We start from the raw sequence: 57,671 nt of genomic DNA, 5'->3' as shown, positions 1-57,671 counted from the left end.
ACGAGTCATGTCAGCAATTGAACCTAAGTTTTTCTCTAATTTCGCACGTAAACGATCAACTTGTAAGCGCTCTTTCTTAGAAAGAGTTAAGAATGTACCGTCTTTCTTCATTCTATCGATAGAAGCCATTTTCTTAACAGCTTTACGAATAGTAACAAAGTTAGTCAACATACCACCTGGCCATCTTTCAGTGATGTAAGGCATGTTTGCTGCAGCTGCTTTCTCAGCTACGATGTCTTTTGCTTGTTTTTTGGTAGCTACGAATAGTATTTTTCTACCTGATGCTACAATCTTTTTCAAAGCTTCATTAGCTTCTTCGATTTTTGCAGCTGTTTTATATAGATTGATAATGTGAATACCATTACGCTCCATATAGATGTAAGGAGCCATGTTTGGATCCCACTTTCTAGTCATGTGTCCGAAATGAACACCTGCCTCTAGTAATTCTTTAACTTCTACTTTGTTTGCCATTTTGTAATAGTTTACGTTCTTGTGTATTAGCAATGATTCGGTAGCGATTGTCTCGGTCTGAACCATTTAGATGCTAAACTAATTCCTACCGCAGCAGGAGAGCAACAAAAACTTAGATTTTTTAATAATAAATAAAAATTAACGTTTAGAGAACTGGAATTTCTTACGCGCTTTCTTCTGACCGAATTTCTTACGCTCAACCATTCTTGGATCACGAGTCAATAAACCTTCTGGTTTCAAGATAGATCTGTTTTCTACATCAACTTCACACATTGCTCTTGCAATTGCCATACGTACAGCTTCTGCTTGACCAGTAGTTCCTCCTCCGTAAACATTAACTTTTACGTCAAAGTTCTCTGCATTATCTGTCAAAGACATCGGTTGCATTACTTTGTATTGTAAAGTAGCTGTTGGAAAGTAAGTTGCAAATTCTTTTTTGTTTACTGTGATTTTTCCTGTTCCTTCTGAAACATATACACGAGCAACAGCGGTTTTTCTTCTACCGATTTTGTGAATAACTCCCATTACTTAAGATCGTTTAAATTAACGGTTTTAGGTTGTTGCGCATCGTGTTTATGTGCTGTACCTACATTTACGTTTAAATTACGGAATAATTGTGCTCCTAATTTGTTTTTAGGCAACATTCCTTTGATTGCTTTTTCAACCAATAATGCAGGGTTCTTCTGTTGCATTACTTTAGCTGTCAATACTCTTTGTCCTCCTGGGTATCCAGTGTGACGGATGTATTGTTTTTCTTCCAATTTGTTTCCAGTCAAATTGATTTTTTCTGCATTGATAACGATTACGTTATCTCCACAGTCCACGTGTGGTGTAAAACTTGGCTTGTATTTACCTCTCAATAGCATAGCTACTTTTGAAGCAAAACGACCTAAGTTGTGACCTTCAGCATCTACAATGATCCACTCTTTTTGAGTAGTAGCTTTGTTTGCTGATACTGTCTTGTAGCTTAAATTGTTCACAAATAAATTATTTTAATTAAACATTCCATTCCCAATAAAGGGAGTGCAAAAGTACAACTATTTATTTATTATACAATACAACTGTTTATTTTTTGAGCCCAAATTGAGCAGTTTATTGAAAATGAAACTATTAATCGGGTTTTTGAAGTGGAATCTGTATAAATTTTCTTTCTGACTTTTGAATTTATTTGCGGTTTCAATTGTTGTGGAATGGAGAACTCTATAGTAATCTCATGTTTTTTGAAGTGTTACTTAGGAGGTATGGGTGTTCTATAAGTAGTTCATAACTGAGGTGGTGTTAATTTGTTGTGTCGTTTTAAAATATTTTAGATAATCAATTATTGTTCAACATCTAAATACTTTAAATTTTGCATACACAGCAGTTGGGTTAAAGTTGTTTTTTTAACATTTATTCTTGGTTGTTTCATTTATTTTTATGATTATTAACATATTAAAATTTTTATTATGAAGTATTTTATTTTTATTAGTTTGATTTCCTTGGTATTGGCTTCCTGTGATACTGACCATACCATACCATAGATAGTGAGGCCGTTGAGAATCGAATAATACTGCAAGAACCCCCTGTGACGCAATTTCCGGAGTTGCAAGCGTATTATGATCGCGGAGGAGATAAATTTGGTTGTGAGGGAAACAATGGTAATTGTTTGCCAACCATAATTATTACAGTACCAGCATATCAAAGCGCTATAGACCGCTTGTTTGATGTAGTCTTACATCAAGACCTACAATTCGTAAGGGAATACATCCTCAGGGATAAAGAAACTTTGCTAAGGTTGTTAGATTTAAAAATGGTAGACGCAGTACTTGATGGTCAGTTGTATTTAAGTGTTCGAAAAAACAGAGAAACACAGATTGATTATTTGTTTTTTAATTCAGCTAAAAGCGAGGAAATAGTTTTGGTATATCCTTTTAAAAAACAATTATTTTAATGTAGCGGCTGTCTGGTTTTGGCTAGACAGCCTTTTAAATATGGTTTTTTATGTATAAAACAGTAAGTGTTGTTTTTCTATTTATTTTAACGGTTAGTTGCGGAAAGTCTGAAGATAAATGGTTGCCATCTCGATCGGTGGTTTTTGATATTGGATTTGTGAACCAAGGAAAATTTAGTGGTATCCTATATGATAGCGAAAGTAAAGAGAACCTATTCTATTTTGCGGATCCTATTTCGGATAGAATTATAAAGTTTTATGACAATCGGGGTAATTTAAACGATTCAGTAAGTCTTGTCGCTGCTGTGGCAGAGATACAAGTAGTAGACGGTATCTCAGTTATATCCAAAGATTCGATAGTCTTGTTAAATAAACGTGCGAACCAGTTGCAGGTATTGGATAGGGGTGGGAATACTTGGTATCGCCTAGATTTAAATCAATTTTCTTTCGATACAGGTGCTATTTATCATTTTTCATCTTCCATTAGTGGAAATTTTGTTTTGGAAGGCAATAGTTTGTTGTTGCACCCGATATGGTATGGAAATCCGCAAGATATCAAAGAGAATAAGGTGCCGAGAGAAGGCTATGAAAGTGCGAAATATTATTACACTCATTTTGTCCACAGTCCTCATTTGATTAAAATTGAAGATGTTTTTTCTCCATCGCCTAAGGCGATTTATGGGTTGGATGATTTTTATTGGAATATGGAAAACAAAGTTGCGGCTTATATAGATGGGTGTTTTAGTACCTATAAGAAAGGGAAGGTTTTTGTTTTTTCGTGTTTTTCTCCAAATTTGTTTTGTGTAAATCCAATAAATCTACAAATCATCGAAGAGATACGGATTGTCGAAGATGCTCAAGCGGTTGCATTGCCCGCTCCTTTGGCGCAAACTATCGATAGTGATGTTCTAAATTTCGAATTGCAACATAAAAGCATAGTTGGGGATTTTGGTTATAGTTCCAAAAATAAAAAATATATACTGATACAAACTATTGATATTTCTAAAAACAAGGAAAAGGACTACCGTCCTTTTAAGGTTTCGGTATTGGATGAGAAATTTAAAATTGAAAAAGTAGTTGTTTTCGACGAAGGAAAATATTTGTGGTATAGTTCGTTTATTGCGGACGATGGAGTTTATATTTTAAAAAAGGTAGAAGATGAAAAAAGTAATTTTGGCATTAAAAAATACGACTTTTTTGAGCTATAAAGGTGTGATGATTTGCTTGCTCAGTTTCTTCTGGGGCTGTTCTGGCAGCGGCAATTCGGAATTTGAGCAATTGGCAGATTCTTTAAAACGGGAGTATGGTATTCAATTAGATAGTCAGATACAGCGAATATTGGTTTTGACAGAAGAAGATTGTCCAAGCTGTAATCGTTATTTCGCTAAAGCGGTGATTAAATATGTCGATGATCCTCATTCTATTATAATTGCAAATGCCAGTGGTTCAAGAGTAGATATTACTGCGTTAATTCAGGCAGAGAAGGCGGTTAACAATGTTTATGTTGCGAGAACGTATAATAAACAGAATTCATTTGTTAATAAAACCAAAGTGATATACTTAGAGCACAATAAGATTGATACGGTGGTCACTATTAATGCTCGGGAACTAGAGCGTCAATTTAAATATATTTTTGAGAATTGAATTGTTTTGCGGTTTTAATAAAAAAGTGCATTTCTACAAATGCACTTTTTTATTAAATCAATATCAATGGGCTTCAAGCCAGTTGTCACCAGTTCCGAGGTCTACTACCAAGGGAACCTCGAGAACAAAGGCATTTTCCATTTCACTCTTAATCATGGTTTTTAAGTTTTCGAGTTCCTCTTTATGAGCATCAAATACAAGCTCATCGTGTACTTGTAACAACATTTTTGACTTCCAATTTTCGTTGATCAACCTTTTGTGGATCGCTATCATTGCAATTTTGATGATGTCGGCAGCGCTTCCTTGGATTGGGGCATTAACGGCATTTCGCTCTGCCGCTCCACGAACGATGGCATTCTGTGAGTTGATGTCTTTTAAATAACGTCTGCGACCAGAGATTGTCTGTACATAACCGTGGTCACGTGCAAAGTCGATTTGCGTTTGTATGTATTTCTTTAACTCGGGGTAAGTAGCATAATAGGCATCGATCAATTCTTTGCTCTCTGCTCTGGAAAGCGAAGTTTGATTGCTTAGTCCAAAAGCGGATACTCCATAGATGATTCCGAAGTTGACCGTTTTCGCATGGCTACGTTGTTCTTTGGTAACCTCTTCCAAAGGAACCCCAAACACTTTAGCTGCAGTAGAACGGTGAATATCTTCCCCTTTTTTAAAGGATTCCATCATGTTGGGCTCTTGACTCAAGGCTGCGATGATGCGCAATTCTATTTGAGAATAATCGGCAGCGAGTAAGACGTAATTTTCATCTCTCGCTACAAAGGCTTTTCTGATCTGTCTACCGCGCTCCGTGCGTATAGGAATGTTTTGTAGGTTGGGATTATTAGAGCTCAAACGTCCCGTTGCCGCTACCGTTTGCATATAGTCTGTGTGTATTCTCTTTGTTGTAGGGTCTACCTGATTCGGTAAGGCATCTACATAAGTGTTTTGCAATTTAATTAATTGACGCCACTCCAAGATGTCTTTAACGATTTGATTGTCATCGGCTAAGTAACTTAAAACTTCTTCGCCAGTAGCGTATTGACCTGTTTTGGTTTTTTTAGGTTTGCTTCCTCCAATCTTTAATCGATCAAATAAAACCTCTCCCAATTGCTTTGGAGAAGCCAAATTAAATTGTTCACCAGCCTGTTCATAGATTCCCTTTTCTAAATCCTTAATGTCGTTATCGAGACTTTTTGATAGCGATTTTAAAAAATCGACATCCACTCGGATACCTTCTTGTTCCATAGCAGCCAATACCGGCACCAACGGCACCTCGATGGTTTCAAAAAGTTTTTTTGTTTCAGATTCAATCAATTGTTGGTCGAAAAAAGCTTCCAATTGAAAAGTGATATCGGCATCTTCGCCGGCGTATTCTTTGACCAATTGCAAATCGATTTCGCGCATGGTTTTTTGATTTTTACCTTTTTTGCCAATCAATTCTTCAATCGATTGCGGAGAATAGCCCAAGTAGGTTTCTGCTAGTATATCCATATTATGACGCATATCTGGGTTAATCAGATAATGCGCGATCATCGTATCGAAAATAGGGCCTCGAACTGCTAATTCGTAGCGGGCTAGTATTTTTATGTCGTATTTTAAGTTTTGTCCAATCTTTATAATCGATTCAGATTCAAAGAAGGGGCGGAACTGTGCTGCCAAGGCCTTAGCCTCTTCTTGGTCTTCGGGAAAAGGTACGTAAAACGCACTTCCTTTTTCATATGAGAAGGCGATACCGACCAATTCCGCATGAAGTGCATCTAATCCCGTTGTTTCAGTATCAAAACATACTTTCGGTTGTTCTAATAGGTTTTCTATAAACATTTTAACCGCCATGTTACCCTGAATAATTTGGTAAAAGTGTGGCGTATCTTGTAGGGTTTTATAAGGACTTGATGAAGCGGGAGAGTCGGAAGACTCGTTGCTGCCGAACAGATCAAATTGATCGTCTGTCGATAAAGCTGAGTTTGTTTTTGTCGGGACAACTGTAGTTGTTGCTTCGGGATTAAACAATTTGTCGAATTGTTCTTTCATACGTCGAAATTCCAATTCGATAAATAGGGCGTCGGTTTTTTCCACATCTGGTTTATCCAATTCAAAATCCTTTTCATTGAAAGTTACCGGGCAGTCCAATAAAATAGTCGCCAAGGTTTTGGAAAGAATTCCCTTGTCTTTATTGGCTTCGATGTTTTCTTTCATCTTGCCTTTAAGCTCGTGGGTGTTTGCAAGTAAGTTTTCCATACTGCCGTATTGCTGTAGGAATTTTTTTGCGGTTTTCTCTCCAACACCTGGTAGACCTGGAATATTATCGACAGCATCGCCCATCATTCCCAAATAATCGATGACCTGTAAGGGGTTTTCAACTTCGAACTTAGCCTGAACTTCTGGTATTCCCCATATTTCTATACCGTTGCCCATTCTAGCGGGTTTGTACATAAAAATGTTCTCAGAAACCAATTGAGCAAAATCCTTATCTGGAGTAACCATGAATACCTGATATCCTTCTTTTTCTGCTTGCTTGGCTAGAGTTCCAATTAAATCATCGGCCTCACAGCCTTCCACTTCCATAATGGGAATGTGCATGGCTTCTAGAAGTTGCTTGATATAAGGTATAGCTATTTTGATGGCTTCTGGTGTTGCTTGTCGATTGGCTTTGTATTCAGGAAACATCTCCGTTCTCACTGTACTTCCACCTTTATCAAAGGCTACAGCTAAATGATCGGGTTTTTCTCTTCGTATCACGTCGATCAATGAATTCATAAAACCCAACACAGCCGAAGTGTCCAAGCCTTTAGAGTTTATTCGTGGATTTTTGATAAAAGCATAATAACCTCTGAAAATAAGGGCGTAGGCATCGAGTAGAAAAAGACGTTTTTGTGGTTCCATAACCTAAAAAGGGTTTTGTTATATTATTTTTCAAAAATACAAACTTAAAAGCAAACGGCGATGACCTTTTTGGGAAACATCGAGGGTATTGAATCGGGTAGATGCCGTGTGGATTTATAGTGTTTATAGAAATAGAATTCGCAAAGCGTGTTTGTAATGCTTCAATTAAGATCAGAAAAGTTGGATAAAAGGAGATAAATAACAGTCTTAAAGAGTGATAATTAATGTTAAATACTGTATGGAGTGTTTTTAAACGAGTATTTTTGTAAGCTTATCTACATTCGATATTTATGCGTTGGATTATCCTTATACTGTTTCTTGTCCTTTTAGAATTTTATTCCTACCAAGCCTTAAGTAATCTGACGAAGAATCGATGGATAATTATTGCTTATGCCTTATTTACTTTAGTGGCAATTGGAATGATTGCATATGGTTTTTTGAGTTTTGACCGATCGGTCGGACAAAATAAAACCTTGATGATGGCTATTGCTTTGGTCTTGCTCTTGTATATGCCCAAATTGGTGGTTACCATTTTTTTATTCGTAGAAGATGCTGCGCGATTAATCATCGGAGTGTGTAACTATTTTGTATCAGCAACTCAAATTGAGGGTGAATTTTTACCTGAAAGAAGAAAATTCGTAACACAAGTGGCTTTAGGAGTAGCGGCAATTCCTTTTTTATCGATTATTCATGGTATAGCTATCGGTAGGTATAAGTTTAGAGTAATCAAACAAACAGTCTTTTTTGACGATTTACCCGAAGCTTTTGACGGTTTTACCTTTACACAGATTTCCGATATTCACTGTGGTAGTTTCGACGACAAAGAAAAAATTCAGCACGCCATTGATGTGATCAATGATCAAGAGTCCGATTTGTTGTTGTTTACGGGAGATTTAGTCAACAGTTTAGCGAATGAAATGGATCCTTGGTTAGATACATTTAAGGGAATTCGCGCACATAAATATGGTAAATTTTCTGTTTTAGGGAATCATGATTATGGCGAATATGTCGAATGGGATACAGCGGCTCAAAAAGAAAACAATTTTAAGGAAATAAAAGATTTGCACCCGAAGATGGGTTTTAATTTGTTGTTGAATGAAAAGGTGTGGATTGAAAAGGACGGACAGCGTATAGCTATTGTAGGAGTTGAGAATTGGGGAGTTAAATTTAAAAAAGTAGGTGATCTAAATAAAGCAACTACTGGTGTTGCTGCTGAAGATTTTAAAATCTTATTATCCCATGATCCTTCGCATTGGGATGCGGAAGTAGTAAGCCATCCTAAAAACGTTCAATTGATGCTAGCGGGACATACGCATGGTGCGCAATTTGGTATCGAAATACCGGGAATAATAAAGTGGAGTCCTATACAGTATGTCTATAAACAATGGGCGGGATTGTATCAAACCATGGGTCGTTATTTATATGTAAATAGAGGTTTTGGGTACCATGCTTATCCGGGTCGAGTAGGGATCTGGCCGGAGATTACAGTTTTTGAACTTAAACGCAGAAAAAACTAGTTCAATTCCCAAAAAATCGTATTTTTGTTTAGAGGGCCTAGTGAATTGATATGTTTAATGAACTAAATAAATGTTTATGTCAAAATTTGGAGAATTAATTAGTGCAAATGTACCCGTTCTAATTTATTTTTACGCACAATGGAATGAAGGTTCCAAATCGATGCAGCCCGTGATTCATGATGTTGCGGCGGCTATGGGTGATCAATTGCGAGTGATAAAAATCGATGTAGAGAAAAACAAAGATTTATCGGATGCCTTGAGAATCAAAAATGTGCCTACCATGATGATTTATCGCAATGGAGCTATGGTTTGGAGACAAACTGGTACTATTGAAGCCAATGCGCTAATTACCATTTCGAAAGCCTTATAACAGCTCAAATTGATATCCTTCTTTAAGGAGATATTCAATAGCCTTTGGCAAGGCATGTTTTAAATTTTGCGAAGCTTTCCAGCTGTCGTGGAACAATATAATACTACCTGATCGGGTGTGCTTTACAACGTTCTGTAAACACTGTTCCGGTGACGTTTTTGCGTCATAATCTTTACTCAACACCGTCCACATAACTATTTTGTAATTTTTCTTTAGCAATACTTTAGCTTGGGAAGTTTTTATTTTTCCATACGGGGGTCTAAATAAGTGCTGCGAAGCTTTCGTGTGTTTCTCTATTTTTTTTGTGCATAGCAGGACCTCTTCAATATATTTTGACGTTTCGGTCTTCCAGCCGTTGATGTGATGTTGGGTGTGGTTGCCAATTTGATGTTGGGCAGCAATGATTTTCCGAAAGATTTCAGGATGTTTTTCGATGTTGTCACCGATGCAAAAAAAGGTGGCTTTGATTTGATAAAAATCAAGTAGGTCGAGAACCCATTCCGTAATCTCGGGTATGGGGCCGTCATCGAAGCTAAGGTAGATCTTTTTATCCGTATTGGCTACAGCCCACAATTGTTTGGGAAATAGCAACGGTATTAAAAAAGGGATTTTTGCAAACATTTTTTTATAAAGATAAAAAAAAAGAGCGGTTTGATTAGATCAAACCGCTCGATTATTGATAGTAGAAAGGGGAATTATTTTACTCCACCACCTACTGCTTTGTACAATTGTACTATAGCATTTAATTTGCTAAATTGTGTATTGATCAAATTGAGTTGAGCAGCTAAAGTGTTTTCTTTAGCAGTCAAAACTTCTAAGTAATTTGCCATACCGTTGTTTTGCAATTCTTCGGAGTATTCAGCTGCTAGGCTATAAGCTTCAACCTCTTTCGTTTTTAAACCAATTTTCTCATCCATAGCTTGGTACGTGTAAAGCGCGTCAGAAACTTCTTTACTGGCATTTAGCATGGCTTTTTTATAATTTAAAAACGCGATTTCTTGATTGGCTTGACTCACTTGATGTTGGGTGCGGATTTGTCTTCCGTTGATCAGCGGTTGAGTTAATCCTCCTATGATATTAGCAAATAAAGAATTGGTGTTGAACAATTCATCAAATTTAATACTTTGTAAACCACCAGTAGCGGTTAACTTAAAGGAAGGATAGAAATTACTACGCGCAACATTGGTCATTTCAAAGGCATTCATTAAACCATATTCTGCTGCTAGTACATCCGGACGATTACTTAATAATTGCATCGGAACTCCTACAGTTAAATCACTATTTAATTTTTGTTCCGCTAAAGTAGAACGCTTAATGCTTTCTGGATTGTCAGCCAATAAGATACTAAAAGTGTTTTCCATCAACTTGATATTGTTGTTGATGTCTAACAATTGAGACCTTGTATTGAGTAATAAAGCTTCGTTTTGTTTAACAGCCACTTCAGTCACTTGTCCAGCTTCTTTTAAAGCAATAATCGTTTCTAAACTTTTCTCTCTGTTTAAAATGGTTTCCTTGGTGATGCGTTGTTGTTCATCAAGAGATAAGAGTTGGTAATAAGTAGAAGCAATGGTAGCGATTAATTGCGTTTTTACTGCTTGATGAGCCGCTACGGTTTGTAGATAACTCGCGCCAAAGGCTCTTTTATTACTTCTGATTTTCCCCCATATATCGGCTTCCCAAGAAAAATTTCCTGTGATGTCATACTGGTCTACTTTTACTCGGTCACCATTGGAAAACAAGGCACCCAATTGGGTGTTTTTTGAAGGAACAGAGTGAGTATAGTTGGCTCCTAGGCTTAAAGTAGGTAAATACCCCATTTTTCCTTGTTTAAAATAGGCATTGGCAGCTTCGATGTTTTGCATGGCCACGCGAATGTCTAAGTTTGTATCAAGACCTTTATCAATATATTGAATTAATATAGGGTCGCTAAACAAATCCCTCCATGGCACATTGGCCATGGAAAGACTGTCTGAGTTGAGACGATCTGTTCTGTAATTTTGCTCGTTAATAACTTCAGGTCGCTCGTAGGTTTTGGCTACAAAACACGATTGGACACTAAGCGCTACTATGGCTACAGGGATGATTCTATATAAAGTGTTTTTTCTCATTTTGAATTCACTAATTATGTTTTTCTTCAAATTTCATAGGTTTAACTTTCTCTTGAAGCCACTGGAATATTACATAGAGTACAGGGATTACAAAAACTCCAAGTATAGTACCAATCAATAATCCAAAAACAGCACCCGTTCCGATAGAACGGTTTCCGCTTGCTCCAACTCCAGAGGCGAGTACCAAAGGCATCAAACCGAGGATAAAGGCAAACGAAGTCATCAAAATTGGACGTAAACGGGCTTTGGCTCCATTAATAGCAGATTCTGCAATAGTTTCTCCATGTCGACGCCTTTGAACCGCAAACTCCACAATAAGAATCGCGTTTTTAGCTAGCAATCCGACCAGCATAATCAGTGCAATTTGGAAATAGATATTGTTCTCTAATCCGGCGAGTTTTTGAGCGAGAAATGCACCCATAATACCCGTTGGTAGTGATAATATAATGGCAAACGGCAATAAGTAACTTTCGTATTGAGCAGATAGAATAAAGTAAACAAACACGATACACAAGATGAAAATCAACATGGTTTGTGAACCGGCGTTGATCTCCTCACGAGATAAACCGGTAAAGTCTACGCCGTAGCTGGATGATAAGGTGTTTTTAGATACTTCTTGTACAGCGTGAATCGCATCTCCAGAACTGTATCCTGGATTTGGCGCTCCAGAAATATTAGCCGAGGTAAACAAGTTATAACGGTTTACCGACTGTGGTCCGTATACGCGTTTTAAGGTGACAAACTGAGTAACAGGTGTCATGTTTCCATTACTGGTACGAACAAAAATTTCATTTAAGCTATTCACGTCAGTTCTACTCTCAGGCAATGCTTGAATCATTACACGGTATTGTTTTCCAAAACGCGTAAAGTCAGCGGCGTATATACCACCAATGTATCCTTGTAAAGCGGAGAATATATCACTAACAGCAACACCAGATTCTTTGGCTCTTGGGATGTTTAGATCAATTTCATATTGTGCGAAATTGGTGTTAAATGAAGTTTGAGCATACATAATCTCTGGGCGCTTCATCAATTCGCCTAAATAATTTTTGGCAATCACGTCGAAATCATTTAGACTTCCCCCTGATTTATCTAATAATTTTAACTCAAAACCAGATGACATACCAAAACCTGGTATACTCGGTGGCTGGAAGAAAATCATTTTTGCATCGGGAAACTGCATAGCTGCTAAGCCAAACAACTTACCAATAACTACATCGGTAGCCATCTCTTTAGACTTTCTCTCTTTAAAAGATTTCATCTTGATCAAGCCCATACCGTAGTTAGATCCAGCACCAGAAATAATACTGTTTCCAGTAATTACCGTTACCGTTTCAACACCTGGAATTTGGGCAGCCGCTTTTTCGAATTTCTTTTGCAATTCGTAAACACGGTCACTTGATGCTCCAGCTGGTAATTCTACGTTGGCTAAGATAAATCCACGGTCTTCATTAGGTACAAATCCAGAAGGCATGGTTTTGTTGGCATAAAATGTTATACCCAAACAAGCTATTAAGATCGCGAAAGTGATCCATTTGTGTTTTAAAAGGAACTTAAATCCATTTCCGTATCTGTTGGTCAACGAAGTAAATGCCGTGTTAAACGCAAAGAAGAAGCGACTTACGAAGTTTCTTTTCTGATGATCACTCGAGTGACCTTGTTTTAGGAACATCGCACAAAGTGCTGGACTCAAAGTCAAGGCGTTTACAGCCGAGATGATAATTGCCACGATTAATGTGATACCAAATTGTTTGTAGAAAACACCAGTAGGACCTGTAATAAAGGTTACCGGTATAAATACCGCAGCCATTACTAGGGTAATCGATACAATCGCTCCTGAAATCTCACCCATGGCTTCGTGGGTTGCTGTACGAGCATCTTGCTTGGTTTCTTCCATTTTGGCATGCACTGCCTCGACGACGACGATGGCATCATCGACGACAATTCCAATCGCAAGTACCAACGCAAACAACGTCAATAAGTTTAATGAGAATCCAAACAGATTCAAGAAGAAAAACGTACCCACAATAGATACTGGAACGGCAATCAATGGAATTAAGGTTGATCTAAAATCTTGTAAGAAGATATAAACCACGATAAAAACCAAGATAAATGCTTCAATTAAAGTACTAACTACTTTACTGATAGAGGCATCTAAAAATTCATTGGTATCAAAGTTGATCATGTAATGAACACCTTTAGGCAATGATTTACTGATTTTTTCGAGCTCTATTTTTAAGTTTTTATTAATTTCCTGTGCATTTGATCCTGGGGTTTGATAGATGGCCATCGCGATAGCATCATTACCCGATAACTCAGATGAACCAGCATAAGACTGTGCGCCTAATTCTATTTTAGCGACATCTTTAAGGCGTAAAACCTGACCGTTGTTTAAGGATTTAATAACGATGTCTTCGTATTGACTTTCGGTTTTGTATTTACCGCTATATTTGATAACGTACTGAAAAGCTTGACCGGAGTTTTCTCCTAACTGACCAGCAGCCGCTTCCAAACTCTGTTCGTTTAGTGCTGCATTGATATCAGCGGGAACCAATCCGTAATTGGCCATTTTAGTTGGATCCAACCAAACGCGCATCGAGTAGTTTCTAGCACCAAAAATCGTTGCATCTCCAACACCACTAACCCTTTTTAATTCAGGAACTACGTTGATGTTCATGTAGTTTTGAATATAAGTTGCGTCGTAGGCTTTGTCGGTAGAGTAGAAGGATACGAACATCAAAGCACTGGTTTGTTGCTTTTGTGTTGTAACTCCCGAACGCGTTACCTCTGATGGTAACAAAGGCGTTGCTCTGGAAACCCTATTTTGAACGTTTACGGCTGCGATATCTGGATCCACCCCTTGTTTAAAGAGAACTTGGATCGATACACTACCGTCGTTACTAGCTGTTGAGGTAATATAATCCATTCCCTCAACCCCGTTGACTTGCTCTTCAATAGGGATAATAACACTTTGCATAACCGTCTCGGCATTGGCTCCAGGGTAACTGGCATTGATCTGCACAGTTGGTGGAGCAATATCGGGGTATTGTGTTACTGGTAGGATAGTTAATCCTAGTATCCCTAGTATTACGATGATGATCGAAATAACTGTAGATAATACAGGTCTTTCTATAAAGGTTTTAAGCATTTCTTAGAATTTTGGTTTAATTGAATTAACGATAGTGTCAAAATTAACGGGTTGTGGTGCTATCGCAGTTCCGGTTCTTAATGAACCAATTCCAGATACAACAATTTTGTCGCCTTTTTTCAATCCATCCTCAACAATAGCCAAACGGTCTACGCGATTGTGAACGGTGATTTTGGTAGAATAAGCCGTATCGTTTTCAACTTTATAAACGTATACTAAGCCTTGTTGTTCAAACGTAGCGGATTCAGGTACTACCAAGGCATCGGTATAGGTTTTTGGAATACGGATAAAACCGCTATTTCCATTGTTTAATAGACCAGCTTTGTTGGAGAATACCACTCTAAATTGGATAGTTCCAGTCTGTGGATCAATCTGTCCTGTGGCAGCTTCGATTTTTCCCTTTTCGCTATAAACAGCATCATTGGCTAAAACTAAGTCTACTAGGGGTAAATTGTTTAGCTTCTCCTTAACTGTTTTTCCTTCTGTACTATTCAAGAAATTAAAGTACTCTTTCTCGTTCATAGAAAAATAGGCATAAACTTCGCTAATATCAGAAACCGTAGTTAGTGGCACTGCATCCGATGGGCCTACTAAACTTCCTAATCTAAAAGGAAGACTACCGACAACTCCTGATACAGGACTTTTTATAATCGAATAATCGATATCTGCAACCACACCACCGTAATTAGCCTTAGCTTGTGCTAATTGGCTTTTTGCAACAGCTAAGTTTGCTTTAGCAGTTTCTAACTGAACTGGGCTAATAATGTTTTTTTCCACTAGAGGAATTAACTTATTAACCTCAACTTGTGCTGCACTAACGCTTGCTTCAGCAGAAAGAATGCCTGATTTAGCTGCATTAGCAGATTGATTCAATGTATTGGTTTCCAATCTAAATAAAGGTTGCCCTTTAGTAACAATCTGACCTTCATCTACATAAAGTTCTTGGATATAACCCGAAATTTTTGCACGGACATTATTGTTGATTTTCCCTTGAATATTTGCTGGAAAAGATTGATATCCTACTACTGTTCTTGTCGGAACATCAACGACTCCATAGGGCATTGTAGGAGGACCCTGCTGCGCTTGCTTTTGGCTACATGAGGTAACAGTAAGTGCTACTGCAGTAATTAGGAACGTGTTGATCAAATGTTTCATAATGTTATAATGATTGTTAATTTGAATTTTTTAATTTTTCAATAGTATTGGTTAGTTCATGGGTAGATTTTTCTAAGTGCTCAATGTAAATGCCCATTTTCATTTGACATGGTTTGGTTTCTGACGTTTTAGTCGCTTTGTATTCTTGTAGGCGATAGGCCAGATTTTTTTCTTTAACTAAGATGTCTCGTATAGTATTTAAACGTATGGTTAAATAGTCTGGATTAACGCGGAAATATCTTTTGCGCTCATCGATCTTATTAAAATGTTCGACATGTGCGTTGTTTACTAAGGCATTTAAGCTACTAGAAACAGAACTTTTGCTCGCGTTTAGCTTTTCGACGATCTCATCAAATGTGATTCCCTCTCGATCGCTGCTGAGCATCAGGTATGTATATATCTTTGCGGTTAAGGGCGAATAATTATACATGGTTTCATGATGGGCGCAGTAATCTTGGAAAAATTCTATTAATTCCTTTTCATACTTCATCTTTCAAAATTTTGTACAAAAGTACAGTTAGTTCGGTAAAAACAAAACCAATCGAACTTAAAGTTTTCTTAATTTAGTTGAAGCTTTGTTGGGGTTTGGGTTAAAATGGGTTGCAATTCTTCATTCGATTATTTTTTTGCTTTTTTAACGGATTGATTTTTAGCGGTTAATTTGATTTGTTGTCTGAAATTGAAAAAAATCTTTAAAAAGGTTTGTTTAAAATTTAAAAATAGCGTTATATTTGCACCCACATTAATGCGGAAGTAGCTCAGTTGGTAGAGCTCCAGCCTTCCAAGCTGGTTGTCGCGAGTTCGAGCCTCGTCTTCCGCTCCAAAACTGGATGAAAGTTTTAAAAGATCATCATATTGCGGAAGTAGCTCAGTTGGTAGAGCTCCAGCCTTCCAAGCTGGTTGTCGCGAGTTCGAGCCTCGTCTTCCGCTCCAAAACTAGATGAAAGTTTTAAAAGATCATCACCTGCGGAAGTAGCTCAGTTGGTAGAGCTCCAGCCTTCCAAGCTGGTTGTCGCGAGTTCGAGCCTCGTCTTCCGCTCTGCAGTTAAAGCCTCATCTTTTAGATGAGGCTTTTTTTTTACCTTTATTTGTCAAAGAGCAATATGTTATGCTTTACTTTTTATGCGGTATTATACAAATGCTGAAAAACCAGTAATGCTTCGCCCAACAATTAAAGAGTTGATTTCCTTAGTTCCTTCATAGGAATAAATCGCTTCTGCATCTGCTAGGAATCGGGCGACATTGTGCTCTAGTAATATTCCATTGCCTCCCATGACCTCTCTGGCTTTAGAAACTATATCTCGAGTTCTCAGGCTGCAGAAAACTTTAGCCAAAGAAGCGTGTTCGTCTTTTAATAAGTCTTGATCTTGTAATTGAGAGAGTCGAAATACCAAGGTTTGCATGGCGGTTAAATTGGATAGCATTTCAACCAGATGGTTTTGGATTAACTGGAAAGAAGCAATTGGTTTTCCAAATTGTTTTCTTTTTCGGGTGTAATCTAAGGCGTTTTCATAAGCCCCTCTTGCACAGCCAACAGCCATCCAGGCTACGCCAGCACGCGTTTTTTGAAGTACTTTAGCGGTATCCTTAAACGAGTTTGCATTTTGAAGTCGATCTTTTTCCTCAACGAGACAATCGCTTAAGGTGATAAGCCCATTTTGAACAATTCTCAATGCCATTTTTCCCTTAATTTTTTCAACTTGAAATCCGGGATTGTCTTTTTTTACAAGAAAACCCTTGACTTGATTATCGTCTACATCGCGAGCCCATATGATGATTATATCGGCGAAAGTAGCATTGCCAATCCATTTTTTTTGACCGTTTAAAATCCAGCCATTTGCTGTCTTTTTTGCTGTAGTAGTTAGTCCTCCAGCAACCCCAGATCCAACATCGGGTTCCGTTAGTCCAAAGGCACCAATGGTTTTCATTTGTTGCATTTTAGGTAGCCACTCCGCTTTTTGAGCGTCCGAGCCGCAATAGTAAATGGAGCCCATAGCTAGCCCGCTTTGAACGCCAAAAAAAGTAGCGATAGAGGTGTCGATCCGCGCCATTTCACTGGCGATAATACCTTCCATTAACGACGATCTGCCTGCGCAACCATAGCCGTCAAAAGTCAATCCGCAAACGTTTAATTCAGCGAGCTTAGGGATGATTTCCATCGGAAACTCGTCGTGTAGCCAATAGTCGTTGACGAGCGGTTGGATTTCGTCTTCCATAAAAGCGCGTACTTTTAATTGTAGTAAGCGGTCTTCTGCGGATAACTTTTGGTCCATTTTATAAAAATCGGCGTCTATAGGAGGCAGTTCCTTCGTTTTGTTTTGGCTGGATAGCATTTTTGATAAGCCCTTTAATTGGGTCTCGTCCATCTGAGATACGGAATTGACGATTTCTGATAAATCAACCTTCTCAGATAAAGATGCTAGTTTTTCCAAATCTATAGCACGAAGTAAATTAACCGTATTTCGAATTTTCTTAAACATAGTAAATGACTTGGTTGATATTTCATGTTTAAGGTACGTAAAATCCAAAAGCAAACTTATAAAAATAGGATATATTTAACTATTATTTTACGAAAAGCTAATTTTAGGCTATAAAAACCGCTAATTAATATAAGGTTTGTTTTAAAATAGATTTAAAACAAACCTTTTTTTAGTGTGGAAAACCTTTTTTTAATTTAGATGAGAGAGCAAACTGTCGGTTTCGATTTCTTGTGGAATTTGATTTTTTCTGAATATTCTCGCTGTTAGTGCTCCTCTTAAGGTAATGCGATCACCTTGAACTTCAATCCAACTTCCCTCTCTTAATCCGATTACAGGTTGTGAGTTAAATTGATGAAATTCATGAATGCGGGTTTCGCGAGTTTCCCCCATGTGTTTGGAATCGGGATCGGGATCCAAGTAATGTGGGTTAATGTTAAAGGGGACCAATCCCAATGTTTGAAAGGAGGGAGGGTAAATGATCGGCATATCATTGGTGGTTTCCATAGTCAGTCCACAGATGTTACTACCGGCACTGGTTCCTAAATAGGGGGTTCCCGATTTTACAGTTTCAATGAGTGTTTGCATAAGACCGTGGTCATAGAGTTGTTTGACCAATAAAAAAGTATTGCCGCCACCAGTAAAAATGGCTTCTGCCTCCTTTAAACCAAGCAGTGGATCTTTAAATTCATGCAGGCCTTTAACATCGATTCCGATTTTGGAAAAGGCTAATTGTACTTTTGCGGTATAATCCTCGTGTGAAATACCACTAGGTCTTGCAAATGGGATAAAAACTAAGGTTTTGACTTGCTTGAAAAACGTTTTTAATTCCGGTAATAAATATTCCAAATAAGCACCATCGTGTAAGGTAGAGGTGCTAGCTATGATTATTTTTTTCATCGATAGTACTTTTTATAATGATAAACAGTCGTTATTGTTCGGATTAGATGGGATTGTGATAAACTCAATAAATACAATAATAAAATAATTGGTATCGAAGTCAAAAGTACAATTAATGAATTGTTTATCCAATCTCAGAGGGTATTATTGAATTGTTTGTAAATTCACATTTAACATAAGTTTACCCATGTATAATTTAAAGATGTGGAATATTCGGATAAATTTACCGTCAAATTATAACTGATTATTTAAATGAGGGGTATTCTTTGTTTGTTTTTATTTTTTTCTATAGCTGGATTTTCTCAAGAAAGGGAATGGTTGCAAGGTAAAATTGTATCTCGCTCAAAATTGCTAAGTGGAATTTATGTAGCCAATGTCAATACTGGTGAATCTGTATTAACGGGTAAGGGCGGTTATTTTGAATTAATGGGACGGGAAAATGATACCTTGATGTTTTCGGGATCCTTATTTATTGGGTATCGAAGAGCTTTAGATGAAATTGATATGAAGAAAGAAATGATTTTTATTCCTTTAGAGGAGAACGATCTTTCCTATCAATTAAGTGAAATCATGATTTATAAAGTTAGTGCCGAATCCTTGGGTATAGTGCCGAAAGGAAGGAAAAAACTTACTCCAGCTGAGCGTCGCCTATATACTGCAAATTCAGGTGGGGGATTAATTCCTATTGACATGATCGTCAATGCTATTACTGGAAGAACAAAAATGCTTAAGAAAGCACTGGAATATGAGAAAGGGGAGATGCGCAAAGAGAAATTACTGCGAATCTTTGACGAAAAATTCATAGTGGATAATTTTGGTATTCCGGCGGCTTATGTTCAAGGGTTTGTATACAATGCTGTTGCCGATCCTGAAGTGGTATCTATTTTAAATGATAAAGTGGGTTCGAAAGGCGCTTTGCAGATGCGATTAGGTGTTTTAGCGATGAGTTTTAATGAGATGATTCAAGAAAAAGATCAACGAACGAAAGCTGTAAAATAGTTTTTTAAAGTTTATACAAAGGTTTTCGTCTATATTTAAGATATAAATTTATAAATCTTTGTAGCTTTGTAGTCTACGAAAAATAAAAATTTTCAATTATGTTTGGAATTGGAGGGGGTGAGATATTCTTTATCATACTAGTGATTTTAATGTTGTTTGGATCTGATAAGGTACCTGAGATGGCTAGGACTTTTGGAAAAGCAATGTCTCAATTAAAAAATGCGACAAACGACATCAAAAGCGAAATTAAGAAAAGCGCTGAAGAGTCCGGTATCGCAGATGATATAAGAGAGACCTTAAATATAGATATCGATCCTGCATTGGATATCAAAAATGAAATTAACAAGGCGAAAGAAGATATAGAAAATATCACTGGACCCATAAAAAGACAGTTGTAATTTGGATACATTAATTCAATTAGATAAGCAATTATTGGTCTTTTTAAATAGCTTTGGATCAGAAACTTTTGACCCTTTTTGGTTATTTATTACAAAACAACTCAATTGGATACCGTTTTTTCTGATTGTTATGTATTATTTGTATAAAAAATTGGGTTTAAAAAAGCTGGGCATCACCATATTGTTTTTGGCGTTTCTGATTTTGTGTACCGATCAATTTACTAATTTAGTAAAGTATAACGTGCAACGATTGCGACCCTGCAATGATTTGCAGATCAATGAGATCATCAGAGTGGTAAAGTGTAGTAATACCTATAGCTTTTTTTCAGGACATGCATCCAATTCTACAGCGACCATGTTGTTTTTGTTTTTGATATTGAAGAGATTTTATAAGTATGCGTTTCTAGTGTTTATCTTTCCATTAGTGTTTGCTTACAGTAGGATTTATTTATCATTGCATTTCCCAGGTGATATACTTGTGGGATATATGGCGGGGATAGTAATGGGAACACTCTGTTATAAGTTGTACCAATTTGCAGAAAAGAAATATAACTTTTAGTTTATAATAATTATAATAATAAAAAGGGTTGTGTCCATAGATACAACCCTTTTTGTTTTTATTTAATTGTACTTATAAAACGCGAGTTACCGTTATACCATCTCTAATAGGTAGTAATACGGTTTCGACTCTGGGATCGTTCTTTAGTAATTTATTGTAATTATCGATGATAACAGTACTTTTGTCATTGGGTTCAATGGGTTCGAGTACTTTGCCTGACCACAGTACATTGTCTGATAGAATGATTCCGCCTGCGTTCATTCTCGGTACAATTAGTTCAAAATAATTGCAGTAATTCGGCTTGTCGGCATCTATAAAAACCAAGTCAAACTTTTGATTCAGTGTCGGTATGATATCAATAGCGCTGCCCAAATGTTGAGTGATCTGTTTGGAATAGGGCGATAAATCAAAATATTTTCTTTGAAGATCAAGTAATTCTTCATTAATATCGATGGTATCTAAGGTGCCTTTAGCACGAAGTCCTTCTGCTAAACAAAGGGTAGAATAACCGGTGTAGGTCCCAATCTCTAAAATGTGATTGGGCGAAATTATTTTGGATAAAATGCTTAAAAATCGACCTTGAAAATGCCCGCTTAGCATTCTTGGTCTCAATACTTTTTGATGCGTTTCTTTGCTGAGTTGTGCTAGTAATTCGGGTTCATCTTCCGAATGTTGTAAGACATAGTTCTCTAACTGTGGAGATATAAAATGCATTTAGACTGGATTAGGATATTACTTTAGGACACAAAGATAAATAAAGTTTCTAGTAAATGTCAATGGGACAATCAGTCAATGTGTTAATCCGCGAATCAACGAATTGGCAAATAATATAAATATTTAAAACTAAAAATCTTTACCTTTGCGCCATGCAAGTGGAAAAAAAAGATATCAGATCTCTAACTAAGGAACAACTTCGTGAGTTCTTTGTGAGTCAGGGAGATAAGTCCTTTCGTGGAAATCAAGTATATGAATGGTTATGGAGTAAAGGGGCTCACGGTTTTGAAGACATGAGTAACCTTTCCAAGGAAAGTCGTCAAATGTTGGAAACGCATTTTGTGATTAATCATATTAATGTCGATCAAAGACAACAGAGTTCAGACGGAACGGTTAAGAATGCTGTTCGATTACACGACGGTTTAATCGTTGAGTCGGTACTGATTCCAACCAATACGCGTACTACGGCTTGTGTGTCGAGCCAAGTGGGGTGTAGTTTGGATTGTACTTTCTGTGCAACGGCTCAGTTGAAGCGAATGAGAAATCTAAATCCCGATGAGATTTATGATCAGGTGTTAGCGATCGATCAAGAAAGCCGCCAGCTTTTTGGTAGACCGCTTTCCAATATTGTATTTATGGGGATGGGAGAGCCTTTGATGAACTATAACAACGTTCAAAAAGCCATAGAGAAAATTACTTCTAGCGAAGGAATGGGCATGTCGCCAAAACGAATCACCGTTTCTACTTCGGGTATTCCCAAAATGATCAAGAAATTAGCTGATGATGAGGTTAAATTCAAATTAGCGGTTTCGCTACATTCTGCAATTGATGAGATTCGTGCGGATATCATGCCGTTTGCTAAAAACTTCCCGCTACAAGAACTGCGTGAGAGCTTAGAGTATTGGTACTCTAAGACTCGAAGCCGAGTTACTTATGAGTACGTGGTTTGGAAAGGAATTAATGACGACAAAAAATCTATTGATGCCTTGGTTAAATTCTGTAAGTATGTGCCTTGTAAAGTCAATCTTATCGAATACAATCCCATTGATGACGGTAAATTCCAACAAGCTGATTCCAGTGCTATAGACAATTATATTCGAACTCTTGAGCGCAATGATATTGTGGCTAAGGTACGTAGAAGTAGAGGTAAAGATATCGATGCAGCTTGTGGACAATTGGCTAATAAATCTTAAGTTTTAAGTAATTTTAAGAAAGCAGCAACCTTGTTTTAAAAACCGATATTTAATAATTAAATGTTTTTAAAAGTTCTGTTTACTCTTTAAAAATTGTATTTTTGACTACGATGAATATAGTAGAGCAAATAAAACAGCCGATTTTAAATGAAATGGAACTTTTTGAAAAGAAGTTTCATAAGTCTATGGCGTCTAAAGTCGCCTTACTCAATAGAATCACTTATTATATAGTTAACCGAAAGGGGAAACAGATGCGACCTATGTTTGTTTTCCTGACAGCTAAAATGGTAGCTGAAGAGGTTAATGAACGCACTTATCGTGGAGCTTCGGTAATTGAACTGATTCACACCGCTACTTTGGTGCACGATGATGTTGTGGACGACAGCAACAAACGCAGAGGATTTTTCTCACTAAATGCTTTGTGGAAAAATAAAATCGCCGTTTTAGTAGGAGATTATTTACTGTCGAAAGGCTTACTCTTATCTATTGACAATAATGATTTTGATTTATTGAAAATCATCTCTGTGGCTGTTAGAGAGATGAGTGAAGGAGAGTTATTGCAAATTGAGAAGGCACGCCGATTAGATATTACCGAAGAGGTTTATTACGAGATTATTCGTCAGAAAACGGCCACGCTTATCGCTGCCTGTTGTTCTTTAGGAGCTGCCTCTGTTTTGCCAGATCATTCTGAATATATTGAAAAGATGCGTAAATTCGGAGAATTAATTGGTATGGCTTTTCAGATTAAAGATGATCTATTCGATTATACCGACGGACCCATTGGCAAACCAACCGGGATCGATATCAAAGAACAGAAAATGACCTTGCCGCTGATTTACGCTCTAAATCACTCCGATAAAAAAGAAAAGCGCTGGTTGATCAATTCGGTGAAAAATCACAATAAAGACAAAAAACGCGTGCGTGAAGTCATCGACTTTGTAAAGCAAAAAGATGGACTGATTTACGCGGAACAAAAAATGATTGCTTTTCAAAAAGAAGCACTTCAATTATTGGAACCTTTTCCAAATTCTTCGTATAAAGAGGCTTTAATCCTGATGGTTAATTATGTAATTGAACGTAAAAAATAAGTGTATTTTTTTTGCAAGCACTTATATAAGTTTATTTACCTAACAACAATTTGCTTCACTGCTTTTTAAGCAGAAAAATTCCCACCTTAAATTCCGACACATACCAGCCTAATTTAGGAAAATCTAACTAAGAGTACAAGTTGTTCAATAATTGCTTACTGTCAAAAAAAACACGTATTTGTAGAAACAGCAGTACAATTAAGGAATTGGACTTCGATAGATTATTTAAACATAGGGTCTTTGGATTTGGAGTGTTTTATCGATACGGTCCAACTGCTTATCCCGGATTGAAAGATAATATGGCTTTAAAATTAGCTTTTAATTTTAGTGTAAAATAATATTTGAAAAAGAATCCAATCTCGATACAACCTTTTTGCATAGTTCTACGTCTATATAATAGAAGCAACCTATATTTTGAAAGTAATACCGTTAGTAAATAATCCCCTGGAATTAATTGCTCTTCTAAAGAAGCAAGAGCGGAAGGCGCAAAGTGAGGTATATCAGCTTTATGCGCCCAAGATGCTCAGTATATGTCGTCGGTATATACGCGATAGTCATAAGGCCGAGCATGTTATGGTAGGAGCTTTTGTTAAGGTTTTTCAACAGATATCTAGTTTTGAGAATAAAGGGAGTTTTGAAGGTTGGATTCGGCGTATTATGGTCCATGAATCACTGTCCTTCTTAAGAAGTGAAAAAGCGGTATTTTTTATAGAAGAGGTACAATTCCATGAAGTGCAAGCAGAAGAAGAGGTTTATGATACAGATTTTACTCTCGAAGAACTAGAAGGTTTTATTGATCAATTACCTATAGGTGTACGTACGGTTTTTAATCTTTTTGTCATTGAAGAGCATAAACATGCAGAGATTGCCAAGATGCTCGGAATTCAAGAAGGAACTTCAAAATCGCAATTGGCACATGCTCGGAAAATATTACAAAAGCAATTGTTGACTAAAAATAAGGGAACATGGAGAAATGGAGCAAAATAGAAAAAAGCATTAAAGAAAAGTTTGATAATCGTGTTGTGGAGCCGCATGCGGATCTTTGGAAGAGTCTTGAAGATAAATTAAATGATTCGGACTATAAGAACAGCCAAAAGGGAAAATCTTCTTGGTTTATGATAGCAGCAAGTGTATTGATGTTGTTAGGTGGAACTTATTTCTTTTTGTTTTCTACTAGTGATAAGATGAGTACAGTGGGATTAGAGCAACTGCAGGGTAATCCACAAGAGCAGACGGTTCAACAAAATCGCATAGAGAAAAAGGAAAGTATCAAAACGATAACCGAAGCGCAAAAAATCCCCATGCAATCTGTGGCTGTTAGTAAACCTTCTGTAGAAAAAACGCAAAGTAGTCCCGAATCACGAGTTGATAAACGTCGCGAAGACCAGTGGCACGACTTGAAAAGCGAGAAAGCTGCAGAAAAACTATACGATTTAGATCAAGTCGCACTATCTATACTCGATAAGACCAATACGAAGAGTTTTAGTGTCGATCCCAAAAGTTTGCTTAGCGAAGTTGAGGGTGAATTAAAGGTCGAGTACAGAGCAACTGTTTTTGAACAGATAAAGCGAAACCTAAAGGAGGCACGAACCAATTTTGCCAATAGAAACTATGAAAAAACAACGTCCTATTAGAACTATAAAATTGATATTATGAAAAACAAAAACTTTTATCTGATGCTTGTTGGTTGTTTGTTTTTTACAACCGTGCAGGCGCAAGAAGAAAAATTTGAGGTACAGGTTCAGCAAGTCTCTCAGAACATTGAAACAATTACTCGAGAAGAGAAGCGTGTACTTAAAGAAAAAATAGATCAAATCAACGATCAGTTATTGACAAACCGAATTTCATACGATGAAGCTCAAGAGGCTAAGGCTAAAGTGGCAGCCCTGCATGCTCAGAATATTGAGGATAGAATTAATCAGGAGAAAAAAACACTCGACCAACTAGTTAAGGAAAAAGTAAGCTTAGGTTTGTCGCAAACGGACTCAAGTATGTTTAGAGATACGTTGTCAAATGATAGAGCGGTTGATGATCTTGCTAGGTATAAATGTGGAATAAATATAAATATGCCAAGACCGTGGAAGCGAACGACTACTCAGTTGGTGTTTGCTATGGGACTTAATAATTTAGTTACTGAAGGGGCGGTAGCTCATTCTGATTTCAGGTATTTGGGGTCACATTTCTACGAAATAGGATGGACGTATAAAAGCAGATTATTTAAAGATGATAATTTAATGCATTTAAAATATGGGATATCGATGATGTATAATAATCTGAGGCCAACGGATAATCGTTATTTTATAAAAGATGGTAAACAAACTCATTTAGAGATTTACGATAAAAACCTTAAGGAGTCGCGACTGAGAAGTTTGAATTTAGTTGTACCCGTTCATTTGGAGTTTGATTTTTCGCCTACGGTGTTAAGTGCAGATGGTGTTCGGAGAATAGTTCGCAACAAAAAGGGTTTTCACATGGGAATTGGGGGATATGCTGGTTTTAATATTAAAACCAAACAGATTTTAAAATATAATGAAGATGGAGAAAAACATAAGATAAAGAACAAGAATGACCTTCGCACCAACGATTTTGTATATGGTGCTAGTGCCTATGTAGGCTATCGTGCTTTTAGTTTGTATTCTAAGTACGATATCAGTCCACTTTTTAAATCAAACAACATCGACCAAAACAATATTTCACTGGGTATTCGAGCCGATTTTAATTGATTGTATTATTAGTATAAAAAGACAGCAGTAGCTGTCTTTTTACTTTTGTATTTACCTCGTATCTTTGTCTACATTAAAAAAGAAACTAAGATGATTTCAAAAAGCACAATTGATACCGTTTTTGATGTTGCTCGAGTAGAGGAAGTGATTGGCGATTTTGTAAGTTTAAAAAAATCAGGAACGAACTATAAAGGATTGAGTCCCTTTGTCAGTGAGAAAACGCCATCGTTTATGGTGTCTCCTGTCAAACAAATTTGGAAGGATTTTAGTTCGGGTAAGGGCGGGAATGCAGTAGCTTTTTTAATGGAACACGAGCATTTTAGTTATCCAGAAGCAATCCGTTATTTGGCGCGGAAGTACAATATAGAAATTGAGGAAACCCAACAAACCGATGATGAAAAGGAACAACTGAATGAGAAGGAAAGTATGTTCTTGGTTTCTGAATATGCCAAAAAATACTTCCATCAGACTTTAACAGAATCAGAAGAGGGGAAAGCTATAGGTCTTAGTTATTTTAAGGAAAGAGGGTTTACTACAGATACTATTGAGCGATTCAATTTGGGGTATTCTCCAGATGCTTGGGATGCCTTTACCAATGATGCCTTAGCAAAAGGATATCAACTCGAATACTTAGATAAAACCGGGCTAACCATTGTTAAGGATGATAAGAAATTTGACCGTTTTAAAGGACGTGTAATGTTTCCTATTCAAAGTATGTCTGGTCGGGTTTTGGGATTTGGTGGAAGGATATTGACCAATGATAAAAAGGCCGCAAAATACCTCAATTCACCGGAAAGTGATATTTACCATAAAAGTAAAGTTTTGTATGGTATTTTTCATGCGAAGCAGGAGATTGCCAAACAAGACAATTGTTTTTTAGTAGAGGGATATACGGATGTAATTCAGATGTATCAGTCGGGTATCCACAATGTCGTTTCTTCTTCGGGTACTGCATTGACAGCCGACCAAATTCGTTTGATCAATCGACTAACCAAAAATATTACCGTACTATTTGATGGGGATGCCGCAGGGCTTCGCGCTTCGATCCGAGGTATAGATTTGATTCTAGAGGCGGGGATGAATGTGCGGGTGTGTTCTTTTCCGCAAGGGGAGGATCCCGATAGTTTTGCAAGGAAAAATTCCTTAGATGAGTTGCAGAGGTATTTTGAGCAAAATGCCAAGGATTTTATTCGTTTTAAAGCATCTATGTTAATGGATGAGGCTAAAGACGATCCAATCAAAAAGGCGGAGTTGATTCGAGATATGGTTAACAGCATCTCTAAGATACCCGATGTGATTAAGCAGGAGGTATACGTTCAAGAATGTTCCAGAATTATGGATATTTCTGAAGAAGTATTGTTTAGTACTTTGGCACAAATAGGTAAGAAAGAAGTAGCTGATGCTAATAAGAAATTTGTAGAAGAGAAGAAAGAACTCGAGGTTGTTCGAGATATAGAAGAGACCACAGAGAAAGTGGATATACTGCATTTTTTAGAACGCAAAATAATTGAAATACTGTTGTTGTATGGTCAACATGAAGAGGAATTCACAGATGTATTGTTACAGACCAATGACGACGATGAAATTGTAGAAGTAAACCACAAAGAAAAATATAAGGTATATGAACGGGTATATTTGAGTTTGCAAGAAGATGAGGTGGAGTTAACCAATCCTTTGTTTCAAAAGATCTATACCGATATTATGGACTTCTATCACAGCAATCCAGAATGGAATTTAGAGGGTTATATCATGCGCTTGGAGCCGGATTTAGCACAAGAAGTTACTGGAATTATCATGGAAGAAGAGCGCGATGTGCTGCATCGATGGGAAGAGCAGAATATTTTTGTAAAGATGAAAGATGAAAGTATTGAACAGTATGTTTCTGAGAATATTTTGACCTTGCGTTTGTTTTTGGTAAATACGATCATTAATGAATTAAAGGAATCGCTGGTCGGTGGTGGAGATATCGATTATTCAGAGACTTTGCTGATGGTTATGGATTACTCAAAATTAACACATAGCTTCTCGGAGAAACTCGGACAGGTTACTTCGAGGTACCGTTAGATGATACCAATTAGCAGGGCTTTCTGAACGAGTTCTAAGGTATTGTTGGCTTCAAGTTTGGAAAGCAGTCGGAGTTTATAAGTACTGATTGTTTTTTCGTTGAGATCGAGTTTGGTGCCAATCTCCTTATTTTTCATTCCTTGGGCTAACATCTTTAGAACTTCGAGTTCCCGGGTAGACAAAATTTTAACTACGGGAGTGTAGGTGTGGTGGTGCTGTCCTTGATGAAGCAAAGCCTCGATATGTGATTCTAAATACTGTAAGCTCTCATTTTTTTCTACATATAAATCTACTCCAAACTTTAATAAAACGGTTTCAAAATAGGAGGATTGTTTGTTGGTAAATACGACGATTTTAGAACTAGGAGCTAACTCGCGGATGATGTGTATATCTTTTAAGTTATGAAACTCCGCTATATTGATGTCTAGTATGATGATATCGTAAGCTAAAGTGGATAAGGCAGTTTTTAACTCTGAAAAACTCATGACTTCCTCGGTCAAGGTAAAATGCACACTCTTTTCAAAATGTGTTCGAAGCCCAAGGATACATACTGGCTGACTATCAGCTACAATTATTGTTGGCATAACTGAATTTTTGTAAGTAATTTATCAAAAATACTAAAAATTAAGCAGATAATCAGCGTATAAGTTGGGTTATTTTTTTAGTTTTTCGGGTATAATACATACCGGAATCGGGTTTATTTTGTGTTGGTTGATGCGATTTAGTCGTTCGTAGATGTCAAAAACCTCTTTATCTCTTCCGGTTAGATCGCTCGAAGTTAGTCCTTGGTCCTTGTTGTACATGGCTTTTTCGAGTTCGTCATAGTTTGCTCCTAACTGATCTTCGTCGCTCCGGTCGTCGCCAAACAGCCCGTCAGTTGGTTTGGCTTGTACGATACTAGACGGGACATTTAAGTGAACTCCAAGTGCGCGAACTTCCGACTTTAAAAGGTCTGCAATAGGGCTTAAATCGACTCCGCCATCACCGTATTTGGTAAAAAAGCCAACGCCAAAATCTTCTATCTTGTTTCCTGTACCAACCACTAGGGAGTGATTTATTCCTGCGAAATAATACAGTGTGGTCATTCGCAAGCGAGCTCGGGTATTGGCAAGAGTTAGGCGTAATGTTTCTGTGGAAGCGTTTTCCTGAGGTACCGCCTTTTGGAAAAGATCAAAGGTCTCCGTCAAATCAGCTAGGGCAGTGTGGGTGTTTTTGAAATTATTTTTTAAAAAATTCAGCTGCTCTTGACCTCGAGATACTTGGCTCGGCGCCTGATGTATAGGCATTTCAATACATAATGTAGGAAGTCCGGTCATCGCGCACAACGTAGAAGTAACCGCAGAATCTATCCCACCCGAAATACCAATCACGAATCCTTTAACACCCGCTTCCTCAGCATAGTTTTTTAACCAGAGTACAATATGTTCAGTAACCGCCTTAGCATTAAAAATTGGAGTTTTCATTTGGAAAGAGATCAATAATTAAGATTCTATATTATATTTGTATATAAATACTAAAAAGTAACTTCACCAAGAATATGATGTGTTTTTCCAAATTTACTAAAATTAATTATCTATTAGCGGGCTTACTGGGCTTTTTTCTGATCTCTTGTTCTGATAAAAAAGCTTCTGATGCTTCCGATGCTGGTATCGCCACCGATTTTAAGATAGAGCGCTTTGATCAATTGTTTTACGAGACACCACAAGCTGATTTTCCTGCCTTGAAAAAGCAATTTCCGTTTCTGTTTCCATCCCAATTTGATGACCAGTTTTGGATGGATAAAAAGAATGATACTTTGTTTGCCGAATTACATGATGAGGTGCAAAAGAAATTTAAGAACTTAGATCCATTGAGTGCGGGTTTGACGAATTTATTTCAACGAATTAAATTTTATTATCCCGAGGAAAATACCAAACGCGTCATTACGTTGATTTCTGAAGTTGATATCGAGTCCAAAGCGATCTATGCAGATTCTTTGGTTTTGATTTCTTTGGATACCTATTTGGGTAAAGATCACCGCTTCTATCAAGGTTTTCCCGAGTATTTACGGGCAGAATTTGAACCGAATCAAATTTTACCCGACGTTGCAAATGCCTTTGTAACGACTAAAATAGCCCCTCTAACTAGTAAAACCCTGCTTGGAAATATGATCTACCAAGGAAAGCTTTTATATGCTAAGGAGATGTTGTTGCCTGACGTTTCCCCTGCGGTCATTATGATGTATACCGATGAGCAGATGAAATGGTGTGAATCGAATGAGTCGCAAATGTGGAGTTATTTTGTAAGTGAAAAATTGATGTTTAGTACGGATTATAAATTGCAAACCCGTTTTATACATCCGAGCCCTTTCTCCAAATATTATTTAGATATTGATTCAGAATCTCCAGGAAGAACAGGAGCGTGGTTAGGTTGGCAGATTGTTCGTGCTTATATGAAGAATAATGACGTAACTTTGCAAACTCTTTTGCAAAAAGATACAAAAGAAATTTTTGACGAATCTCGATATAAACCAAAAAAGTAAAATGAGCGCAAAACATACTTCTGAAATTAATATTCAGGTAGAATTAGATGAAAATAAAGTTCCTGAAAAATTGAATTGGTCCGCTAAGGATGGAGGAATTAATCAGGCAGTTGCTAAAGCGATGTTGCTGTCTGTTTGGGATAGCAATACGCAAGAAACCCTTCGGATCGATCTTTGGACAAAAGATATGCCGGTAGATGAGATGAAGCAGTTCTTTCATCAAACCTTAGTGGCGATGGCGGATACTTTTGAAAGAGCGACTGATGAGGATAAGATGGCCGCAACTATGAGAGATTTTTGCGACTATTTTGCTGAAAAGCTGGAATTGACAAAATAAAAAACAGGCGTGTACTACGTGCTAGTTGATTTAGTATAGCTTCTTACCTCTGTACGTAGTAAAATAGCACTGATAATAAAAAAGAGACTCCTAGGAGTCTCTTTTTTATTAATTACCGTTTTTAAACAGTTCGTGATTTATTTCGTCTATATACTGTAGCACATCTTCTTTTCCTAAACCATCTGCGGCAGAGGTGATAAAGTATTGTGGCATCTCTGCCCAATTGTTTGCCAATATCGATTTTGTATATGCAGCTATATGTTGCTGTACCTTTGTTTTTCCAATCTTATCTGCCTTGGTAAAAATAATAGCAAATGGAATTTCGCTTTCCCCAAGATAGTTTATAAATTCTAAATCGATGTTTTGTGCATCATGACGGATGTCGATCAGTACAAAAGCAGCGATTAGTTGTTCTCTTCTTTCAAAATAGTCCGTGATAAAACGTTGGAAAGTCTGTTTGGTTTTTTTAGAAACCTTGGCATAACCATATCCTGGTAGATCGACTAAAAACCAATTGGAATTGATTTTAAAGTGATTGATCAACTGCGTTTTTCCCGGTTTACTAGATGTTTTTGCTAAATGCTTTTGATTGGTAAGCATGTTGATTAAAGATGACTTACCTACATTGGATCTGCCGATAAAAGCGTATTCCGGTAACATTTCTTTAGGACATTTAGTAACATCTGAATTGCTTATGATAAATTCTGCTGTATTTATTTTCATGCTCAGATTATATGTTGCGGCTTTTTAACCAATTTAAAAATATTTCATTGAATTCATTGGGACACTCCATCATGGCGGCATGGCCACACTTATCGATCCAAAATAAATCGGAATCCGGAAGCAGTTCATGAAACTCTATCGCCACTTCTGGCGGAGTAACTTGGTCGTTTTTACCCCAGATTAAACAAGTCGGAATATTTATCTTTGGCAAGTCCTTCGACATATTATGACGAATGGCGCTTTTAGCAATTGTCAGGGTTTTGATCAATTTGATTCGATCGTTTACCGTTGCAAATACATCGTCAACCAATTCTTTTGTAGCAATCTCTGGATCGTAAAAAACGTCTTGAGCTTTCTTTTTGATGTATTCGTAATCACCGCGTTTGGGATAACTATCTCCCATAGCACTTTCATACAGACCAGAGCTTCCTGTTAAAACTAATGCTTTAACTTTTTCTGGATACATCTTGGCATGATACAATGCAATATGCCCTCCTAGTGAATTACCCATTAGGATGACTTCGGTATAACCTTTGTACGTAATGAATTCTTTTACAAATTTCGCAAAAGCCTTTACGTTGGTTTTTAAAATGTTATTTGTATATAAGGGTAGTTCTGGAATGACTACTTTATAACCTGCGCTTGGGAAAAAATTGCTCACTCCGTCGAAGTTACTCAATCCTCCCATCAAACCGTGAAGTATAATTATAGGGATACCTTCTCCTACCTCATAATAACGGTATTTACTTTCTTCTTTTAAAGTTCGCTCCATGTATAAGTTTATGCGATTTTTAAATCCATACAAATATATAACTTTATAATTTACAATTTTTGATAATTGGTAAAAATGAAAAAAAGAAACACAATTACAACGCAAATACAGTGGTTTTTCGCTGTTTTGATTCCTTTAAAACAGCTTTTTTTTTACGAATTTATTGATTTTTAAAGGGGCTAAACAATGGGGTATTAAGCTTTTTTTAAGATTTATAAATTCTGCTTTGTCTGTTGTTAATGAGTTGATTAGCCTTGGAGGGGGTGTAAAATCGTTAAAGTGGAAAAACTTATCAACAAAGTGGGGAAAAGTGGTAAAAGGTGGTAAAAAAATACCTACATTTGCTATTAAATCAAATCAATTCAACTTTTGACTTCAATCATAGGGACATATGAGTGTAAAATAGATGCCAAAGGACGGGTGTCGGTTCCTGCTTCATTAAAGAAGCAGTTGCCTGCTATAGCCGATGGTTTTGTGTTAAAGCGCTCAGTGTTTGAACCTTGTTTGGAGTTGTGGCCTATGGGTGAGTGGAATTTGATGATGGCAAAAATCAATGGACTTAACCGATTTGTAAAGAAGAATAATGACTTTATTCGGAAGTTTATGGCTGGTGTGAAAATGGTCGAAATTGACGATGCTGGACGGTTATTGGTGTCAAAAGACCTGGTTGAGTTTGCGAAAATATCGAAAGACCTGGTTTTATCCTCAAAAGTGAATATCATTGAAATATGGGATAAAAACTTGTATGAGGCGGCATTAAATAGTGATGATTTTGATTTTGGAGCATTGGCAGAAGAAGTAATGGGTAATATGAATTTAGATGAGTAACGAGAGCGAGTACCATAATCCGGTTTTATTAAAAGAAAGTGTAGATGGTTTGGCAATTAAGCCTGATGGTGTCTATGTAGATGTGACTTTTGGTGGCGGTGGTCATTCGAAAGAAATCTTGAGCAGATTGGGAGAAAACGGGAAGCTGTTTGCTTTTGATCAGGATACCGATGCTTTAAAAAACGCGCTTGACGACAGTCGATTTACTTTGATCAATCAGAATTTTCGCTTCATAAAAAGATACCTGCGTTTTTATGGTATTAAGGAGGTAGATGGGATTTTGGGCGATTTGGGTGTTTCTTCTCATCAATTTGATGTGGCTGAACGCGGTTTTTCAACGCGTTTTGAAGCGGAGTTGGATATGCGTATGAATCAGACTGGTGGTATTACCGCATTTAATGTGGTTAATGAATATACGGAAGCAGAGGTAAAAAGAGTCTTGGCTGAGTATGGAGAGTTGACTAATGCGGCAGCCATGGCAAGTGTCATTGCCGAAGCGAGAAAGGATAATCCAATTAAAAATTCAGAACAGCTTAAAGAAATTTTGGCTCGTTTTTTACCGAATCACAAAAGCCATAAAATTTTGGCACAGATATATCAAGCGATTCGCATAGAGGTTAATCAGGAGATAGATGTTTTAAAAGAGATGTTGGAGGAGAGTGAAGCGCTTTTAAAACCCGGAGGAAGGTTGAGCATTATTTCCTATCACTCCTTGGAAGATCGATTGGTAAAACGCTTTATGAAAAACGGCATGTTTGAGGGAGAGCCAGAAAAAGATTTTTATGGCCGTTTTGAAGTTCCGTTAAAGCAATTGGGGAAGTTAATCGTTCCCTCAGCAGAAGAAATTAGAATAAATAATAGAGCAAGATCTGCAAAATTGAGAATCGCAGAGAAAAAACAATAAGGCAACAGATGAAGTTAAGTGTATACAATATAATAAGAGCCAAGTATCTGATCGACGAAAGTTCGATGAAAAACTGGCTTTTTATTATTTATCTCATTGTATTGTCTTTGTTTATGATTGCGAATATTCACTACTACGAAAGTAAAAATTTTCGAATAGCGGAATTAAATCACGAAGTTAAGGAGTTGCGGTCTGAATTTGTGGATACTCGATCAGAACTGATGGAGTTAAAAATGGAGTCAACTGTATCTGGGAAAATGGAAGAAAAAGGAATTTTTCCTTCCGAGGTTCCTCCTCAAAAGATTAAAGTAGTTCAAGAAGAAAAAAAAGGAATATTTAAGATATGGCAGTAGATAATAAAAATATCTATATGAATATATACCTGGTTTCCTTAGTCATGGTGCTAATGGTGATTGGGATAGTATATCGACTGATAAATATTCAGTATGTGGAAGGGGATGAATTGCGTCAAAAAGCCAAAGATAATACCGTTAAAAAAGAAGATATTCCTGCCAATCGCGGGAATATTTATTCTTCTGACGGAAGCTTATTAGCGACATCAATTCCGAATTATACCATTCGTTTTGATGCGATCGCTTCCAAACAGGAAGATTTTGAGAAAAATATAAAACCCTTGTCGGATTCTTTGTCTGTGATGATGGGTAAGCCATCGAGTTATTTTGAAGTATTGTTGAGAACGGGTCGAGCAAATAAAAACCGTTATGTGTTTATAACGCGCGGTTTGAGTTATACCCAATATATGCGAATCAAAGGGTTTCCATTATTCAGTATGGGAGCGAACAGAGGAGGGATGATCACCGAGCAGAAGACAATTCGGGAGCATCCTATCGGAAAAATTGCGCAGCGAACCATTGGGTATGAGCGAATCAACGACGATAAAACCATCACGCGTGTTGGGATTGAAGGAGCTTTTTCGCAGTATTTAAGTGGTACAGACGGTCATCGTATGATGCAGAGAATGTCGCGCAGCCATTACAAGCCGATCAATGATGAAAATGAAGTAGAGCCTAAAGACGGTAAAGACGTGGTGTCCACTATTGATGTTTATATACAAGATATAGCGCATCATGCTTTATTGAAACAGTTGGAATACTATGAAGCTGATCACGGTTGTGTCATCGTCATGGAAACGGCTACGGGGGCTATTAAAGCGATCTCTAATTTAGGAAGATCGGATACGGGAAATTATTACGAAACGGTTAATTATGCTGTGGTAGAAAAACACGAACCGGGATCGACATTTAAGTTGGCGAGTTTGTTGGCTTTACTACAAGATAAAAAAGCGGATACTTCGTCGGTCTATGATACCCATGAGGGGGCTGTCAGCTTTTATAGACGACAAGTGCGTGACTCTAAAAGGGGAGGTTATGGTAAAATTTCCTTAGGTCGCGGTATAGAAGTGTCTTCTAATACGGTAATTACTCAGGCTGTTAATGAAGCCTATAAAGACAATCCGCGTCAGTTCACCAATTATTTGCATAAAATAGGCATGGATAGGCCTTTGGGGATTGCGTTAAAAGGAGAAGGAGTTCCATATATACCAAAACCGGGAACCAAAGGATGGAGCGGGATAGCATTGCCTTGGATGGCATTTGGTTACGGACTTTCCGTAACGCCTTTGCAAACCTTGACCTTGTATAATGCGGTGGCTAATAATGGTGAAATGGTTAAGCCGATATTTGTTTCGGAAGTTCGAGAATTTAATAAACCCATTGAGGTTTTTGAAAAACAAGTGATTAATCCGCAGATAGCGTCTCCTGAGGTAATTGCTAAAGTACAAGCGGTATTGGGCAATGTAGTAAAGAAGGGAACTGGGCGAAAATTATATTCTCCAAATTTCTCAATGGCGGGAAAAACGGGTACGGCTCAGGTGAATTATGGTGGTGGTAAAGGTAAGGATATGTATTATGCCTCATCTTTCGCAGGATATTTTCCAGCAGTTAACCCTAAATATTCCTGTATAGTAGTAATTCATAAGCCAAATCGCGCTAAGAGTTATTACGGAGCGGATGTGGCAGGACCAGTATTTAAGAGAATTGCGCAAAAGATTTTTACGGATGTGCCTTCTACTAAGGAAATAAGAAATATTGATGGGGTAATCAAAGCTCAGGCTGACGATTACAACAGTTATTATACGGAAGCTCAGAAAAACACCTCCATCATGCCGAATGTAAAGGGGATGTACGTGATGGATGCGATTCCTTTATTGGAAAATATGGGACTAAAAGTAGTCTCAAAGGGAGTTGGAAGAGTGAAAAAACAATCTATTGTTGAAGGGCAAGTGATAGAGAAAAATCAAACCATAGTATTAGAATTATCGTGAAGCAATTAAAAGACATATTGTATAAGGTAGCTATCGAATCTGTTTCGGGTACCACATTTATGGATATAGACCACTTGACTTTTGACTCTCGAGAAGTGACAGAAACAGCTGTTTTTATCGCAATCAAGGGAACGCAGGTTGACGGGCATGATTTTATTTCAAAAGCTATTGAGGGTGGTGCTTGTGCTATTTTATGTGAAGTTGTTCCGGATCATTTGGTATCTGGGGTGACTTATGTTCAAGTCTTGGATACGCATTTAGCAGTGGCGCAAATGGCCGATAATTTTTATGACCATCCTTCAACCAAATTAAAATTAGTAGGGGTTACGGGTACTAACGGAAAAACTACTGTAGCATCTTTGTTGTACAAACTCTTTACGAACTTAGGTTATCAGGTAGGTTTGTTGTCAACAGTCAAAGTGACGGTGGGACAAGATGATTTTGTAGCGAGTCATACCACCCCAGATTCCATTTCAATTAATCGTTGGTTGAATCAAATGGTAGAGCAAGGCTGTGAATATTGTTTTATGGAGGTGAGTTCGCATGGTATTGTTCAAAAGAGAACCAGTGCGCTTCATTTTCAGGGTGGTGTTTTTACGAATCTTTCGCACGACCATTTGGATTATCACAAAACTTTTGCAGAATATCGCGATGCGAAAAAAACATTTTTTGATCAATTACCGCAGACGGCTTTTGCAATAACCAATCAAGATGATAAAAACGGGCCAATAATGGTTCAGAATACCAAGGCAAAGCTAAAAACGTATGCTTTAAAATCGATGGCTGATTACCGTGCTACTATCTTGGAAAGTCAGTTTTCAGGAATGTTGATGCGCATTAATAACAAAGAGATTTGGGTGCAATTGATCGGTGATTTCAATGCCTATAATTTATTAGCAGTTTACGCGGCTGCGACGGAACTGGGGGTTTCTGAACAGGAGGCTTTAGTTGAAATCAGCAAGTTGCAAAGTGTTGCTGGGCGATTCCAATATATCGTAGTCAATCAGATTACGGCTATAGTGGATTATGCGCATACGCCCGATGCGTTAGAGAACGTGATTAAAACCATTAATTCTATTCGTACCTACAATGAAACCTTGATCACGGTTGTAGGGTGTGGAGGTAATAGAGATAAAAGTAAAAGACCTGTGATGGCTCATATTGCCACAGAGGAAAGTAATAAAGTGATTTTAACCTCAGACAATCCACGTTTTGAAGAGCCTTATGAGATTCTTCGAGAAATGGAGCAAGGGGTAGAACCACAGAATCAAAAGAAAGTTGTAGTCATTGAAGACCGTAGGCAAGCGATTAAAAGCGCGTGTCAGTTGGCTCAAGGGGGTGATATTATTTTGATAGCAGGTAAGGGGCATGAGACTTATCAAGAGATTCAGGGAGTTCGTTCGGATTTTAATGATCTTTTGATTGTGAAAGAATATCTAGAACAATTAAGTAAATAATAAAGTATGCTGTATTATCTGTTTCAATATTTAGACCAGTTTTTCAAAATTCCAGGAACAGGAGTTTTTCAATACATCACCTTTCGTTCTGGAATGGCGATTATTTTCTCGTTGTTGATTTCCATCATCTATGGAAAGCGTATAATTAATTTTTTACACAAACAACAGATTGGCGAAACAGTAAGAGAATTGGGCTTAGAAGGGCAAAAAGAGAAATCGGGTACACCGACAATGGGGGGAGTGATTATCATCATATCCACTTTGATTCCTGTTTTATTGTTTGCAAGGTTGGATAATGTTTACGTGATACTGTTGATCGTTACGACTATTTGGATGGGAGCCATCGGTTTCCTAGACGATTATATTAAAGTATTTAAAAAAGATAAAGAAGGATTAAAAGGACGTTTTAAGGTTATTGGACAAATAGGGTTGGGCTTGTTGGTTGGATCGGTTTTGTATTTCCACCCGAGTGTAACTGTACGTGAGATGCCTACAAACGTAGCGGTACATGCAGAGGTGAGTAAGTATGATGTGAAATCGACGGCTACAACGATTCCTTTTTTAAAGAATAATGAATTTGACTACGGCAAAGTATTGGCGTGGTTGGGTGATGGTTATAAAAAATACGCTTGGTTGATATTCATTCCAATCGTGATCTTTATTGTTACTGCCGTTTCCAATGGTGCGAATCTTACCGATGGTATTGATGGGCTCGCCGCAGGGACATCGGCTATATCCGTGCTGGTTTTGGGAATATTTGCCTTTATTTCTGGTAACGTCATTTTTTCGAACTACCTCAATATTATGTATATACCCAACTCCGGAGAAATGACGGTGTTTATAGCCGCATTTGTCGGCGCACTCGTCGGTTTTCTGTGGTACAATACTTTTCCTGCTCAGGTTTTCATGGGTGATACAGGAAGTTTGACTATCGGTGGAATCATTGCTGTTTTGGCTATAGCTGTTAGAAAAGAATTGTTGATTCCCGTTTTATGTGGAGTCTTTTTAGCAGAGAATTTGTCTGTGGTACTACAGGTAGCTTATTTTAAATATACCAAACGAAAATTTGGAGAGGGAAGGCGGATTTTCTTGATGGCGCCTTTACACCATCATTTTCAAAAGAAGGGATATCATGAAAGTAAAATTGTAACTCGTTTTTGGATTATTGCGATTTTACTAGGCATATTTTGTTTGGTTTCATTAAAACTGAGATAAGATGAAAAGAGTAGTCATTTTGGGAGGTGGAGAAAGTGGTGTTGGTACTGCTTTGTTAGCAGTTCAGCAGGGTTTCGAAGTTTTTCTGTCCGATTTCGGTAAGATAGCAGAAAAATATCGAGCGATTCTAGATCAACATCAGATTAATTGGGAAGATCAGCAGCATACGGAAGCATTGATTTTATCGGCAGATGTAGTTGTAAAAAGTCCAGGTATACCTGATAAAGCGGCTATAATAGTAAAAATAAAAGAAAACGGAATCGCAATAATATCTGAAATAGAATTTGCATTTCCATATTCGAAACAACCAACAATCGCTATCACGGGTAGTAATGGGAAAACCACGACAACCATGTTAACGGCGCACCTTTTAAAGAGGGGTGGATTAGATGCCGTTGTCGCGGGAAATATTGGGGACAGTTTTGCTAAGCAAATAGCAGAAGATCCGAATAAAATATATGTGCTGGAGTTGAGTAGTTTTCAGTTGGATGGGATAGAGACGTATCGACCCCATATAGCGGTAATAACCAACTTAAGTCCGGATCATCTAGATCGATATCACTATAATTATGAGGAGTATATCGATGCGAAATTCCGCATTACGATGAACCAGACAGAAGAAGATTACTTGATTTATGATGCTGATGATGTTGAAATTAAAAAGTGGTTGGCAAACCACGTGATAAGAGCAAAGAAAATACCGTTTTCTTTGGTCGATAAACAGTTAGAAGGCGCTTATGTAAGCGATGAAAATATAATAGCGAACAGCAACAACGAACAACTAATTATGGCGATAAACGATATTTCTTTAGAAGGTAAACATAATGTAAAGAATGCTATGGCAGCAACTACAGTAGCGCAATTGATGAGAATACGAAAACAAACAATCAGAGAAAGTTTGTCGGATTTTCAGGCGGTAGAACATCGTTTAGAAAAAGTGCTTAAAATCAAAAATGTACAATACATTAATGATTCTAAGGCAACCAATATCAATGCTACATTTTATGCTTTAGAGAGTATGAAAACACCAACGGTTTGGATTCTTGGCGGTGTGGATAAAGGGAATGATTATGATGAATTGATGCCATTGGTTCGCGAAAAAGTTAAAAGCATTGTTTGTTTGGGAGTGGATAATGAAAAAATAAAAGCAGCTTACAGAAATGTGGTAGACGTTTTCGTTGAAACTACAAGCATGGATGAGGCTGTTAAAATTGCGGCAAAGTTATCAGAAGATGGGGATACGGTTTTATTGTCGCCAGCTTGCGCTAGTTTCGATTTGTTTACCAGTTATGAAGACCGCGGTAATCAATTTAAACAAGCCGTACATAATTTATAATTAACAAAGTATGATGAAGGAAATTCTCTCACATTTAAAAGGTGATAAGATCATTTGGGCATTAGTTTTTCTATTGGCCATGTTTTCTTTTATGCCTGTTTTTAGTGCGAGTACCAATCTTGTCTATACCGTAGGAGCAGGAACGACAACAGCGGGTTATTTGTTTAAACATTTAGTCCACTTGTCGATCGGGATGTGTGCCTTGTATTTTGTGCATAAAATGCCTTACCATCGTTTTCGGGCAATCTCCTTTTTTGCTATGATCTTTGTGATTATACTGTTATTGTTGACTGCATTTCAGGGCAAAACTATTGGAGGTGCGAATGCGAATAGGTGGGTTAACATACCCTTTGTCAACGTCAGTATACAGACTTCGTCTGTTGCTTCGGTGGTATTAATGGTCTATGTGGCACAGTATTTGGCCAATTTCGAGAAAAAAGTGGTGACCTTTAAGTCGTCGTTAATTTGGCTGTGGTTACCGGTATTTATAGTGGTAGGACTGATTTTACCTTCGAATTTATCGACTGCGGCTTTGATTTTTGTCATGGTTTGTATGTTGGTTTATGTTGGGCGATATCCGATCAAATACTTAGCCATTATATGCGCTACGGGACTTGTTGCCTTGATGATGTTTTTCTTGGTTGCAAAGGCTTTTCCGTCGGTGATGCCCAATCGGGTAGATACGTGGTTGAGTCGTATCGATCGATTTACTGCTGCAGATCATGAGAATGTAGATGTCTATCAGATTGAGAATGCTAAAATTGCGATTGCCACAGGAGGAATCGGTGGTTTAGGACCGGGTAAAAGTGTGCAGAAAAACTTTTTACCGCAATCTTCTTCGGATTTTATCTATGCGATTATTGTAGAGGAATACGGTATGATAGGGGGATTTGCAATACTATTTGCCTATCTGTGTTTGTTCTTTAGATTTTTAAGGGCTTCACATAAAGCGCCTACTATGTTTGGGAAATTGTTGGTCGTTGGATTGGGTTTTTACATCATATTCCAAGCGTTGATCAATATGGGAGTAGCCGTAGAGCTATTGCCTACTACAGGACAAACATTGCCTTTAGTCAGTAGTGGAGGAACCTCGATTTGGATGACTTGTATTTCTTTGGGCATTATTTTAAGTGTGACTAAGAAGGAAGAAGAAATCAAATTGGAAGAATTGGAAAAAGAAGAAAAAGAAAAAGCCTTACAGGAGCTTTTACTAAAACATATGAAAGAACAACAACTCGCTTTGGCAGACATGGGGGACAATCTAGAAGACGGGAATCCAATGAATGCTGTGAGGAATAAATAAAATATTAAAGACAAATGCAAGAGAATCCTAGATTTATCATTAGCGGCGGTGGGACAGGTGGACACATCTATCCCGCTATTGCTATTGCTAACGAACTCAAGACTCGTTTTCCCATGGCGGAAATTTTATTTGTTGGAGCGAAAGACAAAATGGAAATGCAAAAAGTTCCCGCGGCGGGTTATCCGATTGAGGGGCTTTGGATTTCGGGAATACAAAGAAAGCTAACAGCAGATAATTTGATGTTTCCGGTAAAATTTTTATCGAGTTTAGTTCGATCACGAAAAATCATTAAGGCTTTTAAGCCTGATGTGGTTATTGGGACTGGGGGATTTGCTAGTGGGGCAGTCGTAAAGGTTGCAGCTTCTATGGGGATTCCTACAGTAATTCAAGAGCAAAATTCATATCCGGGGATTACCAATAAAATGTTATCCCATAAAGCTAAGAAAATCTGTGTGGCCTACGATGGTTTGGAGCGTTTTTTTGACGCCAATAAACTGATTAAAACGGGAAACCCTGTACGTCAGGATTTGTTGGAAATTGATTCTAAGCGAGAAGAAGCCTTAGGTTATTTTAAACTAAATCCGGCTAAAAAAACCGTATTGGTTTTGGGAGGAAGTTTGGGAGCGAGGCGAATCAATCAGTTGATTGAAGAGCAATTACCAAAACTGAAACACGAACACTTGCAGGTGATCTGGCAATGTGGTAAATTTTATAAAGACGAGTACCAGCGCTTTGATTCAAAAGAGGTACGTGTATTGGATTTTATAGATCGCATGGATTTGGTATTTGCCGCGGCGGATATTATTATCTCTCGTGCTGGAGCTTCATCCGTATCGGAATTGAGTATAGTGGGTAAGCCTGTTGTATTTATTCCTTCTCCGAATGTTGCCGAGGACCATCAGACAAAAAATGCTCAAAGTATTGTTTCAAAAAATGGTGCAATAATGATCGCTGAGCGTGATTTGGAGGAATCGTTTGACCTGAGGTTTTATGAATTGTTGCATGATGAATCTCATCGTGCTCAGCTGTCAAAAAACATAAAAAAAGTGGCTTTACCCAATGCGACAAAAGACATTGTAGATCAAATTGTCAAATATATACAATAGAGAAATGGATATCAATAAGATTAAGAGCGTATATTTTATAGGAATCGGAGGAATCGGAATGAGTGCTCTTGCTCGATATTTTAAGAATATAGGTAAACGGGTTGCGGGTTATGACAAAACTCCAACTCAACTTACGGATGAATTGATTGAGGCGGGTATCAATATTCATTTTACTGATGATATCGCACAAATTGGTGATGACTATCGCGATGCAGCAACGACCTTAGTGGTGGTTACGCCAGCAGTGCCTAAAGCGCATTTGGAGTGGAATTATTTTATAGATAACAATTTTACAATACAGAAAAGAGCAGAGGTCTTGGGAATTATCACCAAAGATACCTATTGCTTTGCTGTTGCGGGAACGCATGGTAAAACCACAACGTCGAGTATATTGGGGCATATATTGTATCAAAGTGGCTTGGATGTTACGGCTTTTTTGGGTGGTATAGTAGAAAACTATCAAACCAATTTGATTGGGGATGGGAAAACGGTAACGGTGGTAGAGGCTGATGAATTTGACCGTTCATTTTTAAAATTATATCCAGACATGGCTTGTATCACATCTACAGATGCAGATCATTTAGATATTTTTGGAACACAGGAAGAAATGTTGGTCTCATTTCAAGATTTTGCAGATAAGATTAGTGATAAAAACAACTTCTTTAGAACGCCTCAGGTGAATTTAGAGGGGAGAACGGTTGCTGTTTTAGGAGATGCGGATTTTGAAGCGAGAAATATACGAATTACAGATGGGTGGTATCTGTTTGATATCAAAACCCCAAATGAGATTATAGTGGATGTTCGTTTTGCCTTACCGGGGCATCACAATATTTCCAATGCTTTATTGGCTTTTGCGATGGCTTATACCTATGGTGTGGCTGTGGATAAGATCAAGGCGGCTTTGGAGAGCTTTGAAGGAGTGAGAAGACGTTTTTCGTATAGGGTGAGAACTGCGGAAATGGTTTATATCGATGATTATGCGCATCATCCAACTGAAATAAATGCCGTTTTTCAGGCGGTTTCAGAATTATATGTTGGGCGTAAGGTATTAGCGATTTTTCAGCCTCATTTATACAGTAGAACACGTGATTTTATGGATGATTTTGCTAAGAGTTTATCGCAATTTGAGCAAGTAGCATTGTTGGATATTTATCCGGCTAGGGAGTTGCCTATGGACGGGATCACATCAGCTGTCTTATTGGATAAAATTACGGCAAATCATAAAACTTTGGTAGCTAAAGATCACTTAATCGACTTTATTTTAAATGCCGATGCTGATGTTATTGTGACTATTGGTGCCGGAGATATTGGAGAAGAAGTAACTAAAATAAAACAGGCAATTGAAGAAAAATTAAAAAGTAAATAATAGTTAAAAATAAGTGGTTTTGATAAAGTTTTTTAAGAAAATAAAATGGAATGATATTCGCATTTGGCTCGTCTTTTTTGCGATGATTTTCTTGTTTTCGTTTTCGAATAAGCGGAATGAAGCCAGAGAATTGGGGCGTATTGAGGTGAGATTTCTCGATAATAAGGGCTTTTTTGTAACTACAGAAGTGGTTAATAACTTGTTGATACAATATTTTCCAAGGACTTCTAAAATTCAGAAATCTATATTAGATTTGAATAGGTTAGAGCTTGAACTGTCTAAGCATGATATGATTGCCGAGGCTCAAGTTTACACAACAGTTGATGGGGTTTTAATGGCCGATGTTGTTCAGAAGGTAGCTATAGCCCGAGTCAATTCGGATAGGGGGTCTCATTACCTTGATACTAAGGGGGATGATATGCCGATGTCGGAGAGTTTTTCTGCCCGAGTTCCCGTAATTGACGGCGTGGTGAATAATGCAAATAGGGCGAATATAACCCGAGTTTTAAGTGCCATAAGCGAAGATGATTTTTTAAAAACCAGTATAACAGGAATTGTTATTCAACCGGATCAGACGTTGATCTTGAAGAATAGAAACCACGATTTTGATATTTTGTTTGGGAGATGTGATGAAGTAGAACGCAAATTTGCCAATTACAAGGCTTTTCTGCATTATGCAAAAAACGACACCCTGATCGATAGTTATAAAACGATAAATCTCAGATTTACCCAGCAAGTAGTGTGTACCAAATTTTAGAATATGAAAAAAGATAATATAGCGGTAGGATTAGATATTGGAACGACGAAAATCGTTGCCATGATAGGAAAGAAAAACGAGTATGGTAAACTCGAAATCCTAGGACTTGGAAAAGCGAAAAGTTTAGGAGTAAAAAGAGGTGTGGTAAACAACATTACGCAGACCATTCAATCGATTCAGAATGCCGTTGCAGAAGCAGAAGCTTCTTCCGGTTATAAAATAAAGAATGTTGTTGTCGGTATTGCTGGACAGCATATTCGCAGTATACAGCATAGTGATTATATCAGTCGTTCCAATCCTGACGAAGTGATTGGCGATAAAGATATCGAAATGCTGATTAGTCAAGTGTCGAAATTGAGTATGCTTCCTGGGGAAGAGATTATTCATGTTTTACCACAGGAATTTAAAATCGATGGGGAAGCTGGTATAAAAGAACCTATTGGTATGTATGGCGCTCGTTTGGAAGCTACTTTTCATGTAGTTGTGGGTCAGGCGGCATTGATAAAAAATGCGGGTAGATGTATTAAGGATGCTGGACTAGAATTGTCTGGGATTACTTTGGAGCCTTTGGCCTCTGCGGAAGCCGTTTTGAGTCAAGAAGAAAAAGAGGCGGGTGTAGCACTGATTGATATCGGAGGTGGTACTACCGACTTGGCTATTTTTAAAGATGGGATTATTCGTCATACAGCAGTTGTTCCTTTTGGAGGGAATGTGATTACTGAAGATATAAAAGAAGGTTGTTCGATTATTGAAAAACAAGCAGAGTTGTTAAAAACGAAGTTTGGATCGGCATGGCCGGGTGAAAATAAAGATAATGAAATCGTTTCTATTCCGGGTTTAAGAGGAAAGGAACCGAAAGAAATATCGTTAAAAAACTTGTCAAAAATTATTCATGCCCGTGTAGAAGAAATTATACAATTGGTATTTGCGGAAATTAAGACCTATGGTTATGAAAACCCTAGAAAAAAATTAATCGCAGGAATTGTTTTAACAGGAGGTGGTTCTGAATTGAAGCACATCAAACAATTAGTAGAGTATATTACGGGTATAGATACTCGAATAGGGTATCCAAATGAGCATTTGGCAGGCGATTCAGAGAAAGAGATTTCGAGCCCGTTATTTGCAACTGCTGTAGGTTTAGTCATGGAAAGCGAAAAGAACCAAACACAAGGTGCGGTTTCGATGCAAGAATTTGATCAAACTAAAAAGCAACACAATCCGATGCAGTTTAGAGAAACAGAACGTGTAGAGCGTGTGGTTGATTACCAAGAAGTACATTTGGAGTCGCCTGTTGTTGACGAGCCTGTTGCTACAAAGGAGCAAGTGAAGCCTAAAAAAGAAGTGGAGACAGTTTCGACTGCAGACAAATTCAAAAATGGATTTTTGTTTCATTTCTATAATAAGATTAAAGAATTTATTGATAAGTCAGAATAAAAACGATACGTATGGAGAATACAGATTTTGAAAGTATAAAGTTTGATTTACCTAAAAATCAATCAAACGTAATTAAAGTAATTGGAGTAGGTGGAGGCGGAAGCAACGCCATTAATCACATGTTTAAGCAGGGGATTAAAGGAGTTGATTTCGTGGTCTGTAATACCGATTCACAGGCGTTGCAAAACAGTACCGTTCCCAACAAGATTCAATTGGGGATTAATCTGACTGAAGGTTTAGGTGCAGGTGCCAATCCAGAAGTTGGACAACAATCCGCTTTAGAAAGTATCGAGGAAATTGAAAAGATGTTGGATGTAAATACCAAGATGGTTTTCATTACTGCAGGTATGGGTGGAGGAACTGGAACAGGTGCTGCCCCAGTGATTGCACAATTATCTAAAGAGAGAAACATTCTTACGGTAGGTATTGTTACGATTCCTTTCCAATTTGAAGGTAAAGTTCGTCAGGAACAAGCTTTAAAAGGAGTGGAGCGCTTGCGTAAAAACGTCGATTCACTGATCGTTATCAATAATAATAAATTAAGAGAGGTTTATGGTAACCTGGGGTTTAAAGCCGGGTTCTCTAAGGCGGATGAAGTTTTGGCAACAGCCTCTAGAGGTATTGCTGAAGTAATTACGCATCACTATACGCAAAACATCGATTTAAAAGATGCTAAGACCGTCTTATCAGATAGTGGTACGGCAATAATGGGATCGGCAATTGCATCTGGGGAAACTCGTGCAAAAGACGCTATCGTCGAAGCATTGGATTCGCCATTGTTGAACGACAATAAAATTACCGGTGCTAAAAACGTCTTGTTGTTGATTGTTTCAGGAACTAATGAAATCACTATTGATGAAATTGGAGAAATCAATGATCACATTCAAACAGAAGCCGGTCATAATGCGAATATCATTATGGGGGTTGGTGAAGATGAATCCTTAGGAGAGTCTGTAGCCGTTACTATTATTGCTACGGGTTTTAATGTGGAGCAACAAAAGGTGATAGTAAATTCTGCTGAAGACAGAGTGATTGTTCACGCGTTGGAGGAGGAGCAAAAAGTAGTCAGAGATTTGTCTCAGAAAAACTTGCCTTCGTTTAATTTCTCTACTCCGGAAGAGCCTTTGACAAATCAAGTAGTTGCAGAGGTTTCTGAAGAAAAAGTTGTTTTTGGTTTAGATGATAATCAAAGTCCGATTGATTCCAATGATCAAGGCGGTTTTGAGGTTGAAAAAAAAACAATAGCGGAAGTTAATGTCCCAGAAAATGAACCGTCAGATTTAGATGTGTTTTTTGAGATAGTTACTCCAGCTGCGCCAGTAGTATCTACGCCAGATGACAGTAATAATAGAGGGGTTCGCGATATAAGAGATATGCATGTAGTGGAGCCTGAGTTCGTGATTTTTAAAAAATCGGAACCGGTTATCCGCGATAAATTTGAGTTTGAATTTGATGTGCCGAAACAGCAAATCATCGAAGAAGAGCCGGTTTTATTTCATTTTGCAGAAGAAGTAAATCAAATTCAGGTTAACGAAGCCAAACATATTATTTCTTCGTTATCCTCTGAACAACGTTCGCAGATTATTACCAAAGCGCCTGAAGACGTAGTTCGTTACTCTTTGGAGGACTATATGGAAATTGAGAACGAACTGTTGAATTCCAAAAATAAAAAGCCAGTAGTAGAAGAAGTAGAAGAAACGTTTTCTTTTAGTATTCGCACGGCAGAAGAATTGATTCCTATGGATACGAACGACTACGAAGATATTTCTCCAGTAGAAATGTCTATCGAGGAAATGTTGAGAAACCGTACGGAAGAACGCAAGAAAAAAATGAAGGATTTCAATTACAAATTTAACAACGCCAATACGCAGTTAAACGATTTGGAAAAGGAACCGGCATACAAGCGAATGGGAATTGACTTAAATGCACCATCTAGAGAGGGTTCTCAGTCGAGAATGTCTTTGGGGACGGATAGCAATAACGATTCACAATTGCGCTCAAACAATTCTTTTTTACATGACAACGTAGATTAGTTAAAATTATAAATTATACTAATAACCCGATAAAAGGCTTCCTTTCTTCGGGTTATTTTTTTATATTTGCCCAACAAAAAAGCACCGAATTATGAGTTTACAAGCAAAAATCATGGACGCTATGAAAAGCGCAATGAAAGCAAAAGATACCGTTGCCCTTGAGTCATTAAGAGCAATTAAATCAGAATTGTTATTAGCTCAGACTCAATCAGGAGCTAAAGAAGAATTATCAGCAGATGAGGAAATTAAGATTCTTCAGAAGTTGGTAAAACAGAGAAAAGATAGTGCTGCTATTTTTACCGAACAAGGTAGAGCTGACTTGGCAGAACCGGAAATCGCACAGGCAGCTGTTATCGAGCAGTTTTTGCCAGAACAGTTATCTGATGAGGAAGTTAGACAAATGATTGCTAAAATCATTGCGGAAGGCGGATTTGCAGGTATGGGATCTATGGGTCAAGTAATGGCAATGGTTACTAAGGAGGTTGCAGGAAGAGCAGATGGTAAAACAATCTCAACTTTGGTAAAACAACTTTTAACCAAATAAAAATAATAATGACTGCGTAGTTCAATTGGATAGAATATCAGATTTCGGCTCTGAGGGTTGGGGGTTCGAACCCCTCCGCGGTCACAAAAAAGGTTAAAACAAAGCGAGTGCTTGCAATTGATTGTAAGTACTCGCTTTATTCTTTTTAGGAGGTTTGGTAAAAAAAGACTGCCTGTTAGGACAGTCTCTTTTCGCTCATTTATGAGTTTTTCTCTTCTGACATTTTGGTGTATTCCGCTATTAGATAGCTTAAATGCTCCCATTTAATTGATTTGTACGGGAATTTTTGTAGGAATTCTTCATTGTCCCCAAAAAGGAAGTTGTAGTTTTCTTCAAATTCTCCTTTTTTAAGCCAGATTACTTCATCGCCTTTCTTTACGTAATATGATTTAGTGACTCCTCCACCGATTTTAGGTCCTCCACCAAAGCTAACAGAGGTTGTTTCACTAGCCATTGGATCAGCATATACTTCAATTTGGCTACTGAAGCTTGGATTGATTAATTGCATCAAGAACTCTTTTTCAGTTTTCTTGTTTTTTAAGGAAGCCTTGATGTTTTTTACATAGACTTCATTTGGATTGGTTGATTTATTTAAGCTTTTACTTCCCCAGTTTCTAGTGTTGCCAAAATAGTTTGCCACTTTTGCTCCCTTGGCCATTCCAGTAATAGGTAAATACATTTCTTCGATTTCATCGGCTTGGTACTCTATTTTTTTACCGGAAGCATCTTTCATTTTGATGGAAGTAATTTGACCCTTTTTTCGATCTATTCCAGAAACAGGACCCTCTTTTTTGGTTCCATCTTTAAGAAGTAGGGTTGAATTCTTTTTAGAACTGACACCGACGAACATTTCGTCGAATAGTTCATCATCCATCATTTTTAACTGTTCTTTTGTGAACTTTACTTTTTCTTGTGCATGTGTTGGTGCACTGATCAATGTTGCAGCTCCTAAAAAGCCAAAAAGTACTAATTTTTTCATAAAATATAAATTTTGTCTAAAATAACATTAATATGTGATTAATTGGATTTTTGTAAAAGATATATGTGTGTATTTGTAGATTTGCTGTTGATAGTTTGTAAAATTGTTTTTTTGCTTAAGGTGATTTTGAGTTTGCTATATAAAAAAATAGGGATCCTGCTTGTTGGGTACATTCTTTTAAATTAATAATGCAAGCATTTTTAAAATGGAACAATCAATTAAGCTTCGTTAGCTTTTAGAATTTCAAGTGAAAGGATGTATATCGACTGGTGGCAATCATATTTAAGAAGACTAATCTTTTAATTGATTCTTCTGAGAAAGTGTTTGTGTCTTGCGTCTATATATGCTGTTAAATCAATATTATTTATTACTTTTGATTTTTTATTTAAAATCCTAAAATTTCACAAAATGAAGAGAATTACTTATTTAATTGCCAGTTTATTGTTACTGACTTTGGTGAATTGCCAATCTGACGATGCGAATAAGGAAGAAGCGGAGGTGATACAGTACCTAAAAAACGAGTGGATAGCTACTGAGCAAGGAATTGGAGGAGGGGAATTGTCATCATTGAGTAAAGTGGATGAGTCTGATGTAAAATTCCGACCGATGGATGAAAGTAGGTACTTAAAAATAGGAATGAATAGTGATAATATATTTTATTTTATTCATGCTATTAAACCAGAAGGAGACAAAAGTGCTATGCCAGTCGAAATCAAATTTGGGTGTTTGCAGTATTCGGATCCGATTTTTAGTGGGATGTTTTATTCTCAGATAAAATTAGCTGAGGAAGATCAACAGCCTTTTATGGTAAAAATCTTCGATCAGCAAACGATTATGGTTGTATTTGCCAAAAAGCTTTCGCATGAAATTCCTGGACACGCGAATTATAAATTCTCTTATTATAAGTTTAAGAAAATTGGAGCTTGGGATGAAAATACCAATTACAGATCAATTTTTAAGGGTTTCGGTTTTCCTGAAGAATGGTTAGATGAAATGGTTGGTGATAATTTTGAAAAAGAGGTGTCTGGTGGAGCTTGTTTTTCAAATCGTTAAGTTGAAAGCAATACAGTATTAGATGTATATTTCTGGTGCGGCAGGAATTATTACGATGACCTTAACGCCTAATATTTTACAAGACGGTCAAGCAATATTTACTGGATTAACTGCCGTTGCATTTATCTTTGTACTGGGCTTTTTAATAAGCAAGGGGTTTAATAGTATATAATATGGTCTTTAATTCTGTTGTTACTGAGTTTAATAGTTTAATAGTTATGCCTTCAATCTTGATTGAATCTTTTAAAAACCCACTATTTGGACTGGTGAGTTTAGTGTAGACGAGTATTTAATTGGCTGCGATGATCTATTTGTTTGTAATACCAACTGGCAATAGTGGTAGGCGAGTTTTAGAGTGTGAATATTTTTCTTTACTTCTAACAAGTGGTCGTTTATATTTTGTGAATTCTCAATAGTACATTTTGTTACATTCAGATATGTCTAGTGGTTGGTAAACGGTGTTAAAGATGAACTAAAGGTGATTTCTTTTCAGCGGGTTTTTGAAATTCCAAGAAACTATTTACAATTTCAAAAACTGTATGAGTTCTCGGGCGGCGGCTCTACCAGCGCGATTCGCCCCAACTGTGGAAGCAGAGGGACCATAACCCGTTAAGTGAATTCGGGGATCATCAGCTACTTGTGTTGCTAGCTTTCCGGTCATTTTAATGCCGTTATTATCATTGAATAAGTTCAGAGGAGCTAAGTGGTCTAAGGAATGCTTAAATCCGGTATTCCAAAAAATAACATCGGCATTCACGGTGCTTCCATCTGCCCATTTAACGCCGGTTGGAGTAATCTCTTCAAACATGGGTTTGTAGTCCAAAATGCCCTTCTTTAACAATTGCTCGAGGGTTGGTGTAAACGGTAGCCCAGTTACCGAGACTACTGAAACTGGAGGCAAACCTTCGCGTACCCTTTTTTCGACCATCGCAACAGCTTCGCGGCCCTGTTCTGGGGTGAAATCATAATTTCTAAAGTCAGGAGGTCGCCGTACTACCCAAGTGGTTTGGGTTACTGCTGAAATTTCACCCAATAGTTGTATGGCTGAGATCCCTCCGCCAACTACAATGACGTGTTTCCCTATAAATTCTTCGGCATTTTTATACTCTCCCGTATGTAGTTGTCGACCATTAAATTTTTCCCATCCTTTATATCGTGGACAGTTTGGTGTTTTCCAAGTTCCACTGGCATTTATAATTCCTCTTGCACTGAATTGTGTGCTGTTGGTGCGTAGCAGAAATCGGCCGTTGCTTTCAGTAACTTCTATAACGCGCACGGGGCGTATGATAGGAAGTTCGAAGAATTTCTCGTATTGTTCATAATATTTTGGGATAGCGATATTGGCTTGTAGTTGTTTATCGATGCTGTTTACGGCATCAGCAAAACCCATTCCGGGTAAGTCGTGTATTCCATTTACGTTGCTCAAGGTCAGGGAATCCCATCGGTGCTGCCAAGCACCACCTGGACCAAACTCATCATCTAATACCACGAAACCCTTGCCGGGCGCGATGCCTTGTTTTTGTAAATGATATGCCGCTGATAATCCAGCTTGTCCAGCACCTATCACTACAATATCTACTTTGTAAAATGGCTGTAGACGACTTGTAGTGGCGACGTCGTTAGTATCTATAAGGGGTTTCATGTTATGATGGGTTTAGTATGAGCTTGTTTATGAAGTGACTTTATTGCTGTTGGGCTAACTTCTTAAATATACAAGTTATGATTTTTTCGGTAAAAATTAAAGTTTTATTGTACGTTAATTGAACTCCTCGAAAACGAGAATTTTTGTCAAGTTGTTTTAGGTTATGAAGCATCCTTGTTGGTTTTAAGCTAAAAGAACCTAAAGGTCTGTATTTTAAATTGTCAAGCTTTAATAGTTGTTTGATGCTTTACTGACAAATTACATTTTGGGTAGAGTCTGATATCATAGCGAACGCTCTTCGATAGCTGTGGTAATGTCATTCGTTTATATGCTTTAATTAAAGTTTGTATGCTAATTCGAATTACGATCGGTCAGAATTCAGGTGTTTTTTACTCAGAAAAGTAACGAAATAGAGAGTGATACTTGAGTAGTAATGAAAGATATGTGGCTTAAGAGAAGTTTTTTGTAAGAGCTAATTTAAAAAATATTGTTTTTTTTATAAATTTTATAAATTTTTTAAAAAATATTTAATGCTATGACGGTGGGTTTTATAGGTACATTTCGAGGGAATCGTAAATTAAATTACAGCACAGAATTTGACTATTGCTAATTCCGTATTATGGGGGTTTGTGTAGTTCACTAAAAAAACAAGCTGATTTGAAATTTTAAGCAAGACTACTTTTTTCATATTGATTATCGATTTATAATACACTTTTTAAAATTTTGTATTCAAAAATAAAATCGAAAATGTTTTTTTAATAAAAGTGCGTTATTGTATTGATGCTTTGTTTTTTGAGAGGGTAATTTTTGTTACTTATGACTTTTTGCGAATAAAAAAATGGACAAAATATATCCCTAATGGCAGTTAAAAATGAATTTTTTTATAAAGTTTTTTTTAATTTATGATAAAAGTCATGTTTTTTAGTTGTTTCGCCCTTTACATTTGTCCTATCAATTTCAAACTATTAATCATGAAACAACGCATTCCTGTATCAACGATTATGACTGCAAATGTTATTAAGTTGAATTTGACCGATAGCTTAACCAAGGCAGAAAGTCTTTTTAAAAAATATAAGATTAGGCATGTTCCTGTTGTTTCGGGAAATAAGATCATAGGGATGTTGAGTTATACAGATCTTTTACGTGTTAGTTTAGCAGATAGTGCGGGGGAATTTGATGAAGACATTGATGTGACTGTATATAATATGTTTAGCATAGAGCAGGTAATGGCCAAAAATTTGGTTACTATCCAGGCTGATGCGAATATCAAAGAAGCAGTGGAGATTTTATCAAAAGAAGAATTCCGTGCTTTGCCGGTTATGGAGGGAGATTTGTTGGTTGGGATTTTAACGACGACAGATTTGTTGAAATATTTATTAAAACAGTATGATTAACAAGGGGTCATCGTTAATAGTATTGAATGGTTTGATTGTATGCGATATTAAAGAATGATTACTATAAGAGTAGCTTAAAACACAATGTAAATTTGTTATGAAAAAGAAAGTTTTGTCTTGTGGTTTGTGAGTTTAGCCATAAGATGTATTTTGTTGTTTTGAAAAAAAGGACAGTCTGAAAAGACTGTCCTTTTTGTTTTTATTTTAAATACAGTGGCTTTACTGATAATGAAAACCACTGTATTTAAAGAAATATATGCTAATTCTAAGAGATGTATTGGTTTAATCTCTTACGTATTGACAGCAGCCGTGTAACGCATCATAATCTTTTTGTTCTGCCTTATATGCCTCGGTATCGTGTCCGATGTTTGCGATAGCTTTTTGTACTTTCTTAGAGTCGGTTTTATTCTCATTGATCAAAAGCTCTAATTTCTGGGTTTCGCTTGACCATACTGCTGAACGCACACCTTTAACGGCAAAGGCCGCTTTTTCAATTCGTTTTTTACACATCTCACAATTGCCTTTTACCGTTATGGATTGCTTGGCATTTTTATTGGCTTTTTCTTGTGCGAAACCACTAAGGCTAAATAAAGCCATGAATGTAGCTAAAAGTATATTTTTCATAATAAAAGGGGTTTTAAAAATTATTCTAATTTATATCTTAATCCGGCATAATACATTTGTCCAAATATTGGGGCATAGGTGATTGAACTATCAAAGTCTTTGCCAAATGGGTCGTTGGCGCCTAAAATCACGCGTCCTTGTCTGTAGTTACCAATGTTCTCACCGCCAGCATAAACTTCAAAGCGCGTACTAAAGACCTTCGTAACTTGTGCATTCATGGTGGAGAACGGGTTGGAATACTTAGGTAATCTGTTTTGTGGTAAATTGTCAGCTGTGTTGGGTAGGCGTTGTTTACCCATCCAATTATAAGTGAAATCAAATTTCCAGTTACCTTGATTTTGGTTTAATTCTGTTTCAAACTCTAAATTGGCAAAAAAACGATGTTTCGCTTGTAGGGGGCGTTCTTGTTTTCCCGCTTTATAATCGGTTTGTATGTCGTAATATTTATAGGCTGCTCTCAAGTTAAAACTACGAGCCAGATTGTAATTGACATCCAATTGTAAGCTGTTGGCATAGGAGCTTCCTTCAAGGTTATAGAAATTGACTTGGTGGGAACTTTGATCGATATCTACGATGATTTGATTTTCAAAATCAGTTCTATAGAAATCTACCGTTACATCACCTTTTCTGTCAAATAGGTTGAATCCCTGCGAAAGACTTAAACCATAGTTCCAAGCGATTTCTGGATCTAAGCCATAAATATTTCCACCTGCATTAGTGATTAAAAATTCGCGATTACTGGCAAATAAATTTTGATTTTCGGCAAAAATATTGGCCAATCGTTTCCCTCTACCTGCCGATAGACGGACAACTGCCTCTTCCCATGGATTGTATCTCAAGTGAAATCGGGGAGTAAAAAACGCGCCCATTCTATTGTGTACGTCAAAACGTAGGCCGGTTACAAAGCTAAAGTTTTCTGTATTGTCATACGTATATTCGAAAAACGTACCTACTGAGTTGTCGATTCTGTTGTAGCTTGTCGCTACAGGAAGCGCTAATTCTTCGTCGTATTTATCTAAAGTAAAACTAACACCCGTAGAAAATTTATTTAGGGTGTTGTTGATAATGGAGCTGAAAATTAAATTAGAATAGATACTGTTGTGCTTAATGTCGTATTGATTAAGTCCGAAATAGGAGTCTTGTTTGTGATAGTTGTAAGACATTTGTAATCCGACACTTTGAAACGGCATTTCGGGAAATACATAGCCAAGTTTGGACGAAATATCGAATTTCTCTGTATTGACTTCGGATCCCCAGTAATTTTTTGCAAACTTGTCGGTGATGCTGGTGATTCGGTGTTTGCTTTTGTCGTACTTAAATTCTCCGGACTGTTTGTTGTCCTTCATGTAGCGCCAAGTTAAAAAACTGATCCAGCCTTTTTCGAGATTGGTGTATTGCCAACGATTCATCACGTTGATTTGATCTCCTAATGGATTGTCTAGAAAACCATCATGATTCATGTCGTTTTTGGTTTTTCTTGCATTTCCGTGAAGAAATAGCGAGGTACTCCATTTGTCGGACACCTTTTTATTAGCGTGTACATTGGCTTCAAACCTTCCTTCTGAGGACCCGTAGAGGTTGATGAACATGGGGATATCGTTCATCGGTTTGATCAGTTCGGTATTGATTTGTCCCGAAATACTTTCAAAGCCGTTAACAACACTCCCGGCGCCTTTGGTTACTTGTATGCTTTCGACCCAAGTGCCCGGAGTAAATGTCAAGCCATAAGCTTGAGATGCTCCTCGGACAGACGGGATGTTTTCTTCAGCAATGAGGATATAGGGGCTACTCAATCCCAACATTTTGATCTGCTTGGTACCGGTAATGGCATCTGAGAAGTTGACATCAATGGCCGGATTGGTTTCAAAAGCTTCTGAAATATTACAACAAGCCGCTTTTAATAGTTCCCCACTATTCATAGTGATGGTATTCGAGGTTCCTTTAATAGAGCGCTGAGTGTTGCGCTGTTTGGTGTTGACGATCACTTCTGCTAATTGAGTGTCTAGTTCTAATTTGATTTTTAGTTCCTTCGCTGAATCCAGGTTGATCAGTTGATCTTTATATCCTACAAAACTAATCTTTAGTTGTTGATTGCTGTTTGGATGTGGTAATGTAAAATGTCCTTTCTCATCTGTGGTAGTGCCAATTGACGTGTTTACCCAATATACAGAAGCGCTCCATATCGGTTGATTGTTTTCGTCAACTACTCTTCCAGTTATTTGTTCCTGTGCCCATAAGGTTGGGGCAACGGCACATAATAATACGGTAATAATGTGTTTCATTGAAATTTAATATTAATGTGAATTTAAATCGCTTGTGGCAACAAAAAAATAGACATTGATATTAGGCGTAGAAAATATACTGACAATATAATTTAAAGAGCGGTGGAGCGTGTGAATCACAGTAGAAAAGCAATTCCATCGGCAACTCCTCTTGTGGAATGTAGGCTAATGAATCTAGAGAGTTCCATGAAGCAGGAAGGATAAAGTGATCCCATTGAACCAAAAAAGTTTTGACTAGATTCTTATCTGTAGGTTGCTGAGTGACTACATCGTCTTTACAGCAATCGTTTTTCTTTTTGACTTCTGGGATGGAACAACAAGAATCCTCGGAGCCCATTTTACATGACGAATCCTCGTGATGCTTGGTGTAGGCTAACGA

Annotated in this window: 54 protein-coding genes and 4 tRNA genes (2 of these 58 only partly in view); 37 read left to right on the top strand and 21 right to left on the bottom strand. The window is 37.4% G+C overall.

Annotated elements, in window-relative coordinates:
* From rpsB to rplM, 3 genes are all read right to left on the bottom strand, one after another.
* Positions 1-471, bottom strand: the 5' portion of a protein-coding gene (gene rpsB, locus L1275_RS03650; protein ID WP_253470034.1) for a 30S ribosomal protein S2. The gene continues 288 nt to the left of window position 1, outside the view; 471 of the gene's 759 nt are visible here — the first part of the coding sequence; it begins with the start codon at positions 469-471; the stop codon falls past the left edge of the window.
* 138 nt (positions 472-609) lie between these two features.
* A complete protein-coding gene (rpsI, locus tag L1275_RS03645; RefSeq protein ID WP_219288463.1) occupies positions 610-996 on the bottom strand; it encodes a 30S ribosomal protein S9 in 387 nt (128 codons plus the stop codon).
* On the bottom strand, positions 996-1,451 hold the full coding sequence (gene rplM / locus L1275_RS03640) for a 50S ribosomal protein L13 (RefSeq protein ID WP_219288461.1): 456 nt from the start codon (positions 1,449-1,451) through the stop codon (positions 996-998). The genes rpsI and rplM overlap by 1 nt, the downstream gene beginning before the upstream one ends.
* Positions 1,452-2,035: 584 nt before the next feature.
* On the opposite strand from rplM, the gene L1275_RS03635 reads away from it, so the two are divergent.
* The 3 genes from L1275_RS03635 to L1275_RS03625 are packed head-to-tail and all read left to right on the top strand — an operon-like array spanning position 2,036 to position 4,045.
* Positions 2,036-2,401, top strand: coding sequence for a hypothetical protein (locus L1275_RS03635; RefSeq protein ID WP_253469857.1), 366 nt, complete (start codon positions 2,036-2,038; stop codon positions 2,399-2,401).
* Between the two features lie 50 nt (positions 2,402-2,451).
* Positions 2,452-3,609, top strand: coding sequence for a hypothetical protein (locus L1275_RS03630; protein WP_253469854.1), 1,158 nt, complete (start codon positions 2,452-2,454; stop codon positions 3,607-3,609).
* Positions 3,560-4,045, top strand: coding sequence for a hypothetical protein (locus L1275_RS03625; RefSeq protein ID WP_253469851.1), 486 nt, complete (start codon positions 3,560-3,562; stop codon positions 4,043-4,045). Before L1275_RS03630 ends, L1275_RS03625 begins: the two co-directional genes overlap by 50 nt.
* A gap of 63 nt (positions 4,046-4,108) precedes the next feature.
* Here L1275_RS03625 and polA read toward each other — a convergent pair whose 3' ends face one another.
* Positions 4,109-6,925: a DNA polymerase I gene (gene polA / locus L1275_RS03620; protein ID WP_253469848.1), complete on the bottom strand. Its 2,817-nt coding sequence runs from the start codon at positions 6,923-6,925 to the stop codon at positions 4,109-4,111.
* A gap of 290 nt (positions 6,926-7,215) precedes the next feature.
* Here polA and L1275_RS03615 point away from each other — a divergent pair, with 290 nt between their 5' ends.
* Positions 7,216-8,442 (top strand): metallophosphoesterase, encoded by a 1,227-nt coding sequence (locus L1275_RS03615; protein ID WP_253469845.1) that lies wholly within the window; start codon positions 7,216-7,218, stop codon positions 8,440-8,442.
* Positions 8,443-8,518: 76 nt separating this feature from the next.
* A complete protein-coding gene (locus tag L1275_RS03610) occupies positions 8,519-8,812 on the top strand; it encodes a co-chaperone YbbN (protein WP_253469842.1) in 294 nt (97 codons plus the stop codon).
* Here the strand turns inward: L1275_RS03610 and L1275_RS03605 are convergent.
* The 5 genes from L1275_RS03605 to L1275_RS03585 form a co-directional block, all read right to left on the bottom strand.
* Positions 8,807-9,433 carry a polysaccharide deacetylase family protein gene (locus L1275_RS03605; protein ID WP_253469839.1) on the bottom strand — a complete coding sequence of 209 codons (627 nt, stop codon included), beginning with the start codon at positions 9,431-9,433 and terminating at the stop codon, positions 8,807-8,809. The genes L1275_RS03610 and L1275_RS03605 overlap by 6 nt on opposite strands.
* 74 nt (positions 9,434-9,507) lie before the next feature.
* Complete coding sequence (locus L1275_RS03600) at positions 9,508-10,920, bottom strand: efflux transporter outer membrane subunit (protein WP_253470032.1); 1,413 nt, start codon at positions 10,918-10,920, stop codon at positions 9,508-9,510.
* Positions 10,921-10,930: 10 nt separating this feature from the next.
* On the bottom strand, positions 10,931-14,068 hold the full coding sequence (locus L1275_RS03595) for an efflux RND transporter permease subunit (RefSeq protein WP_253469836.1): 3,138 nt from the start codon (positions 14,066-14,068) through the stop codon (positions 10,931-10,933).
* 3 nt (positions 14,069-14,071) lie between these two features.
* Positions 14,072-15,223, bottom strand: a complete 1,152-nt coding sequence (locus L1275_RS03590; RefSeq protein WP_253469833.1) for an efflux RND transporter periplasmic adaptor subunit — start codon at positions 15,221-15,223, stop codon at positions 14,072-14,074.
* 16 nt (positions 15,224-15,239) lie between these two features.
* On the bottom strand, positions 15,240-15,713 hold the full coding sequence (locus L1275_RS03585; RefSeq protein ID WP_253469830.1) for a transcriptional regulator: 474 nt from the start codon (positions 15,711-15,713) through the stop codon (positions 15,240-15,242).
* Positions 15,714-15,970: 257 nt separating this feature from the next.
* Here L1275_RS03585 and L1275_RS03580 point away from each other — a divergent pair.
* From L1275_RS03580 to L1275_RS03570, 3 genes are all read left to right on the top strand, one after another.
* Positions 15,971-16,046 (top strand) — tRNA-Gly (locus L1275_RS03580).
* 34 nt (positions 16,047-16,080) lie between these two features.
* A tRNA-Gly gene (locus L1275_RS03575) sits at positions 16,081-16,156 on the top strand.
* Positions 16,157-16,189: 33 nt separating this feature from the next.
* Positions 16,190-16,262: transfer RNA gene (locus tag L1275_RS03570), tRNA-Gly, on the top strand.
* A gap of 91 nt (positions 16,263-16,353) precedes the next feature.
* On the opposite strand, the gene L1275_RS03565 is transcribed toward L1275_RS03570, so the two are convergent.
* Together L1275_RS03565 and pepE are read right to left on the bottom strand one after the other, a co-directional pair.
* Positions 16,354-17,703: an acyl-CoA dehydrogenase family protein gene (locus tag L1275_RS03565; RefSeq protein WP_253469828.1), complete on the bottom strand. Its 1,350-nt coding sequence runs from the start codon at positions 17,701-17,703 to the stop codon at positions 16,354-16,356.
* A gap of 189 nt (positions 17,704-17,892) precedes the next feature.
* Complete coding sequence (pepE, locus tag L1275_RS03560) at positions 17,893-18,600, bottom strand: dipeptidase PepE (protein WP_253469825.1); 708 nt, start codon at positions 18,598-18,600, stop codon at positions 17,893-17,895.
* Between the two features lie 252 nt (positions 18,601-18,852).
* On the opposite strand from pepE, the gene L1275_RS03555 reads away from it, so the two are divergent.
* The 3 genes from L1275_RS03555 (at position 18,853) to L1275_RS03545 (ending at position 20,556) form a co-directional block, all read left to right on the top strand.
* Entirely contained in the window at positions 18,853-19,599 is a 747-nt protein-coding gene (locus tag L1275_RS03555) for a hypothetical protein (RefSeq protein WP_253469822.1), read from the top strand.
* 98 nt (positions 19,600-19,697) lie between these two features.
* Positions 19,698-19,997 (top strand): twin-arginine translocase TatA/TatE family subunit, encoded by a 300-nt coding sequence (locus tag L1275_RS03550; RefSeq protein WP_253469819.1) that lies wholly within the window; start codon positions 19,698-19,700, stop codon positions 19,995-19,997.
* A 1-nt stretch (position 19,998) separates the two neighbouring features.
* Positions 19,999-20,556 (top strand): phosphatase PAP2 family protein, encoded by a 558-nt coding sequence (locus L1275_RS03545; RefSeq protein WP_253469816.1) that lies wholly within the window; start codon positions 19,999-20,001, stop codon positions 20,554-20,556.
* 72 nt (positions 20,557-20,628) lie between these two features.
* Here L1275_RS03545 and L1275_RS03540 read toward each other — a convergent pair whose 3' ends face one another.
* Positions 20,629-21,270 carry an O-methyltransferase gene (locus tag L1275_RS03540; RefSeq protein ID WP_253469814.1) on the bottom strand — a complete coding sequence of 214 codons (642 nt, stop codon included), beginning with the start codon at positions 21,268-21,270 and terminating at the stop codon, positions 20,629-20,631.
* Between the two features lie 152 nt (positions 21,271-21,422).
* Between L1275_RS03540 and rlmN the strand changes: the two genes are divergently transcribed.
* The 6 genes from rlmN to dnaG all read left to right on the top strand — a co-directional run bounded on the left by rlmN (position 21,423) and on the right by dnaG (position 28,338).
* Positions 21,423-22,463, top strand: a complete 1,041-nt coding sequence (rlmN, locus tag L1275_RS03535) for a 23S rRNA (adenine(2503)-C(2))-methyltransferase RlmN (protein ID WP_253469811.1) — start codon at positions 21,423-21,425, stop codon at positions 22,461-22,463.
* A 110-nt stretch (positions 22,464-22,573) separates the two neighbouring features.
* Positions 22,574-23,551, top strand: coding sequence for a polyprenyl synthetase family protein (locus L1275_RS03530; RefSeq protein WP_253470030.1), 978 nt, complete (start codon positions 22,574-22,576; stop codon positions 23,549-23,551).
* Positions 23,552-23,965: 414 nt separating this feature from the next.
* Complete coding sequence (locus tag L1275_RS03525) at positions 23,966-24,538, top strand: RNA polymerase sigma factor (protein ID WP_253469808.1); 573 nt, start codon at positions 23,966-23,968, stop codon at positions 24,536-24,538.
* Complete coding sequence (locus L1275_RS03520) at positions 24,517-25,185, top strand: hypothetical protein (protein WP_253469805.1); 669 nt, start codon at positions 24,517-24,519, stop codon at positions 25,183-25,185. The genes L1275_RS03525 and L1275_RS03520 overlap by 22 nt, the downstream gene beginning before the upstream one ends.
* Before the next feature lie 18 nt (positions 25,186-25,203).
* Complete coding sequence (locus L1275_RS03515) at positions 25,204-26,274, top strand: hypothetical protein (RefSeq protein WP_253469802.1); 1,071 nt, start codon at positions 25,204-25,206, stop codon at positions 26,272-26,274.
* A gap of 90 nt (positions 26,275-26,364) precedes the next feature.
* The gene (gene dnaG, locus L1275_RS03510; RefSeq protein ID WP_253469799.1) at positions 26,365-28,338 is read left to right on the top strand and encodes a DNA primase; all 1,974 of its coding nucleotides are present in this window, start codon (positions 26,365-26,367) and stop codon (positions 28,336-28,338) included.
* Here dnaG and L1275_RS03505 read toward each other — a convergent pair.
* Positions 28,335-28,922, bottom strand: coding sequence for a response regulator transcription factor (locus L1275_RS03505; RefSeq protein WP_253469796.1), 588 nt, complete (start codon positions 28,920-28,922; stop codon positions 28,335-28,337). The genes dnaG and L1275_RS03505 overlap by 4 nt on opposite strands.
* A gap of 69 nt (positions 28,923-28,991) precedes the next feature.
* Positions 28,992-29,801: an NAD(+) synthase gene (gene nadE / locus L1275_RS03500; RefSeq protein WP_253469791.1), complete on the bottom strand. Its 810-nt coding sequence runs from the start codon at positions 29,799-29,801 to the stop codon at positions 28,992-28,994.
* Between the two features lie 74 nt (positions 29,802-29,875).
* Here nadE and gldB point away from each other — a divergent pair, with 74 nt between their 5' ends.
* Both gldB and gldC read left to right on the top strand, forming a co-directional pair.
* The gene (gene gldB / locus L1275_RS03495) at positions 29,876-30,859 is read left to right on the top strand and encodes a gliding motility lipoprotein GldB (RefSeq protein WP_253469787.1); all 984 of its coding nucleotides are present in this window, start codon (positions 29,876-29,878) and stop codon (positions 30,857-30,859) included.
* Position 30,860: 1 nt separating this feature from the next.
* Positions 30,861-31,196, top strand: a complete 336-nt coding sequence (gene gldC, locus L1275_RS03490; protein ID WP_219288411.1) for a gliding motility protein GldC — start codon at positions 30,861-30,863, stop codon at positions 31,194-31,196.
* A 108-nt stretch (positions 31,197-31,304) separates the two neighbouring features.
* On the opposite strand, the gene yihA is transcribed toward gldC, so the two are convergent.
* Both yihA and L1275_RS03480 read right to left on the bottom strand, forming a co-directional pair.
* A complete protein-coding gene (gene yihA / locus L1275_RS03485) occupies positions 31,305-31,919 on the bottom strand; it encodes a ribosome biogenesis GTP-binding protein YihA/YsxC (RefSeq protein ID WP_253469784.1) in 615 nt (204 codons plus the stop codon).
* 7 nt (positions 31,920-31,926) lie between these two features.
* Entirely contained in the window at positions 31,927-32,691 is a 765-nt protein-coding gene (locus L1275_RS03480) for an alpha/beta fold hydrolase (RefSeq protein WP_253469781.1), read from the bottom strand.
* A 369-nt stretch (positions 32,692-33,060) separates the two neighbouring features.
* Here L1275_RS03480 and mraZ point away from each other — a divergent pair, with 369 nt between their 5' ends.
* The 15 genes from mraZ to L1275_RS03405 all read left to right on the top strand — a co-directional run bounded on the left by mraZ (position 33,061) and on the right by L1275_RS03405 (position 49,402).
* Positions 33,061-33,519, top strand: coding sequence for a division/cell wall cluster transcriptional repressor MraZ (mraZ, locus tag L1275_RS03475; RefSeq protein ID WP_253469778.1), 459 nt, complete (start codon positions 33,061-33,063; stop codon positions 33,517-33,519).
* Complete coding sequence (rsmH, locus tag L1275_RS03470; RefSeq protein WP_253469775.1) at positions 33,512-34,423, top strand: 16S rRNA (cytosine(1402)-N(4))-methyltransferase RsmH; 912 nt, start codon at positions 33,512-33,514, stop codon at positions 34,421-34,423. The genes mraZ and rsmH overlap by 8 nt, the downstream gene beginning before the upstream one ends.
* A gap of 8 nt (positions 34,424-34,431) precedes the next feature.
* Positions 34,432-34,776, top strand: coding sequence for an FtsL-like putative cell division protein (locus tag L1275_RS03465; protein WP_253469772.1), 345 nt, complete (start codon positions 34,432-34,434; stop codon positions 34,774-34,776).
* Positions 34,767-36,767, top strand: a complete 2,001-nt coding sequence (locus L1275_RS03460; protein ID WP_253469769.1) for a penicillin-binding protein — start codon at positions 34,767-34,769, stop codon at positions 36,765-36,767. Before L1275_RS03465 ends, L1275_RS03460 begins: the two co-directional genes overlap by 10 nt.
* Positions 36,764-38,224 (top strand): UDP-N-acetylmuramoyl-L-alanyl-D-glutamate--2,6-diaminopimelate ligase, encoded by a 1,461-nt coding sequence (locus tag L1275_RS03455; RefSeq protein WP_253469766.1) that lies wholly within the window; start codon positions 36,764-36,766, stop codon positions 38,222-38,224. The genes L1275_RS03460 and L1275_RS03455 overlap by 4 nt, the downstream gene beginning before the upstream one ends.
* A 6-nt stretch (positions 38,225-38,230) precedes the next feature.
* Positions 38,231-39,439 (top strand): phospho-N-acetylmuramoyl-pentapeptide-transferase, encoded by a 1,209-nt coding sequence (mraY, locus tag L1275_RS03450; RefSeq protein ID WP_253469762.1) that lies wholly within the window; start codon positions 38,231-38,233, stop codon positions 39,437-39,439.
* A 1-nt stretch (position 39,440) separates the two neighbouring features.
* A complete protein-coding gene (gene murD / locus L1275_RS03445; protein ID WP_253469759.1) occupies positions 39,441-40,775 on the top strand; it encodes a UDP-N-acetylmuramoyl-L-alanine--D-glutamate ligase in 1,335 nt (444 codons plus the stop codon).
* A gap of 13 nt (positions 40,776-40,788) precedes the next feature.
* On the top strand, positions 40,789-42,078 hold the full coding sequence (locus L1275_RS03440; protein ID WP_253470028.1) for an FtsW/RodA/SpoVE family cell cycle protein: 1,290 nt from the start codon (positions 40,789-40,791) through the stop codon (positions 42,076-42,078).
* Between the two features lie 14 nt (positions 42,079-42,092).
* Positions 42,093-43,184, top strand: coding sequence for an undecaprenyldiphospho-muramoylpentapeptide beta-N-acetylglucosaminyltransferase (gene murG, locus L1275_RS03435; RefSeq protein ID WP_253469756.1), 1,092 nt, complete (start codon positions 42,093-42,095; stop codon positions 43,182-43,184).
* Between the two features lie 4 nt (positions 43,185-43,188).
* Positions 43,189-44,550 carry a UDP-N-acetylmuramate--L-alanine ligase gene (murC, locus tag L1275_RS03430; protein ID WP_253469753.1) on the top strand — a complete coding sequence of 454 codons (1,362 nt, stop codon included), beginning with the start codon at positions 43,189-43,191 and terminating at the stop codon, positions 44,548-44,550.
* A gap of 19 nt (positions 44,551-44,569) precedes the next feature.
* On the top strand, positions 44,570-45,307 hold the full coding sequence (locus L1275_RS03425) for a cell division protein FtsQ/DivIB (RefSeq protein ID WP_253469750.1): 738 nt from the start codon (positions 44,570-44,572) through the stop codon (positions 45,305-45,307).
* Positions 45,308-45,310: 3 nt separating this feature from the next.
* On the top strand, positions 45,311-46,741 hold the full coding sequence (ftsA, locus tag L1275_RS03420) for a cell division protein FtsA (protein WP_253469746.1): 1,431 nt from the start codon (positions 45,311-45,313) through the stop codon (positions 46,739-46,741).
* A gap of 11 nt (positions 46,742-46,752) precedes the next feature.
* Entirely contained in the window at positions 46,753-48,774 is a 2,022-nt protein-coding gene (ftsZ, locus tag L1275_RS03415; protein ID WP_253469743.1) for a cell division protein FtsZ, read from the top strand.
* A 91-nt stretch (positions 48,775-48,865) separates the two neighbouring features.
* On the top strand, positions 48,866-49,318 hold the full coding sequence (locus L1275_RS03410) for a GatB/YqeY domain-containing protein (protein WP_253469740.1): 453 nt from the start codon (positions 48,866-48,868) through the stop codon (positions 49,316-49,318).
* Between the two features lie 10 nt (positions 49,319-49,328).
* A tRNA-Arg gene (locus L1275_RS03405) sits at positions 49,329-49,402 on the top strand.
* Positions 49,403-49,517: 115 nt separating this feature from the next.
* Here L1275_RS03405 and L1275_RS03400 read toward each other — a convergent pair.
* Positions 49,518-50,297, bottom strand: a complete 780-nt coding sequence (locus tag L1275_RS03400; RefSeq protein ID WP_253469737.1) for a hypothetical protein — start codon at positions 50,295-50,297, stop codon at positions 49,518-49,520.
* A 408-nt stretch (positions 50,298-50,705) separates the two neighbouring features.
* Between L1275_RS03400 and L1275_RS03395 the strand changes: the two genes are divergently transcribed.
* Both L1275_RS03395 and L1275_RS03390 read left to right on the top strand, forming a co-directional pair.
* Positions 50,706-51,350 (top strand): hypothetical protein, encoded by a 645-nt coding sequence (locus L1275_RS03395; RefSeq protein WP_253469734.1) that lies wholly within the window; start codon positions 50,706-50,708, stop codon positions 51,348-51,350.
* Positions 51,351-51,372: 22 nt separating this feature from the next.
* Positions 51,373-51,522, top strand: coding sequence for a hypothetical protein (locus L1275_RS03390; RefSeq protein ID WP_253469731.1), 150 nt, complete (start codon positions 51,373-51,375; stop codon positions 51,520-51,522).
* A 348-nt stretch (positions 51,523-51,870) separates the two neighbouring features.
* Here L1275_RS03390 and L1275_RS03385 read toward each other — a convergent pair whose 3' ends face one another.
* The gene (locus tag L1275_RS03385; RefSeq protein WP_253469728.1) at positions 51,871-52,992 is read right to left on the bottom strand and encodes an NAD(P)-binding domain-containing protein; all 1,122 of its coding nucleotides are present in this window, start codon (positions 52,990-52,992) and stop codon (positions 51,871-51,873) included.
* A 971-nt stretch (positions 52,993-53,963) separates the two neighbouring features.
* Here L1275_RS03385 and L1275_RS03380 point away from each other — a divergent pair.
* Positions 53,964-54,386 carry a CBS domain-containing protein gene (locus L1275_RS03380; protein ID WP_253469725.1) on the top strand — a complete coding sequence of 141 codons (423 nt, stop codon included), beginning with the start codon at positions 53,964-53,966 and terminating at the stop codon, positions 54,384-54,386.
* 282 nt (positions 54,387-54,668) lie between these two features.
* On the opposite strand, the gene L1275_RS03375 is transcribed toward L1275_RS03380, so the two are convergent.
* The 3 genes from L1275_RS03375 to L1275_RS03365 all read right to left on the bottom strand — a co-directional run.
* Positions 54,669-55,010, bottom strand: coding sequence for a heavy-metal-associated domain-containing protein (locus tag L1275_RS03375; protein ID WP_253469722.1), 342 nt, complete (start codon positions 55,008-55,010; stop codon positions 54,669-54,671).
* Between the two features lie 20 nt (positions 55,011-55,030).
* Complete coding sequence (locus L1275_RS03370; RefSeq protein ID WP_253469719.1) at positions 55,031-57,292, bottom strand: TonB-dependent receptor; 2,262 nt, start codon at positions 57,290-57,292, stop codon at positions 55,031-55,033.
* A 61-nt stretch (positions 57,293-57,353) separates the two neighbouring features.
* Positions 57,354-57,671 carry the 3' portion of a hypothetical protein gene (locus L1275_RS03365; RefSeq protein ID WP_253469716.1) on the bottom strand. 108 nt of this gene lie beyond the right edge of the window, so only the last 318 of its 426 coding nucleotides appear in the window; its start codon lies beyond the right edge, outside the window; it ends in the stop codon at positions 57,354-57,356.

This window comes from Flavobacterium sp. HSC-61S13, assembly GCF_024171535.1.
Taxonomy (GTDB): domain Bacteria; phylum Bacteroidota; class Bacteroidia; order Flavobacteriales; family Flavobacteriaceae; genus Flavobacterium.
Note: the sequence above shows the minus strand (reverse complement) of the source record. Positions and strands in the feature narration are given on the sequence as shown.

Excerpts from the sequence above, each read along its gene's own strand:
- murC (WP_253469753.1), top strand. The coding sequence starts at position 43,189 with ATGGATATCAATAAGATTAAGAGCGTATATTTTATAGGAATCGGAGGA.
- pepE (WP_253469825.1), bottom strand. The coding sequence starts at position 18,600 with ATGAAAAAAATAATCATAGCTAGCACCTCTACCTTACACGATGGTGCT.
- L1275_RS03565 (WP_253469828.1), bottom strand. The coding sequence starts at position 17,703 with ATGTTTAAGAAAATTCGAAATACGGTTAATTTACTTCGTGCTATAGAT.
- L1275_RS03395 (WP_253469734.1), top strand. The coding sequence starts at position 50,706 with ATGAAGAGAATTACTTATTTAATTGCCAGTTTATTGTTACTGACTTTG.
- L1275_RS03600 (WP_253470032.1), bottom strand. The coding sequence starts at position 10,920 with ATGAGAAAAAACACTTTATATAGAATCATCCCTGTAGCCATAGTAGCG.
- L1275_RS03550 (WP_253469819.1), top strand. The coding sequence starts at position 19,698 with ATGTTTGGAATTGGAGGGGGTGAGATATTCTTTATCATACTAGTGATT.
- ftsA (WP_253469746.1), top strand. The coding sequence starts at position 45,311 with ATGAAAAAAGATAATATAGCGGTAGGATTAGATATTGGAACGACGAAA.
- rlmN (WP_253469811.1), top strand. The coding sequence starts at position 21,423 with ATGCAAGTGGAAAAAAAAGATATCAGATCTCTAACTAAGGAACAACTT.
- rsmH (WP_253469775.1), top strand. The coding sequence starts at position 33,512 with ATGAGTAACGAGAGCGAGTACCATAATCCGGTTTTATTAAAAGAAAGT.
- gldB (WP_253469787.1), top strand. The coding sequence starts at position 29,876 with ATGATGTGTTTTTCCAAATTTACTAAAATTAATTATCTATTAGCGGGC.
- yihA (WP_253469784.1), bottom strand. The coding sequence starts at position 31,919 with ATGAAAATAAATACAGCAGAATTTATCATAAGCAATTCAGATGTTACT.
- L1275_RS03615 (WP_253469845.1), top strand. The coding sequence starts at position 7,216 with ATGCGTTGGATTATCCTTATACTGTTTCTTGTCCTTTTAGAATTTTAT.
- L1275_RS03610 (WP_253469842.1), top strand. The coding sequence starts at position 8,519 with ATGTCAAAATTTGGAGAATTAATTAGTGCAAATGTACCCGTTCTAATT.
- rpsI (WP_219288463.1), bottom strand. The coding sequence starts at position 996 with ATGGGAGTTATTCACAAAATCGGTAGAAGAAAAACCGCTGTTGCTCGT.
- L1275_RS03380 (WP_253469725.1), top strand. The coding sequence starts at position 53,964 with ATGAAACAACGCATTCCTGTATCAACGATTATGACTGCAAATGTTATT.
- L1275_RS03605 (WP_253469839.1), bottom strand. The coding sequence starts at position 9,433 with ATGTTTGCAAAAATCCCTTTTTTAATACCGTTGCTATTTCCCAAACAA.
- L1275_RS03590 (WP_253469833.1), bottom strand. The coding sequence starts at position 15,223 with ATGAAACATTTGATCAACACGTTCCTAATTACTGCAGTAGCACTTACT.
- L1275_RS03370 (WP_253469719.1), bottom strand. The coding sequence starts at position 57,292 with ATGAAACACATTATTACCGTATTATTATGTGCCGTTGCCCCAACCTTA.
- L1275_RS03410 (WP_253469740.1), top strand. The coding sequence starts at position 48,866 with ATGAGTTTACAAGCAAAAATCATGGACGCTATGAAAAGCGCAATGAAA.
- L1275_RS03585 (WP_253469830.1), bottom strand. The coding sequence starts at position 15,713 with ATGAAGTATGAAAAGGAATTAATAGAATTTTTCCAAGATTACTGCGCC.
- L1275_RS03625 (WP_253469851.1), top strand. The coding sequence starts at position 3,560 with ATGAAAAAAGTAATTTTGGCATTAAAAAATACGACTTTTTTGAGCTAT.
- L1275_RS03505 (WP_253469796.1), bottom strand. The coding sequence starts at position 28,922 with ATGCCAACAATAATTGTAGCTGATAGTCAGCCAGTATGTATCCTTGGG.
- L1275_RS03460 (WP_253469769.1), top strand. The coding sequence starts at position 34,767 with ATGGCAGTAGATAATAAAAATATCTATATGAATATATACCTGGTTTCC.
- L1275_RS03595 (WP_253469836.1), bottom strand. The coding sequence starts at position 14,068 with ATGCTTAAAACCTTTATAGAAAGACCTGTATTATCTACAGTTATTTCG.
- murD (WP_253469759.1), top strand. The coding sequence starts at position 39,441 with ATGAAAAGAGTAGTCATTTTGGGAGGTGGAGAAAGTGGTGTTGGTACT.
- ftsZ (WP_253469743.1), top strand. The coding sequence starts at position 46,753 with ATGGAGAATACAGATTTTGAAAGTATAAAGTTTGATTTACCTAAAAAT.
- mraY (WP_253469762.1), top strand. The coding sequence starts at position 38,231 with ATGCTGTATTATCTGTTTCAATATTTAGACCAGTTTTTCAAAATTCCA.
- L1275_RS03440 (WP_253470028.1), top strand. The coding sequence starts at position 40,789 with ATGAAGGAAATTCTCTCACATTTAAAAGGTGATAAGATCATTTGGGCA.
- murG (WP_253469756.1), top strand. The coding sequence starts at position 42,093 with ATGCAAGAGAATCCTAGATTTATCATTAGCGGCGGTGGGACAGGTGGA.
- L1275_RS03515 (WP_253469802.1), top strand. The coding sequence starts at position 25,204 with ATGAAAAACAAAAACTTTTATCTGATGCTTGTTGGTTGTTTGTTTTTT.
- nadE (WP_253469791.1), bottom strand. The coding sequence starts at position 29,801 with ATGAAAACTCCAATTTTTAATGCTAAGGCGGTTACTGAACATATTGTA.
- gldC (WP_219288411.1), top strand. The coding sequence starts at position 30,861 with ATGAGCGCAAAACATACTTCTGAAATTAATATTCAGGTAGAATTAGAT.
- L1275_RS03530 (WP_253470030.1), top strand. The coding sequence starts at position 22,574 with ATGAATATAGTAGAGCAAATAAAACAGCCGATTTTAAATGAAATGGAA.
- L1275_RS03375 (WP_253469722.1), bottom strand. The coding sequence starts at position 55,010 with ATGAAAAATATACTTTTAGCTACATTCATGGCTTTATTTAGCCTTAGT.
- L1275_RS03480 (WP_253469781.1), bottom strand. The coding sequence starts at position 32,691 with ATGGAGCGAACTTTAAAAGAAGAAAGTAAATACCGTTATTATGAGGTA.
- L1275_RS03630 (WP_253469854.1), top strand. The coding sequence starts at position 2,452 with ATGTATAAAACAGTAAGTGTTGTTTTTCTATTTATTTTAACGGTTAGT.
- L1275_RS03400 (WP_253469737.1), bottom strand. The coding sequence starts at position 50,297 with ATGAAAAAATTAGTACTTTTTGGCTTTTTAGGAGCTGCAACATTGATC.
- L1275_RS03385 (WP_253469728.1), bottom strand. The coding sequence starts at position 52,992 with ATGAAACCCCTTATAGATACTAACGACGTCGCCACTACAAGTCGTCTA.
- L1275_RS03390 (WP_253469731.1), top strand. The coding sequence starts at position 51,373 with ATGTATATTTCTGGTGCGGCAGGAATTATTACGATGACCTTAACGCCT.
- L1275_RS03520 (WP_253469805.1), top strand. The coding sequence starts at position 24,517 with ATGGAGAAATGGAGCAAAATAGAAAAAAGCATTAAAGAAAAGTTTGAT.
- L1275_RS03540 (WP_253469814.1), bottom strand. The coding sequence starts at position 21,270 with ATGCATTTTATATCTCCACAGTTAGAGAACTATGTCTTACAACATTCG.
- dnaG (WP_253469799.1), top strand. The coding sequence starts at position 26,365 with ATGATTTCAAAAAGCACAATTGATACCGTTTTTGATGTTGCTCGAGTA.
- L1275_RS03555 (WP_253469822.1), top strand. The coding sequence starts at position 18,853 with ATGAGGGGTATTCTTTGTTTGTTTTTATTTTTTTCTATAGCTGGATTT.
- L1275_RS03465 (WP_253469772.1), top strand. The coding sequence starts at position 34,432 with ATGAAGTTAAGTGTATACAATATAATAAGAGCCAAGTATCTGATCGAC.
- polA (WP_253469848.1), bottom strand. The coding sequence starts at position 6,925 with ATGGAACCACAAAAACGTCTTTTTCTACTCGATGCCTACGCCCTTATT.